We start from the raw sequence: 57,671 nt of genomic DNA on the forward strand, positions 1-57,671 counted from the left end.
GGCGGCCCCGAGCGTGCCGAGCAGCACCATCACCGCCGCCGGGAGCGCGACGGTGGCCGGGGTCAGCACGAACGGCACGTCCGAGCCGGAGAGGGCGGCGCCGAGCCCGGCGGCGACGGCGGTGCCCACGACGGTCCCGCCGACCAGCAGGATCCCGGCCTGGCCGAGCGCGTCGACCAGCAGCGCGGTGGTGGAGGCGCCGAGCGCCTTGAGGATCGCGACGTCGCCGCTGCGCTGGATCGTCCAGACCGTGAAGAAGGCGCCGACGACCAGCGCGGAGATGGCGAACAGGAAGCCACGCATGAGTTGCAGCGACCCGTTCTCCGAGCGGTAGGAGCCGATCGCGGTCACCGACTCGTCGGTGCCGACGGTCCGGGTGCCGGCGGCCCGGTCGGCGGCGGCCACGTCCACGTCGGGACCGGTCCGCAACGCGATCACGGTGGCGGTGTCCGCGCCGGCGGCCACGGTGCGCCGCCACGAGTCCAGGCTGGTCCAGACCACCGGGGTGTGACTGAAGGAGGCGTCGCCGCGTACCCCCGCCACCGTCAGCTCCCGTCCGGCCAGGGTGAGGCGGTCACCGGTGCGCAGGCCCAGGTCGGCGGCGGCAGTGGTGGTGAGCACCGCCGTACCGTCGTCGAGGTCGACGCCGGGCGGGCCGAGGCGGGAGCCGGGCCGGACGCCGAAGACGGAGACGGCGGCGCCCCGGCCGCCGGCGGTCACCCGGGTGGTGCTGATGCCGAGCGGCTCGGCGGCGGTCACGCCGGGCGTGGCGGCCCACTGGCGCCACTGCCGTTCGGTGACGGTCGAGTCCCCGTACGACGCCTGCCCGGCGCCGAAGGCGATCCGGTCGGCGGGCAGGCCGGTGATCGCGGACGTGTTCTGCCGGTCCAACCCGGCGGTCAGCCCGGACAGCAGGCCGACCAGCAGCGTGATCAGCACGATGACGGTGCCCATCAGGGCGAAGCGCCCCTTGGCGAATCTCAGGTCTCTCCAGGCGACGAACACGGCGGCGGCGGTCCCTTCCGGCGACGGATGCGGTCGCCCTCCACGGTCGCCGTCGGCCGGGCGGCCGGCATCCGGCGACGGACGGCAGCTTCGGGGCGGAACGGCGGGGTACCGGTTACGACTTTCGACAGAGGCCCGCCGACCTGCGGTTCCTCTACGCTGAGAGGGCTGTGACCACCGCCGTTCCCACCCTGACGCCGACCGCCCGCGTGCTGGCCTGGTGCCTGCACCTGCTCGTGGCGGGCCTGTTCGCCCTGGCCGGGCTCCGGGCCGTCGCCACCGGCCGCCCGCACCCGGCGGCCGTGGTCGCGGTCGCGGGAGCGGGCCTGCTGGCGTACGCGGGTGGGGCGCTCCTGCCCGGTGTCCGCCGCTCGCGGCGGGTTGCCGGCTGGTGGCTGGCGGCGGTGACCGCGCTCTGGCTGGTGTTGACCGTGCTGACCGCCGACGGGCTGTGGGTCGCCTTCCCGCTGTACGTCCTCCAGCTGCACCTGCTCCCCCGCCGCGCCGGTGCGGTGGCGGTCGGCGTGACCGCCCTGGCGGCGATCGTCGCGTTCGCCGCCCACCGGGGGGCGGTCACCGTGCCGGGCGTGGTCGGGCCGGCCCTCGGCGCCGCCGTCGCGGTGGCCGTGGTTCGGGGCTACCAGGCGCTCTACCGGGAGAGCGAACGCCGTCGGCGGCTGATCGAGGAGCTGACCGCCACCCGCGCCGACCTGGCGCGGGCGCAGCACGAGGCCGGGGTGGCGGCCGAACGGGAACGGCTCGCCCGGGAGATCCACGACACGCTCGCCCAGGGCCTGACCAGCATCCAGCTGCTGCTGAGCGCCGCCGAGCGGGTGCTGCCCGACCGGCCGGACGCGGCCGCCCGCCACGTCGGGCAGGCCCGCCGGGCCGCCGTCGACAACCTGGCCGAGGCCCGCCGCTTCGTCGCCGCGCTCGCCCCGCCCGCGCTGGACGACACCACGCTGGCCGGCGCGCTGGAGCGCCTGTGCGCCACCACCGGCGCCCGGCACCCGCTCGCCGCGCGCCTGCGGGTGACCGGGGTGCCCGCTCCGCTGCCGACCGCGTACGAGGTGACGCTGCTGCGCATCGCCCAGGCCGGTCTGGCCAACACCGTCCGGCACGCCGGCGCGACCACCGCCGAGGTGACGCTCGGCTACCACGCCGACCGGGTCACCGTCGACGTGGTCGACGACGGTGTCGGCTTCGACCCCGACCGGCTGCCCGTTGCCGATCCGGAGGCCGGTGGCTTCGGCCTGGCGTCCATGCGCGCCCGGGTGGGCGCGCTCGGCGGCGACCTGACCGTCGCCTCCGCGCCCGGCCGGGGCACCACGCTGTCCGCCCGGCTCCCCCGCACGCCGCCCGGGAATCGGCCGTGACCGGAGACCCGATCCGGCTGCTGCTGGCCGACGACCATCCCGTCGTCCGGGCCGGGCTGCGCGCCGTGCTGGAGACCGAGCCGGGCCTGGTCGTGGTGGCCGAGGCCGCCACCGCCGAGGACGCGGTGGCACGCGCCGCCGGAGGCGACGTCGACGTGGTCCTGATGGACCTGCGCTTCGGCGCCGGCATGAGCGGGGTGGAGGCCACCGCCGCCATCACCGCCCGGCCGGACGGGCCCCGGGTGCTGGTGGTGACCACCTACGACACGGACGCCGACACCCTGCCCGCGATCGAGGCCGGCGCCGCCGGCTACCTGCTCAAGGACGCCGCGCCGGAGGAGCTGGCCGCCGCCGTGCGGACCGCCGCCGCCGGCCGGACCGCGCTCGCGCCGGCCGTCGCGGACCGCCTGGTGAACCGGCTCCGCACCCCCGACACCGCGTTGACCCGGCGGGAGACCGAGGTCCTCGGGCTGGTCGCCGACGGCCTGTCCAACCAGGCGATCGGCCGCCGCCTGCACCTCACCGAGGGCACGGTCAAGTCGCACCTGTCGCGCATCTACACCAAGTTGCGGGTGCAGTCGCGGACGGCTGCCGTCGCCGCCGCGGTCGACCTGGGCGTCATCCGCCGCTGACCGCGTTCGCCCTCGTCGCCCCGGCGGCGGATGGTACGACTGGTGCGACGGGCCGGGCGTACGGAAGGGACGGGATGCGGGGTGGGATGCCGGGGCAGCTGTTGCGCCCACGCGAGGCCTCCCGCCGGGCGTCGTTCCTGGAACTCTTCTTCGACCTGGCCTTCATCCTCGCGCTGAACCGGGTCTCCCTGGCGCTGGAGCAGGACCTCACCCTGGGCGGGGCGTTCCGGGCCGCGCTGCTGTTGGCGGCCATCTGGTGGGTGTGGTTCGTGACCGCCTGGTCGACGGACTGGTTCGACCCGGGCACGCCCCTGATCATCGGGCTGCTGCTCTGGGTCATGTTCGGCGGGCTGATGATGGCGGCCGCCGCGCCGAGCGCGTACTCCGGGCACGGGCTGGTGTTCGCCGGTGCCTACGTGGCGATCCACCTGGGCCGTCCGGCGTTCCTGCTGCCGGCGCTGCGCGGCAACCCGCTGCGGGTGCGGACGCTGCGGGTCGCGGTCTGGTTCGCGCTCTCCGCGGTACTGTGGCTGACCGGCGCGCTGGTCGAGCCGGCCCAGGTGGCGCTCTGGACCGTGGCGGTGGTCCTGGACCTGTCGCTGGCGCGGCTGCGCTGGCCGACGCCCGGACTCGGCCGCAGCAGTTGGGCGGATCTCCAGGTGATCGGCGAGCACCTGGCGGAGCGCTACCAGCAGATCTACATCATCGCGCTGGGCGAGCTGATCCTGACCGCCGGGATCGTCTACAGCACCACCGGGTTCGACCTCTCCCGCACCGCCGCGTTCGCGCTGGCGTTCGTCAACGCGGTCAGCCTGGGCCGGCTCTACCTGGTGCCCGGCGGCGTACGGCTCGGCGCGGCGATCGACGCGCTGGGCCCGTCCGGCAGCCGGCTCGGCCTGCTCGCCGGCTACCTGCACCTGGTGATGGTGGCCGGGGTGGTGGCCGCCGCGGTCGGCGCCCAGTTGATGATCGCCGAACCGCTGTCCCGGGACCCGGCGGCGCTGATGATGGCGCTCAGCGGCCCGGCGCTGTTCCTGATCGGCTGGATCCTGCTCTCGGCGGCGGTCCACCATCGGGTGTCCTGGCACCGGCCGGTCGGGCTGGCCGCGATCGCGGCGCTGGCCCTCGTCGGTCGGGGCCTGCCACTGCTGGCCGGGTCGGCGATCCTCAGCGTGCTGCTCATCCTGGTCGCGCACGCGGAGAAGTTGACGCCGGCCCGGACCGGCGACACCGGCCGCCGGCCCGGGTGAGCCCGGCTCAGGCGTCGCGCCGGAGCAGCCGGATCAGGGCGGCGCCGACGAGGGCGATCAGCCAGCCGACGAACACGGCCGCGCCGGCCTGCGGGGAGAGCAGGTTCGGGTCGCCGCCGAGGCTCATGAACGCCTGCCCGGCGTTCGACGGCAGGTACGGGGAGATCGTCTCCGACCAGCTCTCCGGCAACAGCGACACCACCCCGGGCACGACCAGCAGGAGCGCGACAACGCTGGTCAGCGCGCCGGCGGTGGTACGCAGCAGCGAGCCCAGCGCCGCGCCGAGCACGCCGATCCCGGCGAGGTACGCGGCCGTGCCCAGCACCGCGCGCAGCACCCCGTCGTCGCCGAGCGCGATGCCCTTGTCCCCCAGGACGGCCTGTCCGCCGAGGAAGGTGAGCAGCACCGTGGGCAGCAGCACGGCGAGCGACACGCCGGCCAGGACGGTGATCTTGGCGGTGAGCACGGGCCAGCGCCGGGGCACCGCGGCCAGGGAGGTGCGGATCATGCCGGTGGCGTACTCCCCGGCGGTCAGCAGCACGCCGAGCGTGGCGATCAGCAGTTGGGCGAGGTTGACGCCGCCGAGGCTGGCGCCGAGCGGGTCGAGTGACGAGGGCCCGCCGGGTGGCGCCGGGGTGCCCGGTTCGATGGTGGCGTCGGCCAGGAACGCCGAGAAGCCGAGCCCGAGGGCGGCGAACACCACGAGGGTGGCGGCCAGAAGAATCAACGAGGAACGCAGCGAGTGGAACTTGATCCACTCCGCGCGGACCACGCGCGGGCCGGTGATCCGGGCGTCGGCCGGGACGGCGGTGGGCACGGTGGTGGTCATCGGGTCTCTCCTGCGGTGGCGCCGGCGTACTCGACGGCGTCGCGGGTCATGGTCATGAAGGCCTCCTCCAGGGACGCCTCGGTGGCGGTCAGCTCGTGCAGGGTGAGCCCCGCCGCCGCGGCCCGGTCGCCGATCACCTCGCGCCGCAGACCGCTGACCTCCAGCAGGCCCGGCTCACCACCGGTGATGGTGACGTCCGGTCCGGCCAGCAGGTCGCGCAGCGCGGCGGCCTGGGGTGAGCGCACCCGCACCGTGGTGCGCGACGCCCGGCGGGTGAACTCGGCGAGGGACACGTCGGCGAGCAGCCGACCCCGGCCGACCACGATCAGGTGGTCGGCGGTCTGCGCCATCTCGCTCATCAGGTGCGAGGAGACGAACACCGTGCGGCCCTCGGCGGCGAGGCCCCGCAGCAGGCCGCGGATCCAGCGGATGCCGTCCGGGTCCAGGCCGTTGACCGGCTCGTCCAGCATCACCACGGCGGGGTCACCGAGCAGCGCGGCGGCGATGCCGAGCCGCTGGCCCATGCCGAGGGAGAACCCACCGGCCCGCCTGCCGGCCACCTCCCGCAGGCCGACCAGGTCGATCACCTCGTCGACCCGGCGGCGGCCGATGCCGTGGGTGGCGCCCAGCGCGAGCAGGTGGTCGCGGGCGGAGCGGCCGGTGTGCACCGCCTTCGCCTCCAGCAGGGCGCCGATCTGGCGCAGCGGGTCCCGGTGCTCGGCGTACCGGCGGCCGTTGACCCGCACGGTGCCCCCGGTCGGCGCGTCGAGGCCGAGGATCATGCGCATGGTGGTGGACTTGCCGGCGCCGTTCGGACCGAGGAATCCGGTCACCACGCCCGGCGCGACGGTGAAGGTCAGGGAGTCGACGGCGAGCCGGTCGCCGTAGCGCTTGCTGAGGTCGCGGGCTTCGATCATGTGCTCAACCCTGGCCCGCGTACCCCGGCCGCCGCGTCGGCCGGGCGCGGACACCCGCGCGTACCGCGGTCGCGGTATCCGGGCGGCCCGGCTACCGCGCCGGCGGGTCGGCCCGGACCAGCCCGCTCTGGTAGGCGATCACCACGAGCTGGGCCCGGTCCCGGGCGTCGAGCTTGGCCATCGCCCGGTTGACGTGGGTCTTCGCGGTCAGCGGGGACACCACCAGCCGCTGGGCGATCTGCTCGTTGCTCAGCCCGGCGGCGACCAGCGCCACCACCTCGCGTTCCCGTTCGGTGAGCACCCGCAGCCGTTCCGGGGTGGCCCGGGGCTCCGGGTCGGGCTGGGCCAGGAACCGGGCGATCAGCCCACGGGTGGCCTTCGGCGACAGCAGCGCCTCCCCGGCGGCGACGGTGCGGATCGCGTCGAGCAGCTCGACCGGCTCCACGCCCTTGCCGAGGAAGCCGCTGGCGCCGGCCCGCAGGGCCTCGAAGACGTACTCGTCGACCTCGAACGTGGTCAGGATGAGCACCCGCACGCCGGCCAGGTCCTCGTCGGCGGTGATCTGCCGGGTGGCGGCCAGGCCGTCGAGGTCGGGCATCCGGATGTCCATCAGCACCACGTCGGCCCGGGTGGCGCGGGCCTGGACGACCGCCTCCCGGCCGGTGGCCGCCTCGCCCACCACGGACAGGTCCGGCGCCGAGTCGATCAGCGCGCGGAAGCCGGCGCGGATGAGCGTCTGGTCGTCGGCGAGCAGGACCCGGACGGTCATGTCACCTCCTGGGGGATCGGGGCGGGCAGCTCCGCGCGGACCACGAAGCCACCCTCCGGACGGGGACCGGCGTGGAACGCGCCGCCGACCGCCTCGGCCCGCTCCCGCATCCCGAGCAGGCCGAGACCGGTTCCGGAGTCACCCGGACCGCCCGGTCCCGGCCCGTCGTCGCGGACCTCCACGGCGACCGCGGTGTCGGTGTAGCGGACCTCGACCGTGACGGTGGCGTCGGGCGCGTGCCGGTGCGCGTTGGTCAGCGACTCCTGGACGATGCGGTAGGCGGCCACGTCCACCGCGCCCGGCAGCGGGCGGGGGCGGCCGGACAGGATCCACCGGACCGGCTGGCCGGCGGCGAAGCCGTCGACGAGGGCGTCGAGCCGACCCAGTCCGGGCGCCGGCTCGGTCGGGGCCTCCGGCTCCCCCCGGCGCAGCAGGCCGAGCAGGACGGCCATCTCGTCCAGCACGGTGCGCGCGGCGGACCGGACGTGCCCGAGCGCCTCCTCGGCCGCGTCCGGCCGGTCGCGCAGCAGGTGTCCGGCCACGCCGGCCTGCACGTTGATCAGCGCGATGTGGTGCGCCACCACGTCGTGCAGCTCCCGGGCGATGCGCAGCCGCTCCTCGGCCACCCGCCGGCGCGCCTCCTCCTCCCGGGTCCGCTCGGCCCGCCGGGCCCGTTCCTCCAGCACGGCCACGTACGCGCGCCGGCTGCGCACCGCGTCGCCGGCGGCCACCGCGACGCCGAACCAGAGCAGCAGGACCACGACCGCCGGATCGAGCCAGCCCACGCCCAGCGCGACGACCGCCGAGCCGCCGAGGAGCAGACCGCTCGCCGCACCGGCCGCCACGGCGGTCCGCCGGTCGGTGCGGGTGGCCACGGTGTAGGCGGCCACCGCCACGGTCAGCACGAACGGCCCCCGCGCCTGCTGGGCGAGCAACGACGTGGCCGCCGCGACGGTCACCACGGCCAGCACCGGCAACGGGAACCGGCGCCGGAGGACGAGCGCGGCGCAGCCGGCCGCCGCGAGCAGCACCGCGCCGGCGGTCAACGGGTCCCGGGGTGGCCCTCCGGGCGGGTTCACCGGAAGCAGGCTGACCGTGAAGAGCACCGCGGCCAGCAGCGCGTCGGCCACGGTCGGATGCTCCCGGGCCACCCGACGCCACCGGGCGAGGCGTCCCATGCCGTCACCGTACGCCACGGGTGACGGCGGGGCGGGGTGGCCGGCGGTCGCCGCCCCGCCCCGACGCGACTGTCGCTCCGTCAGGTCACCGGGCCCGCCGGCCGGTCGGCGCCGAAGTACTCGGGCCGACTCACCCAGGCGTCGCTGACGAACATGACGCCGGGCCGGTGGGCCAGGATGTCCCGCAGACCGGTGACGACCGGCTCGGCCCGCTCCGGCGGCAGGACGGCGATCACCATGACGAGTCCGGCCCGGTCGTTGAAGAGCAGCCGACCCTCGTGGGTGCCGTGGTGGCCGAAGCCGGAGACCCCGCTGAGGCTGGTCCAACCGCTCACGCCGGAGGCGTGCAGCAGCGTCCGCACGGCGTCGACGTCGTCGCCACGCGTGACGACCTCCACCTTGACCATCCGCGTCAGTCCGAGCTCGTTCATGCGCTGTACTCCTTCTCTGGGTCGGGGGCCGGGAGCGGCGTGGTGTGCCGGGATCCGCCCGGCTCACTCCATTCGCCGGTGTGGGGGTCGACGACGGTCAGGGACATCCAGCCGCCGTCGACCAGCTGGCGCAGGCCCGGGTTGCGGCCGAGCACGGTGTCGACGAGGTGGTGCGGGGCGTGGACCACGGCGAGCAGGCGCAGCGGGTCGTGCGCCGGCCGGGTCCCGTCGCCGACGGACTGCAGCGGCAGCCCGACGCGCAGGTCGCCACCGGAGCCGGAGAGGACGCCGAGGGCGTCGCCGAGGACGGTGTGCACGGTCTTGGTGCCGGCGCCGAGGCGGTACGGGTCCACTGTGGAGAAGTAGTACTGGAGGTTGATCCAGGACGCGACCACGAGCGGGCCGGTCATGATCGTCTCCAGCGCGACCGCGTCCGGGTCGGCGGTCCAGTCGTAGGAGTGCAGGAACGTGCGGCAGCCGAGGTCGGTCCCCGCGGTCAGCGAGCGCGGCGCGGCGATGAACGCGGCGTTGCCCGCCAGCGCCCATTCGGGCCGCACCTGGGCCCAGTCCGACGCGCGGCCGGGCACGTGGCGGGGGCCCGGCCGGCCGGGCAGCCGGGTGGCCCGTTCCGCGCGCAGCCCCGCTCCCGCCTGGGCGAGCCGGTGGGTCAGGTCGTCGAGGTGCGGGCGCAGCCGGGCGGGGACGGCGTCGGCGTCGAACAGGCGCACCTCGTCGGTGACCGTGTCGTGCTCGCCGGCCAGGACGTGGGTGTCGGCGGGCAGGTGGATCCCCCGGGCGTCCAGCGCCTCGCGGATCTCGGGCCGGTTGAGCAGCGTGGCGACCAGGCGGGCGCTGACCCCGCCCCGGTTGCCGCCGCAGGCGCCGCAGTCGAGCGCGGCGGCGTAGGGGTTGTTGGTGCTGGTGGCCCCGTGCCCGCAGAGCAGCACCAGCGGGGCGAAGTCGGCCGTCAGCCCGACCGTGCGCAGCGTCGCCTCCGCGTAGTAGACCTGCTCGTCGAGGGTCAGGGCGGCGTCGAGGTCGGCCACCGTCGGCGCGGTGTCGTCGGCGGCCGGGGCGAAGCGGCCCGGTGCGACGGCGCGTACCGCGAGGGCGGCGGTGGCGAGCACGCCGGCGACCTCGACGAAGGCGAACGCGCCGACCGGGTCGGCCTTGGCCGAGGCGAACGCCCGGCGCCACGCCTGCCGGGCCCGCCGGCGGCGCACCCGCGTGGCGTCGGCGGTCTCCGCGACGGTGGCCACCGGCCGCATGAGCACCGGGCAGCGGTCCCGGCCCCGGCCGGCGTCGGTCGCCGCGGTGCGCACGGGCAGGCCGAAGAAGCCGGCGAAGCCGTACGTGTCCACCGGCCCGGCCGCCTCCAGGTGCCGGCGCAGGCCCTCGCTGCGCACGTCGATGCAGAACACCGCCTGGGCGAGCGCGGTGGCGCGGGCGGCGCGGCGCGGGCGCGGGCGTGCCCCGTGGTCCAGCCGGTCCCGCAGCCGACGCCGGTACGCGTGTTCCGCGGCGGCGAGCCACACCTCGGCCTGCCGCGCCGGGGACAGCTCGACCACCACGTCACGCAGCACGGACACCGTCTCCTCGGGCAGCAGCGCCAGGGCCGGCGCGTCGACGCCGAGCGCCGCGACCAGCCGGGCGAGAGCCGCCGGCTCGTCCGCGCCCGGCGCCCCGGCGGTCGGCGCGGTCCCCGGGGTCCCGACGGTCGGCACCGGCCCGGCGACGGCGCCGGTCGGCGTCGTCGCAGCGGTCGGCGTCGTCGCGGCGGTGACCGCGTCGACCGTCGGCGGGAGCCCGAGGCGGCGGTGGGCGACGTCGCCGGCCAGCACCAGCTCGTAGCTGAGCCGCACCGCGAGCAGGTCCAGCGGGGTCAGGTCCGGCCGCTCGCCCGGGTGGGTCTGCGACCAGCGGGCGTAGCCGGCCCAGCCGGGCAGCCGGAGCAGGGACCGGGACAGGTAGGCCGACCAGTTCGCGGGCGCCACCCCGAGGGCACGCAGGAGCGCGGCGACGGCCCGGTCGGGCGCGGCCGGCAGCGCGTCGACGAGCGCCCGCAGGCCGCCGACGCCCGCGGGGCCCGGGTTCCGGTCGGCGCCGGCCATCCGCCGCCAGCGCGTCCAGCAGCTCTCGTCGGCCGCACCGGGCACCGGCCAGCGGGCGGCCGGGCGGCCGCAGTGCGCCGCGCACCAGCCGGCCACCAGCTCGTCGACGTCCGCGCCGATCCGGGTGCCCAGGATCCGGTCGAGCAGTTCGGCGACGGTGAGCGGGTCCGGGTCGTCCGGGACGGCGGGCCGGGGCCCGGCGAGCCGGCGTCGCGCCACGGCGAGCAGGTCGGGCGGTGGTGGCGGTCCGTCGTGCACCGGGTGGGACAGCGTGGCGACCCGGAGGTCCGCGGTCGTGAGCGACCGCCCGGCGAGCGTGACCGGTTCCGAGGTCGCCGGGGGAAGCGCGGCGGTCAGGTCGACCGGCTCGATCTCGCCGTCGCGCAGCCGCCGCCGGTACTCGACGGCCGGCAGGTGGGTCCGCGCGCCGCCGAGCGACCGCAGCTCGGCGACGGCCCGGGCGAACGGCACCCGCTCCCGTCCGGCGAGGGGGTTCACCGCGACGAACGTGTCCAGCGGCCAGACCGCGGCGACGTGGTCGCCGGCGGCGGCGAGCGCGGCGACGACACGGGCGGCGTCCGAGCGGTCGGACACGTCGCGGCGGCGCACCGCGGTCACGGCCCAGGCGGCCGGCTCCCCCGTCGCCGGGCCGGCGGACCGGCGCCACCACGCGCCGACGGCGCCGTCACGCCAGGCCCACCACCACAGCGCGGCGCGGTGCCGGCGCAGCAGGACCGTCCCGGCGACGGCCGCCACGGCCAGCGTGGCCGCCGCGACGCCCACCCCTGCGTCCGTCACCGAGGTCGGCAGACCCAGCCACCGGGCGACGGCCCGCCCGGCGACCAGGTAGCCGCCGGCCAGCGCGCCCGTCGCGAGGGTGATCGCGACGGCGGTCCGCGCCGGCACCTCGCGGTCGGCGAGCGCCGACCGCACCGCGGCCAGCGCGGCGGCGCCGGCCAGGGCGGTGCTGAGCAGGCCGCTCGGGCTGGCGCCGAGTGCCAGCTCGGTGAGCGCCACGGCGGCGAGCACCGCCGCGCCGGCCAGGACCACGGTCCGGGTCCGGGGCGGGCCGACCGGTCGAGGCGCGGCCGCGGCCCGCGCCTGGGCCTGGAGCGCGCCGCCGGCGGACAGGAACGCGTACGCCTTGTAGACGGCGTGCCCGACCAGGTGCACGGCGGCCAGGCCGAACGCGCCGAGACCGCACTGGGCGAGCATGAACCCCATCTGCGCGACGGTGGACCGGGCGAGGGTGCCCTTGACGTCGGTGCGCACCGCGGCGAACACCGTCCCGGACACCGCGGTGACGAGCCCGACCAGCACCATCGCCGGCATCAGGCCGGGCGCGGCGACCATCACGGGCGCCAGCGTGATCATCAGGAAGCCGGCGACGTTGACCATGCCCGCGTGCAGGAAGGCGGAGACCGGGGTCGGTGCGTCCAGCGTGGACGGCAGCCAGCGGTGCGCCGGCACCTGGGCCGAGCGCACCGCGCCTGCCACCAGCAGCAGCCCGCCGGCGACGGCCAGGAGCCAACCGGGCCGGTCGCCGGCGGCCGCCCGGACCGCGTCGAGGTCCGCGTCGCCGGCCGGGACGGCCAGCAGCCCCAGCCCGGCGACCAGGGCCACGTCACCGAGCAGGAACACCCGCCGGGTACGGCGCACCGCCGCCCGCACCCGGGGCTGCTCCCGGTAGTGGCCGATGAGCCCGATCAGCAGGTGCCCGGCCGCGATCCAGCCGACGGCCAACTGCACGAGGCTCGGCGCGGTGGCCATCACCAGGGTCGCCGCCGTGGCGGCCGCGACCCGGGCCTGCAACGCGCGGGCGCCCGGCTCGCCGTCGAGATAGCGGCGCGCGTAGCCGGCGACGACGGCGGCCAGCCCGCAGACCAGCAGCGCGAACAGCGCGGTGAACCGGTCGATCCGGATCCCGACGGAGAACGCCGGCCCGGGTGGGTCGAGCCGGAGCAGGAGCGCCGGAACCACCGGGTCGTACGCGACCCGGGTCACCAGCGCGGCTGCTGCGGCGGCGGTGAGAGCGAGCAGCGCCCCCACCACCCGGGCGGCTCGACGGGGGTCGGGTACCGCCAGCGCGTACAGCGCCGCCGATGCGGGCCCGGCGAGGACTCCCAGAACCAGTGCGACGGACATCGCCACCTCCCTCAGACATCCGCACTGTATTACACGATTTAGAATTCGTGTATCGTGAGACGCACGACAGCGGCTCGGCACGAGGAGGAGCGATGGACGCGACCGGATCTCCGCGCCAGGGGTGGCAGACCAGCCCGAGCTTCGCCCTCGCCCGGCTGCGCGCCGGGCACCACCGCTTCCGGGTGGGCGGCGCGCCCGTCCCACCGGGCGACGCGGACCCGGTGGCCGCGATCCTCTCGTGCGCCGACCCGCAACCCGAGGCCGTCACCGTGTTCGGCGGCGCCGACGTCTACGCCGTCCGCACCGCCGGCCTGGAGGTCGGCCCGGCCGCGCTGGGCAGCCTGGAGTACGCGGTCACGCACCTCGGCGCGCCGCTGCTGGTCGTGCTGGGCCACGCCACCTGCTCCCTGCCGCGGGGCAGCGGACCGGACCGGGTGCGCGCCACCCTCGCCGCGCTGCGCCGCCGCTCACCGCTGCTCGACCAGGCCGTCCGATCCGGCCGCTGCGGCCTCCACGGCATGGTCTGGCACGACGCGGACCGGCTCCTCAACGAGGTACGACCGCTCCTGTCACCGCCGGCCCGGCGGGCCTGCCGCCTACGCCCGCCGAACCGCGCGTCGACGCGGTTGCCGTGAGCCCGGCGGCGCCGTCAGGGGTTGCACGCCGGGCACGATCCGGGGTCGGCGGCGCCCGCCACCGGGCGAGACGAGCGGTACGGACACCGGCCGCAGCCCGAGATGAGCGACGCGTCCTGCGGGGTCGGTGTGCCGCAGTCGCGACAGGGCAGCCCCGGCTCGGCGCCGACCGGGCCGAAACCGGGCGCCGCGCAGGCGGGACAGGGTGTGGCGAGACGCCGGACCAGTCGCCGCCCGGCCGCGGCGATGACCCGCATCCGGGTCGGGTTGACGTGGGCCCGCAGGTCCGCGCCGAGCACGGCGGTGCCGTCGTCGGAGTCGACGGCGGCCCGCCGGGCGGCCGCGAGCACGTCGGCGAGCCGACGGAGTCCCTTGACCGGCCGACCGGGCCCGCTCGCGGGCCGGACGACGACCGCGTGGTGCGGAAACCCGACCCGGCGCAGGAACGCGAGCACGGCGGCCAGGTCCCGGCCGTCGGTGACGACGTGACAGTGGTTGGTCTCGACGCTCAGGGCGCTCTCCACCACCGTCAGGCCCGACCGGTCGTCGACCAGCGCCACGTACTCCACGTCGGCGGGCGTCCAGGGGGCCGCCGGATGCGGGCCGAACGCCCCTTCGCTGGCCAGCCCCACCGGGGATCCGGTGGCGGCCATCCCGAGCCGGGCCTTGCGCACCACGGTCTCCCGCGCCGACCCGACCCGCCGCACCTCACCGGTGAACGTGCCGAGCGCGTCGGTGTCCACCGACGCCACGCGCACGCTCATCCCGAGCCGACGACGCAGCAGCGGACGCAACGCCCACTGCTTGCCGTGCATGGTCGCCAGGCAGGCCACCACGCCCCGGAACGGTGACGCCTCCACGCCACCGATCCTACCCAATACAGGAAGGGTGATTCAGGAATTTGACTACGTTCCGGCGCGGTCACCCGATCCGACCGCGTCGATCAGGCCGGCCAGCAGCGCCACCCGGGGCACCACCGAGTCGAGGTCGAGCCACTCCCCCGGGCTGTGGTCGGCGCCGCCGATCGGGCCGAGCCCGTCGAGCACGGCGGCACCGGCCTCGGCCAGCAGGTTCGCGTCCGCGCAGCCGCCGGTCGCGGTGTGCGAGACCGGTACGCCGAGCCCCGCGCCCACCTTCGCCGCCAGCTCGGCCAACCGGCGCCCGGCCGGCCCCGGCTCCCACGGCGGGGTGGGTGCGTGCACGGTCAGGTCGGCGTGCACGCCGGACACCACCGGCTCGGCGACCAGCCGACGGATCTCGGCCAGCGCCGCCTCGTACTCGCCGGTGCGCCAGGCGCGCAGGTCGACCAGCATCCGGGCCCGGTCGGCGACCACGTTGGGCCGGCCGCCCGCCTCCAGCGCGCCCACGTTCACCGTCACCCCGGGCCAACGGCCGTTGAGCTGGTCCAACGCGATGGTCAGCCGGGCGGCGGCGAGCAACGCGTTGGCGCCCCGCTCCGGCTCGATGCCGGCGTGCGCGGCCCGCCCGCGCAGCGTCACGGCGAGGTCGGCGACGCCCTTGCGGGCCGACACCAGGTCGCCGTTGTCGCGGGCACACTCCAGGCAGAGCGCCACGTCGGCCTCCGACCCGAGGGTACGCAGCAGCGGCCGGCTGCCGACCGAGCCGATCTCCTCGTCCGGCGTGCAGACCAGCACCAGCTCGCCGTACCGGTGCCGGTCCAGTGCGGCGAGCACCTCGACGGCGGCCAGCCCGGCGAGCACGCCGCCCTTGTCGTCGCTGACCCCCGGGCCGTACGCCCGGCCGTCCTGCACCCGGAACGGGCGGGCGGCGGCCGTGCCGGGCGGGAAGACGGTGTCCAGGTGGCCGGCGAGCAGGATCCGCCGGGTCCCCGCGCCGCGGCGGCGGGCGATCAGCACGTCCCCGAGCGCCTGGCCGGCCGCGTCGGCGACCGGCACCCGCTCGACGGCCAGCCCGGCGCCGAGGCACCAGCCCTGCACCAGGTCACCGACCTCCCGCAGACCGTCGACCTGGCCGGAGCCGGAGTCGACGGCGACCAGCCGGGCGAGCCGGTCGTGGTACGCGGACAGCCGGTCGCCGGCCGCGCCGAGCAGCGGGTCCATCAGAGCACCTTGTCGAGGAAGGCGCGGGTGCGCTCGTGCCGGGGGCGGCCGAGCACCTCGTCCGGTGGGCCGACCTCGACCACCACGCCGTCGTCGAGGAACGCGACCTGGTCGGCCACCTCGCGGGCGAAGCCCATCTCGTGGGTCACCACCACCATGGTCATGCCGTCGGCGGCGAGGCCCTTCATCACGTCCAGCACCTCCCCGACCAGCTCCGGGTCGAGCGCCGAGGTGGGCTCGTCGAAGAGCATCAGCTTCGGGCGCATGGCCAGCGCCCGGGCGATCGCCACCCGCTGCTGCTGCCCGCCGGAGAGCTGGCCCGGGTAGTGGTGCGCGCGGTCGGCCAGGCCGACGCGGTCGAGCAGCCGCAGCGCCTCCTCCCGGGCCCGCCCGCGCGGGGTGCGCAGCACCCGCACCGGCGCCTCGGTCACGTTGCCGAGCGCGGTGAGGTGCGGGAAGAGGTTGAACCGCTGGAAGACCATGCCGATGTCGCGGCGACGCACGGCCACCTCGCGGGCCTTCAGCTCGTACAGCCGGTCGCCGTGGCGGCGGTAGCCGACCAGTTCGCCGTCGACCGAGAGCTGGCCGCCGTCGATGCGCTCGAGGTGGTTGACGCAGCGCAGGAACGTGGACTTGCCGGAGCCGGACGGGCCGAGCAGGCAGGCCACCTCGCCGGGGGCCACGGTCAGGTCGATGCCCCTGAGCACCTCGACCGGGCCGAACCGCTTGGTGACACCCTCGGCACGGACCATCGCCGTCATCGCACGCCTCCCCGGGCGAAGCCGCGGCCGAACCGGCGCTCCACCAGCCACTGGCCGGCGGAGAGGAGGCTGACCAGGGCGAGGTACCAGATCGCCGCCACCACGAGCAGCGGGATCACCTTGTAGTTGTTCTGGTAGACGCTCTGCACGGCGGTCATCAGGTCCCGCCCGGCGATGATCGACACCAGCGCGGTGGACTTGAGCATGGTGATGGTCTCGTTGCCCATCGGCGGGATGATCACGCGCATGGCCTGGGGCAGCACCACCCGGCGCAGGGTGAGCGTGGGGCCCATGCCGAGGGCGGCGGCGGCCTCGGTCTGGCCGCCGTCGACGGCCAGGATGCCGCCGCGGATCACCTCGGCGGCGTACGCCATCTCGTTGAGCGACAGCGCGAGCACGGCGGCGACGGTGCCGGTGACCACCACGCTGGTGGGCCGGTCGAACAGGACGGTGTCGGTGAACGGCACGGTCACTGTGAGCCGGGGGAAGAGCGCGCCGAGGAAGCCGAAGAAGATGATCTGCACCAGCAGCGGGGTGCCGCGGAAGACCCAGATGAACGTCCAGGACACGCCGCGCAGCACCGGGTTGTCCGACAGCCGCAGCACGGCCAGCAGGATGCCGCCGGCGGTGCCGAGGACCATGGCGAGCACTGTGAGCCAGAGCGTGGTGAGCACGCCGTCGAGCACGTAGTCCTGGAACAGGTAGTGGGCGACCGTGCCGGGTTCGAGGTTGGGGCTGCTCAGCAGCGCCCGCAGGAACAGGGCGGCCAAGCCGGCCACGACCAGCGCGGTCAGCCAGCGGCCGTAGTGGCGGACGGAGACGACCCGTACCGCCGGGGTGTCGGGGGTGGTCATCGCGGGGGTGCCTCCGGCAGGGGGTGCGGCGGTCGCCGGGCGCCTCCGGGCCCGCCCTCACGGAATCAGAGGGCGCCCGGCGACCGCGGATCGGGGGGCGGTGGTCCGCCGGGTCAGTCGATGGCCTGGTCGATCGTGGCCTTCTCGACGGCGATCGGGGTCTGCTTCCAGTGGGCCAGGATCTTGCCGTAGGTACCGTCGTCGATCAGCGACTGCACGGCGGCGCGGTACGCCTCGGCCAGCTCCTTCTGCGCCTTCAGGAAGCCGAAGCCGTTCGGGCTGGCCAGCCAGCCGTTGGGCGAGGACGGGTCGGCGACCAGCTCGGCCTTGCCGGCCAGCGCGCCGGCGGTGTCCACCAGGTTCACCCGGGTGGCGGCGACGACCTGCACGTTGCCGGCGATCAGCGCCTGCACCGCCTGCGGGTTCTCCGGGTACTCCTTGACCTGCAACGGCCGGCCGGCGCAGCTCTCCTTGGCGTACGTGGCCAGGTTCTTCGCCTGGTTGCTGGCCTTCTGCACGGCGACCGTGCGGCCGCAGAGGTCGGCCACCGTCTTCACGCCGAGCGGGTTGCCGGCGGCGACCAGGAAGCCGGTGCCGGAGGCGGAGTAGTCGACGAACGTGGCGACCTGCTGGCGTTCCTTCTTGTCGGTGATGCCGCCGGCGATCGCGTCGTACTTCGCGGCCTGCAGGCCGGGCACCAGCCCGTCGAACGGCTGCTGGGTGAAGGTGGCCTTCAGGCCGAGCCGGGCCGAGGCGGCCTGGAACAGGTCGTGGTCGAGGCCGACGAACTCGTCGGTGCGGCCCTCGACCTTGAAGTCGATGAACGGCTGGTAGGGGGCGTTGGTGGCGACCGTGACGCCACCTCGGCCGCGCACGTCGGCGGGGACCTTGGCGGCGAGGGCCTTGTCGGTCTCGACGGCGCCGACGCCGTCGATGGTGACCGAGACGGGTGTGATCTCGTCGGTGGAGCCACCGGCCGAGGAGGAGCCGCAGGCGGCGGTGGCGGCGAGCAGCGCCGAGGTCACGCCGAGCAGGGCGAGGGAACGGATGCGCATGGGGAGTCCTTCCGGGGGCCGGAACAGCCAGCCCCCGGACTGTAACTCACGTTACGATCTCGGTGGGGTTACAGTTTTCTGTAACGTACGTTTCAGCGGACGCCGAACGCCTGCTGCGCCCCCTCCATCGCCTTGAGGCGGGCGCCGGCCACCGGGCCGAGCCGGTCGATCAGCGCCGCGACCAGCGTCTCCACCAGCGCCAGCGTGGGCACGAAGCTGTCGTAGGGCGAGGGCGAGTCGACCCGGCTGGGCAGCACCACCTCGGCCAGACCGGCCACCGGCGAGAGCCACCGGTCGGTGAACAGCACCACCCGGGCGCCCCGGCCGGTCACCTCCCGGGCCAGGGCCAGGGTCGACTCCTCGTACCGCCGGAAGTCGAAGAGCACCACCAGGTCACGTCTGCCGACGTCCACCAGCATGTCGGCCCGCTCCACCGGACCGGCGGGCAGCAGCCGGCTGTTGCCCCGCACCTGCATCAGGTGCAGCACGAGGTAGTTGGCGAACAGCGCGGAGAACCGGCCACCGGCCGCGGTGACCCGGTACTGCTGGTCGGCGAAGAGGCGCACGGCCGCGTCCAGCTCACCCTGCGGAAGGTCGGCCAGCGTGCCGCCCACCGCCTCGGGCAGCGCCGCGGCGGCCCGGGACAGCGCCCCGCGCGGCGGCGCCCCACTGCGCTCGGTCGCCCGGTAGGCGGTCAGGGGCGAGGTCTCCCGCTCGGCCAGCTCGTCACGCAGCGCCCGCTGGAACTCCGGGTAACCGCCGAAGCCGAGCCGGGACAGGAAGCGCAGCACCGTCGGGGCGCTCACCTCGGCCCGCTCGGCCAACGCCGCGACCGTGCCCAGGCCGGCGGACGGATAGGAGGCGAGCAGGGCGCGGGCCACCCGGCGCTCGGCCGGGCTGCACTCGCCGAGCCGCTGGCGGATCAGCGCCGCGACCCCCACGGCGTGGGTCTCGTCGGCAGGTACGGGGTTCGACACGAGCAGAGCGTAGCGGCCCGCCACTCCGCTCCCGGCTACGGCGGCGGGTCCGCGGGCGGGGCGTCGCCGCCCGCCCGCGGACCCTTCGGGGGGTGCCGGGTCAGGACTTCGCGACGGTGCAGGAGTAGTCGGCCGTGCCGGAGCCGGCGTACGCCTCCAGGTCGAGGTAGTAGGTGGCCGAGCCGGACGCGGTCCGGGTCAGGGTGACCGACTCGTCCGCCCCGGCGCCGTCGTTCACCGAGCGGGTCAGCGTGCTCCCGCTCGCGCTGAGCAGGTAGAGGTCGGCGTCGTACGCGGACGGGACCGCGCAGTTCACGGTCAGCGTCTGTCCACTGCCGAGCGTGAGGGAGAAGTAGTCCCGGTCGGAGGTGCTCTTCATGTCGCCGGTCACGGTGGCCGGGAAGGTCAGCCCGGAGATGTCGTTCGCGGCCGTACGGCTGTCGTTCGACTCCGCCTCGGCGAACGTGGACCCGCCCGAGGGCGGCGGGGTGGTCGAGCAGTCGGTGATCGGGGTGCCGCTGTAGAGACTGGCGTCCGGCACTCCGGCGCGGACGCTGCGCAGGTAGTAGCCGCAGGTGGGCCGGTTGGCGAAGTCGTAGCTCTGCCCGTTGGTCAGTTTCCAGATCTTGAAATTGGTGTAGGTGAGCGGCTGACCGGAGACGGCCACCTCGGGCTGGTGGTCGCCGAGCACGACGTAGGCGCTCGGGCCGCTGAGCGTCGCCCGGCCGGCGCGGTCGAGGTAGAGCGACGCGCCCTCCTCGACCCCGACGCCCCACGCCTTGCCGCCGGACACCAGCCCGTCCTTGACCGCGCGGGCCACGAACGCCATGGTCCGTCCCATCCGGTCGCGGGTGACGAAGTGCGAGTCGTTGATCGTGCCGGCGTAGTTCGGCCAGCGGAACATGCCGGTGGTGAACGTCAGCGACCGGTCGTACGGGTTGGCCAGCGCGCCCGAGGAGGTGGCGCTGGCGGTGCAGGCGTCGTAGACGACGTCGCTGTTGACGTGGTGCCCGGCGCTGCCGCCGCCCACGCCGCCGCCCTTGGCCACCACCGACTCGACCGACGCCTCCAGCGCGGTGCCCTTCCAGGCCACGTAGCGGCACTGGTCGCCGCCGGCGAAGTAGACGAACTCGGCGTTGCGGATGTCGGTGTTGACCTGGCTGTTGTTGCCGTCGTTGGCCGCGGTGAGAGTGAGCGTGGTGCACGAGTTGACGCCGGCCAACGGGGTGATCACGTCGCACTCCGGGGTGCCTGAGCCGGAGCCGGCGATCACCACCACGTCGATCGCGCCGGTGCCGCCCCGGATGGCGTCGACCGCCTTCGTCATGGTGGCGGTGACGATGCCGCCGGAACCGTTCATCGTGTACGCCGGGCCGGACCAGCTCGCCCGGCTGGCGTCGGTGGCGCTGCCCTGGCGTACCCGGGTGACCTGGGCGTGGGCGGCGGTGACGCCGAGCGGGGCGACGGTGAGCAGCGCGGCGGCGGCGGCCGTCACGGCGAGTCGACGGGAGTTGCGGGAAGGGGACATGGGCACCTCCGAGGGGCCACGAAGCGATGAAACAGAAGTTACATCCATTAAGTTCACTGCTCAATACGTAACTTCTGTTACATCTTCGTGACGGCGGCGCCGGGCGCCCGGCCCGACGCCGCCGCACCCACGTCAGGCCGGTCGGATGCCGACCACCACGTCGGTGAACGTGGTCGCCGTCGTGCCCCGGAAGGCCGCGAACCCGGAGCCTCGGGTCAACCGCGCCGCCCACTGCGGGTCCTTCTCGTACGACGTGCCGCCGACCGCCACGCAGCCGGTGCGGGCGGCGAGCCCCTCCTCGACCAGGCCGACCATGGCGTAGTCGTAGAAGACGTCCTCCGACGGGGTCGCCGTGCACGGTCCCACCGCCGGCCGCACGCGCGGCTTGCCGGCAGCCGGCACCACCGTCCAGCGCGACGCGAGGTAGGCGTCGCCGGCGGTCAGCCGGCTCCACCGCACGCCCTCGATCCCCCACACCCCGGCGTGGTCGGTGACCCGCGCCCGGCGCAGGTCGAGCACGCTGACCCCACGCTGGCCGAGCACCCGCAGCGAGGTGCGGCGGCCACCCACCCCGGTGACCTCCAGCGCGGTGTTCTCGTCCAGGCCGAAGACCCGGGTGTGCCGGGTGTCCGAGGCGAGCCGGATCGAGCGCGCCTCCCGCCCGCGACGGGAGAAGTGGGTGTCCACGAGCCCGGCGGTGAAGAACCCGAACCCGCCCCGGGGCAGGTAGCCGAGCACCGCCGGGTCGTCGAAGTAGCCCGGCTTCGCACCGTCGCGCAGCCCCGGCTCGGTCGACCCGCCGGTGATCATGTCGCGGCCGGCCATGATCTGCGCGCCGGCGCTGGTGCCGGCGACCACCGCGCCACCGCGCAGCTTGCGCCGCACGGCCGCGAGCGCGGCGCTGTCCCGCTGCGCCGTCCCCCGCGTCATGGTGGTGACGTAGCGGTACTGGTCGCCGCCGCCGAAGAAGAAGCCGGTCATCGACTCGATCTGCCGCACCACCGCCGGGTCGTCGGCGGCGGCCGGGTGGTCCAGGTCGATCGGGATCCACTGCGCGTCGGCCACCCCGTAGGACCGGAACAGCTCGGCGTAGTAGTCACCGTTGCAGACGCTGTTGTTGCAGTCCGGGGTGCCGGCGTCGGGGTCCTCGGCCGGCACCGGGGCACCGGCGGTGACGATGCCGATCCGGGCCCGGCCGGGGCCGCCGGCCAGCCGGACGATGTCGTCGTAGATCTCCCGGTTGTCGTCGGCGAGCGCGCCGCCGACCAGCACCAGACTGCCGCCGGTGCGGTGGTGGGACGCCGAGGCCGAGGCCGGGACCGCGGCGACCGGCACGCTGAGCGCGACCGCCGCACAGGCGCCGACCCCGAGGGTCAGCAGGCGGTTCAGGGGCATGGTTGCTCCTCACAGGACCGTGAGGGCGGGCCGCGACCAGAGCGTACGGCACCCCCGTCCCGCCCACAATCACCCGGGGAGTCAGCCGGTGACGCGGAAGCTGCGCGTCGCGAACGGGCCGAGGGTGATCCCGTCGCCGACCACCGCACCGCCCACCGGCCGCTCCGCGAGGTCGCACTCGACGGGCGTGCCGGCGAGCCCCGACACCGTCGCCACGACCGACGCGGACGTCGGGTTGACCAGCCGCAGCACCGCGCCGTCGCCGTCCTCGGCCGGCTTGTACGCCGACACCTGCGCGCCGTCCACGCCCAGGCCCGGGGTCGCGACCGGCGCCACCGCACCGGGGCGCAGCTGCCAGGCCCGCAGCGGGGCGCGCCGGTGCGCCGCCGCCGTGGTGACCGTGGACTCGCCGTCGTCGAGGCGTACCCCGATCGCGGCGGTGATCCGCCGCCGGCACTGCGCCTCCGGTGTGGGCAGCTGGGGTCCGGCGCCGGCGGTGCGGGCCCGCAGGTCGGGCCGGGACAACCAGCCGACCGCGCGCAGCACCGTCACGGCCAGGGACGGCCGCTCCCCCGCGATGCCCTGCACCTCGGGCAGCCCCGGCGCGAGGACCGCCAGACCCGGCAGGGTGGCCAGCGAGCGGACCGGCGCGACGCCCGCGTCGGCCTCGTACCCGCGCTGTTCGGGCAGCGGGCCGAGCGCCGCCTTGAGCGGGCGGGTGAGCAGGCTGAAGTGGGCGTCCGCGGTCCAGTCGGTGGCCGGCGCGTCGGTCGGGAAGTGGGCCTGGAGCCGGTGGTCGTCGGCGGTGTTGTCGAACTCCAGCCGCCAGTCCAGCTCCGGCACCCCGGCCCAGAGCGTGGCGGTGACGGTCAGCGACAGCACCACCCGCTCGGTCGACCGGGCGCTCCGGTCGGCGGTGAGGCCGGCCGGGACGTCCAGGTCGGCGCGGACCACGAGGCGGGAGGCGGCCGGACCGTCGTGCACCCACGCCTCGCGCACGACCGGCGTGACCGTCTCGTCCCGGCGGGGCGGGTCGTAGGTGTAGGTGTCGCCGGCGTCGCCGACGTCGACGAGGCGGCCCAGCCCGGGCAGGGTGCGGCCGGTGGCCGAGTCGGTCAGGGTGAACGACGCGTCCTCGGCGACGGTCAACGTCCAGTCGCCCCGGGTCACCGAACGGCCCGGGACGCCGGCCGGCACGGCGGCCGGAGCACCGGGGACGACCGTCGCGGTGTAGCCGGTCCAGCCGCCGGCCGGGGCGTCGGCGACGAACGCGACGCGGTGCCGCAGCGTGTCCCGGGTGTCCGGCAGGATGTCCAGGTCGGCGCAGAACAACGGCGTCGGCTCGGTCTCCCGCAGCTCGAACGGCACCGGCGCGCCGTCGGCGTCGACCAGCCCGGCCAGGGTGTGCCCGGGCGCGGTGTGCACGTCCACCACGACCGGGCCGGTCACCGGTGCGGCGTGCGGGTTCACCACCACCAGGGCGGCGGCCTCGGTCACCGGGTCACCGGCGAGCCGGGTGTCCAGCCCGAGGTCCAGCAGGGCGCGTTCGACCAGGTGCTCGCCGGCCTGTCGGGCCCGGTCGAAGCGCACCTCGTTCTCCCGGTGCACCTCGTCCACCGAGCAGCCGCAGATCGAGTCGTGCGGGGCGTTCTGGAGCAGCTCGTCCCAGGCGTGCCGGAGCAGGCCGACCGCGTGGGCGCGGCCGGCGCGTACGGTCAGCGGCTCCGCCCACGCCTCCAGCAGCGTCTCGGCGGCGGCGTTGGCCTGCTTGAGATAGAGCCGGGTGGACAGCGTGCCGGCCAGCACGAACGTCAACCAGTCGCCCGGGTGGCGCAGCTCACCGGTGACCACCCGTTCCGCCGGCACCGCGTCGCGGATCGCGGCGAAGTACCCGGCCAGCGTGCTCTCCACCGCCGCGCCGTCGGCCAGGCCCGCGGGCAACGGCCGCGGCGCCAGGTGGTCGCCGCCGTTGAGCAGCAGGTACGGCCCGTCGGCGTCCCGGCCGGCCTGCCTGTCGCGGAACGCAGCGAGCCGGTCGGCGGCGGAGGCCGCGTCCCACAGCACCTCCGGCTCGTAGTAGCCCTGGTTGACCGCGAGCACCTCGGAGCCGTCCGGGGCGCGCCAGCGGAACCGGGCCAGGTGCGGGGGCGCGCCCCGCCAGACCAGCGCGGTGTCCAGACCGAAGCCGCGCAGCACCCGGGGCAGGTCGGCGGGGTGGCCGAAGGCGTCCGGGCAGTAGCCGACGTCGGCGAGCGTCAGCCCCAGGTCGGCGGCGACCCGGCGGGCCGCGAGCAGGTTGCGGACCAGGTTCTCGCCGGAGACGAGCTGGTTGTCCGCGAGCACGTGCCACGGCCCCACGTGCAGCCGGCCGGCGGCGGCGTGGGCCCGGATCCGGTCGGCGAGGTCCGGGCGGACGGCGAGCGCGTCCAGGGCGGTGACGGTCTGCCCGTCGAGGTGGAACCGGCGCAGCTCGCCGGCGTCGAGCTGGTCGCACACCCGGGCGACGAGTTCGGCGAGGCGGGCCCGGAAGGACTCCATCGGCCGGTACCACTCGCGGTCCCAGTGGGTGTGGCTGACGACGTGCACGGTCATGACATCTCCCGGCTGGTGACGAGCGCGGCGGCGAAGCGGGCGGTGACGACGGCGGGCCGGGTGATGGCGGTGCCGACCACCACGGCGTGTGCGCCGTGGTGCAGGGCGGCGGCGGCCTCGTCGGGGGTGTTGATCCGGCCCTCGGCGACGACCGGCACCGGGAGCGTGGCGACGAGCGTGCCGATCAGCTCCAGGTCCGGGTCGTGCGGCACCGCGCCGCCGGTGTAGCCGGAGAGCGTGGTGCCGACCAGGTCCACCCCGGCGGCGACGGCGGCGTGACCGTCGGCGGCGTCCGCCACGTCCGCCATCACCAGCACCCGGGGGTGCCGCCGCCGCAGCCCGGCCACGGTCTCGGCCAGCGTGAGCCCGTCCGGGCGGGGCCGCCGGGTGCCGTCGAGCGCGACGATCTGCACACCGGTGGCGGCCACCGCCTCGGCATGCGCCAACGTCGGGGTGATGTAGACGCCCTCGACGCCGTCCTTGACCAGCCCGATCAAGGGGGTGTCGGGCAGCGCCGCGCGCAGCGCCCGCAGGTCACGCAGCCCCTGGGCGCGGATGCCGACCGCGCCGCCGTGCAACGCGGAACGGGCCAGCGCCACCATGTGCGCCGGGTCGTCGAGCGGTTCACCGGGATCGGCCTGGCAGGAGACGACCAGCCGGCCACGGATCGCGTCGAGCACGGTCATCGGACGATGTCCTCCATCAGGGCGCCGAGGGCGCGATCGGGGTCCACGAGGGACGGGTCGGCGCCCAGCGACCGGGCGGCCCGGCGCAGCGCGGCCAGGTCCTCCGGTCCGGGCGACCGGTCGGGTTCCACCGCCAGGTCGGCGGCCCGTTCCCCCTCCACCGCCCCGTGGGCGGCGGCCAGGTGCACGGCGGCGAAGCGCGGGTCGTCCGGTGGCACGTCGGCCACCCAGGCCAGCGGCACGCCGGCGGCGACCAGGTCGCGCTGCACCGCGAGCAGGAACGCCGGGTCGTCGCGGACGGCGCCCACCGGCCGGGCGTCCAGGGCGGCCCGGGCGGCGAGGGCCCCGGCCGCCTCACCGACCGCCCACTCGCCGTGGTGCACCCGGTACGCGGCGGCGGCGACCTGGGTGGCGCCGAGGTTCTTGGCGGCGGCCAGCAGGTTGACCGCGCCGCGGGGGACGAGCGCGTCGGCCGGAACGGTGAACGGCGCGGTCTCCCGGTAGACCGGATCCGGGTGGCCGGTGCGTTCGTGCAGGTCGACGTGGTACCAGGTGACGCCGAGTGAGCCGGCCAGGTGCCGCGCCCGGGCCCGTCCGGGCACGGGGGCGAGGTCGTGGCCGGTGACCGGCCGCTCGACCACGATCCGCCGTGACTCGCGCAGGTACGGCGCCTCGGCGAAGCCGTCGGCCGTGCCGGCGGCCTCCGGGGCCAGGCGCAGCCCGGGGAAGCCCCGGCCACCGTCCTCGCGGGGCGCCTCGGTGCGTAGCCAGTGCACGAACGCGGCGGTCAGCTCACGGCCGGCCCGCTCGGCGCCCGCCGGGTCACCGATCGGGTCGTACCCGGCGCAGTCGTTGGACGCCCAGTTGAGCACCGCGAGCTCCGGCGCGGTGGCGCGCAGTCGCCGGTAGGTCCAGAACGGCGGCCGTCCGTCCGGGCCGTCGGTGAACATCCGGTACCGGTGCACGCTGCCGTCCCAGCCGGCGATGTCGAAGGAGAGCCGGTGCCGCAGCTCGGCGTAGCGGGCGGGCGCGGGGCCGGTGAAGCCCGCGCCGGGGTGGTGTTCCACCAGCGCGCACCAGGTGAACGACTGTTGGGCGGCGGGGTCGGGGCCGCCGGGCACGGCATCCGGCTCACCGTGCGCGTCGCGGCCCTCCGAGCCGGTGACGGTGGCGAACCCGGCGAGCGGGGCCAGGTCGCCACGCTCGGTGGCGTCGCAGAAGACGGCGGCGGCCAGCACGGTGCCGTCGGTCAGCGTCACGTCGTGGATCCGGCCGCCCTCGGCCCGCGCCGCGACCGGGGACCGGCCGGTCAGCACCGTCACCTTCGCCTCGGCCAGGGTCGCGTCCAGCACCCGCCCGGCGACGGCCGGCTCGAAGCAGAGCCGGCTCACCCAGCCGCCGCCCGGGTTCGCCGTGCCGCCGTAGTGGGCGCGGACGGCGTCGCGGAACGCCCGGTAGCCGGCGGAGGCGCCGAAGCTCTCGATGTGCGGGTGTTCGTCCAACGCGGGCAGCGCCTGGGTGGTGACCTGACCGCCGACCCGGGAGAGCTCCTCGACGAGGACCACCGTGGCGCCGGCGCGGGCGGCGGCGAGCGCGGCGGCCACCCCGCCGAGCCCGCCGCCGACCACGGCCACGTCGGCGGTCACTGTCGGTTCGGGAGTGCTCACCGGTCTTCCTCCACAGTGAAGTCGATCTCGTAGGTGCGGTGCCACGGCAGGCTCACCGAGCCGGCGGCGACGGCGAAGCCCGGCACCGCGTCGAGGTGCCGCCACCGTTCGCGCAGCAGCTGTTCGATCCGGTCGGTCACCCGCGCGGTCTCCTCGTCCGGCACGTGGTCGTGCCGGGTCGGGTCGGTGCCGCGTTCGCGGCGCAGCCGGGGCCGGGCGTACGACATCCACACGTGGTCGTCGACCAGGCGGTGGGCGAGCAGCCGGCGGGAGGCGGACCGGTCGAGGGTGCCGGCGGCCCGTCCGACCTCATACGCCACCAGCGTGGCGAGCGCGCTGCCGACGGTGTTGCCGGCGGTGTTCCAGCCGGCGAAGCCGGCCAGCCGGGCATACGTGCCGTCGGCGGCCAACTCGGCCACCAGCCGGGGATCGGCGCCGTTGCCCACCGCGCAGTCGGCCAGGGCGACCGGCCGGCCCTCGGCGAGCAGCCGGCGGACCAGGGCGGCGGTGCGCGCGGCCGGCCCGGGGTCGGTGTCGGCCGGCGGGGCGGTCGCCCAGTCGGCGTCGCCGGGTTGCGGCGGGTGCACCACGAGCACCGCGTCGGCGGCGGCGTGGTCCGCCACGGCGGCCCCGGCCGCTGCGGCCTGGCTGGCGATCCCGACGCCGACCGGCACCGGTTCGTAGCGGGCCACCCGGTCCAGCCCGTCCGGATCGGCGCAGGCGACCGCGATCCGGGGCGCGTGACCGGCGGCCGTGGCGAGCGCGCGGGCCACGAGCACCGCGCCGATCTCGTCGGCGCCCGGGTGCGCGAGCACCCGGTCGGTCAGCTCCAGCCAGGACGTCCAGGTCCGCAGCCACTGCCACTCGGCGGTGCCGACCGCGGCGACGGCGGTGTCGTCCGCGCCGACGACGAGGGTGTCCAGCACGCCCTCGGCGGCGAGCCCGAGCGCGGCCTGGTTGAGCACGTGGTTGCGCTGCCGGCGGCGCAGGAAGTCGCGGCGGATCGCCGCCGGCACGGCGGTGACGGGCAGCTCGGCGCCGCCGATCCCCCGGTGCAGCGCGGCCGAGTACGCGTGCAACGCGCGGCCGTGCCGGGCCCAGTAGTCGGGTTCCTCGCCGGCGTCGTCCGCGTCGGGGGTGCGTTGCACGACGGTGGCGGCGTAGACCGGCGCGGGGCCCTGGCGCAGGGCGGCCCAGCGGCCGAGCACGGCGGTGACCGGGTCGTCGCGCAGCCGGGAGGCGATCAGCCCGCCGAGGCCCAGCGTCTCCAGCGCGACCACCGTGGCGTCGGCCCGGCGGCCGGCGAGCCAGCGCGCCAACCCGTCCGGGTCGCCGGGCCGCCGCTGGGCCGGCAGCAGGTCGGCCGGTGGAACCTGGACGCGCGCGCCGGCGACGGCGGCGACCAGGGCGGGCAGCGACCGGCAGACCGGCCGGTCGTCCAGCGGTACGAGCGCGATGTCGATCATCGGCGGACCCTGCCCTCCTCGATCGTCCGCAGGGCGGCCTCGGCGGCGCCGACCAGCGCGGCGTCCGCGCCGAGCGCGGCCGGAACGAGCGGCACCGGGCCGAGCACCGGCATGCAGGCGGCGACGAAGGCCGGGCCGGCGGCGGCCAGGACCTCGGGTACGGCGGCGCCACCGCCGACCACGATCCGGTCCGGGTCGAGGGCGTTGGCCAGGCCGGCGAGGGCGGTGCCGAGCGCGGCGCCCGCCTCGGCCAGGACGGCCCGTGCCGCGTCGTCGCCGGCCCGGGCCCGTCGCACCACCTCGGGCAGGTCGACCTGGTCGCCGGTGCGCTCGGCGTACCGCGCGGCGACGGCCGGGCCGGCGGCGACCGCCTCGACGTGCCCGGTCGCGCCGCACGGGCAGGGGCGGCCGACCGCCTGCGGCACGGGCAGGTGGCCGAGGTGCCCGGCGGCGCCCGATCGACCGCTGAGCAGCATCCCGGCGACGTGCACGCCGCCGCCGATGCCGGTGCCGACCGCCACCCCGATCACGGTGGGCAGCCCGCGGCCGGCGCCGTGCACGGCCTCGCCGAGCGTGAACGCCTGGACGTCGTTGAGCACCGCGCCGGGCAGGCCGAGGCGGTCCCGGACGGCGCCCGGCACGTCCACCCGGGACCAGTCGCTGATCGACGAGGTGGCGGCGGTGAGCAGGCCGGTCGCCGGGTCGACCAGGCCGGGGGCGCCGACGCCCACGGCCACCGGCGCGGCGCCGAGCGAGCGGACCAGCGCGGCGGCCCGGTCCAGGACGGCGGCGGCGCCGTCGCGGGCCGGCGTCGGGGCCTGGGTACGGGCCAGCACGGCGCCGGCCCGCACCAGCGCGGCGGCGGTCTTGGTGCCGCCGATGTCCACGGCGGCCAGGAGCGGGGCGGTCACGACGTCCTTCGGGTCACGGTGATGCGGAAGTCGTACCGGTCCGCGCGGTAGATGCTCTCGGCCCGCTCGACCGCGACGCCGGTGCCGTCGTAGGTGGTCCGGTCCACCCGCAGCGCGGGCGAGTAGGGCGCCACACCGAGCAGCGCGGCCTGGTCGGCGTCGACCACCGTCGCGGAGATCACCTGGTCGGCGTGGTGCGGCCGGACACCGCGCTCGGCGAGCACGTCGTAGAGGGAGCCGGAGACCAGCCCGGCGTCGAGGTCACCGACCCGCTCGGTCGGCAGCCACACCTCCTCGACGCACATGGGCAGGCCGTCGGCGAGCCGGAGCCGGCGTACGTGGGCCACCTCGGCGCCGGGGGACAACGACAGCTCCCGGGCCACGGCCACGCCGGCCGGGACGAGCGTGAGGTCGAGCAGGCGGGAGTCCGGGGTGAGCCGGCGGCTGCGCATGTCCTCGCTGAACGAGGTCAGGGCGAGGGACTTGGAGATGGTGGCCGGGTCGGCCACGAACGTGCCGGCGCCCTGGGCGCGGTAGACCAGGCCCTCCTCCTCCAGCCGGCCGACGGCCTGCCGGACGGTCGCCCGGCTGACCCCGAACCGGGCGACGAGTTCCCGCTCGCTGGGCAGCGGGTCGTGCGGACGCAACGCCTCGCCGATCTCGGCGCGCAACGCGGTGTACAGCGCCTCGTGCTTCCAGGCGGTCTTGTTGCCGCTGGTGGTGGTCACCCCTTCACCCCTCCCTCTCCGATGCCACGGAAGAACATCCGCTGCAGGGCGAAGAAGACCGCGAGCAGCGGAACGACCGCGATCATCGTGCCAGCGGCGACCACCCGCTGGTCGTTGGTGAAGGTGCCGGACAGGTACTGCAGGCCCACGGTGAGGGTGAAGTTGTCGGGGTTCTTCAGCACGATGAGCGGCCAGAGGAAGTCGTCCCAGGCGAACAGGAAGCTGAACACGCCGACCACCGCCAACGAGCCGCGCACGCTGGGCAGCGCGACCCGCCAGAACCGGGCCCACTCCCCCGCGCCGTCGATCGCGGCGGCCTCCTCGGTCTCCCGCGGCAGGGCCAGGAACGCGGTGCGCATGACCAGGATGGACAGGCCGCTGACCGCGCCGGGCAGCAGCACACCGAGCAGGGTGTCGACCAGGCCGAGGCTGCGCACGGTGAGGAAGACGTTCACCATGATCACCTCGAACGGTACGACCAGCGAGGCGAGCAGGGCGGCGAAGACCGCGCCCCGTCCGCGGAAGCGCATCCGGGCCAGCGCGTAGCCGGCCATGGCGCCGAGCAGGCAGTTGGTCACGACGCTGGCGAACGCCACGATCGCCGAGTTGCCGATGTAGCGCCAGACCGGGATGACCTCGGTGACCTTGCCGAAGTTGCCCAGCGTGGGGTGGGCCGGCAGCAGCGTGGTGTCCGGGCCGTAGATCGGTTCGCCGGTGCTCTTGAGCGCGGTGGAGAGCTGCCAGAGGAACGGCCCGACCAGCAGCACGGTCATCAGCAGCAGGAGGAGGTACCGCAGGGCCGGCCCGGCGAACCGGCCCGCTCCGGCGGATCGCCGGGTGGGCCGTGCGGCCCGCGGCCCGGCCGTGGCGCGCCGCTCGGTGCGTTCGCTCATGCCGAGCCGACCGGGCATGCCCTCACGGCCCTCGCTCCGCTCGGTGCGTTCGCTCATGCCTCGTTCCTCTCGCTGCGTCGGCGCAGCACCAGCGCCAGGACGGAGAGGCCGAGGGTGCCGACGAAGAGCGTCAGGCTCATCGCGGAGGCGTACCCGATCTCACCGTCGACGCCGAGACCGACCTCGCGGATGTAGTAGACGATCGACTTGGCCTGCCCACCGGGTCCGGCGGTGCCGGAGGACATCACGTAGATCTCGGCGAAGACCTTGGTCGCGGAGATCGCCGCGAGCGTGCCGACCAGCAACATGGTGGGGCGGACGGTCGGCACGGTGACCGAGCGGAACCGGCGGACCGCGCCGGCGCCGTCGACCCGGGCCGCCTCGTAGAGCTCGTTCGGCACGTTGGACAGGGCGGCCAGGTAGATGACCATGTAGTAGCCGAGGCCCTTCCAGACCGTCACCAGCATGCAGGCGAACAGCAGCAGGGTGGCGTCGGTGAGGAAGGGCAGCGGCTCGGCGACCACCCGCAGCTTCACGAGTACGGCGTTGACCAGGCCGTCGGAGGAGAGCAGCCAGCTCCAGATCAGGCCGACCACGACCATCGAGGCGATGACGGGGGTGTAGAACACCGCCCGGAACGCACCGATGCCGGGCAGCTTGGCGTGCACCAGCTGGGCGAGCAGCAGCGGCAGCAGCACCAGCGCGGGCACCACGACGACCAGGTAGAGCGCGGTGTTGCCGAGCGCCCGGAAGAACTCGGTGTCGTCGGCCAGCCGGGTGAAGTTGGCCAGCCCGGTGAACTGCCCCCCGCCGAGCGCCTGCGCGTCGGTGAACGCCAGCACGCCGGTGTTGGCGAGCGGCCCCCACGTCATCAGTGCGGTGACGAGCAGCGCGGGAGTGAGGAACAGCCAGGGCACGTACCAGCGACGGCCGATCACGTCGGTGAGCTCCTGTCGTGGAGGGGAGGGTGGCGCCGCCCGGCCGGAGCCGGGCGGCGCCGGCGGGTCAGCGGGCGAGCAGCTTGTTGGCCTCGTCCACGGCCTGGTCCAGAGCGGCCTTCGGGTCGAGGTCGCCCTTGACGGCGAGCTGCACCTTGCCGATCACCAGGGCCTTGGTGCGGTCGTCCCACTGCACCGGGGTGAGGTTCTGCGCCTTGGCGATCTGCTCGGCCGAGATCCGGCGGGCCTGCGCGGTCGGGTCGGCGGCGTCCACCTGGGTGAAGTACGGGTCCTTGAGCGAGTCCGAGGTGGACGGCAGGATCGTCACGATCTTGGCGAAGGCGAGCTGGTTCTCCGCGTTGCTGACGAACTTGGCGAACTCCAGCGCGGTGGCCGGATTCTTGCTCTTCTTCGGCACGAGCAGGCCCATCACCGACATGTTGGTGGTGCCGTCGGCGCTGGCGATCTGCGGCGCGACCCCGGTGGCCTTGGCGACGGCCGGGGCGTTCTGGCCGACGACCTTGAGGAAGTTCGGCCCGGACGGGAACAGCGCCACCCGTCCGGCCGAGTACGCCTCGGTCTCCTTGGCGTGGTCCTGGGTCAGCCAGTCCGGCGCGATCGCCTTGCTGGCGTAGAGGTCACGCAGCCGGGTGACGTACTGGACCGCCTCGGGGGTGTTGAAGGTCCACTTGCTGGCGTCGTCGTTGAGCAGCGGGACGCCCAGCTTCGCCAGGTTCGGCACGAACGTGTTCTCCAGCGCCGGGTGCCAGCCGTAGAAGCGGCCCTTGCCGGCGGTGGAGATCTTCTCGGCCTGGGTGAGCAGTTCGTCGATGGTCTTCGGCGGGGCGGCGTCGGGCATCCCGGCCTGAGCGAAGAGGTCCTTGTTGTACATGGTGATCTCGCTGGTGAGATACCACGGCAGGCCGTACGAGCCGGCCTGCCCGGGGACCTTGAACGCGTCCCACGCGCCGGGAACGAAGGAGTCCTTGACGTCGGCGGCGTTGGTCTCCATGTCCACGAAGACGCCCTGCTTCTCCAGCTTCTGGGCGAAGTTCGGGTTCAGGTTGACCACGTCGGGCAGGGTGCCCGCCTGGGCGTCGTTGGTGATCTTCTCCTGGGCGCCCTGGAACGGCAGGTCGACCCAGGTCACGTTGGTGCCCGGGTGCTGCGCCTCGAACTTCTCGATCAGACCGTTGATGTAGTCGTCGAAGGTGGGCTTCAGGGCCAGCGTGGCGAACGTGATGTCGCCCTTGACCTCACCGTTGATCGGGTCGTTCGAGCCGCCGGCGCCGGCGTCGTCGCCGCTGGACAGGCCGCAGCCGCTGAGGAAGAACGCGGCGGCCACTGCGGCCGCGGCGAAGGCGCGGGTACGCCTCATGAGGGTCCTCCATGCGTGGGGGATGAGTGGTACGGACCAATTGCCGGAGACACTGGACCACGATCACCGCCGCGTCAAGCCCCAGCTCGCCTTTTGCGCCCCGTGTCCGGTTTGTTTATCCGATTGAAGCCTTGACTTGTCCGTACCAGTGACCACACGATGGGCCGCATGCCTACCCCCACTCCCCTACGCCGGGCCACCGCCGGCGGGGCGGCCGGCGTGGTCCTGCTCGGGCTGCTGACCGCTCCCGCCACCGCCGCCCCGCCCACCGCCGAGTCCGGCGCGCCCACCGTCGTGGCCGCCGACGGCGCCACCGCCACGATCGACGCCATCGATCCGTCGTCGCGCGCCGCCGGCGTGCTCGCCCTCTACACCCCCGACTCGGGGGCCGAGACGAAGACCAACGCCTTCGGCGGCGAGGCGGTGCTGCGCGCCGCCGGCGGCGGGGCGTACGACGTGGTCAGCGTCTGCACCGCGCTCGACTCCTGCCCGAAGCCCGGCAACAACGCCATCCCGGCCGACGGCGCCGTGCTGTCCGCCTCGCCACCCGAGGCCGGTGGCGCCGACGACCGACGGTGGCTGCGCGACCGGCTGCGCCCCGGTGACCGGGTGCAGCTGCGCAACCTGCTGATCCGGCGGGCCACGACCACCGCCGACGCCACCGACCCGACCGCCACCACCAACCCGGCCGGCGTCGACCCGGCCAAGGGCGAGTGCTTCCCGGGGTGCCGCGGCGCGGAGCAACTCGTCGTCTACACCCCCGCCGCCGGTCGGGAGCGCACCGGAACCAACGACTTCGGCTACGAGATCACCGTCCGCAACGGCCGGGTGGTCGCCCGTCAGGGCGGCGACAGCGCGGTGCCCGCCGACGGCTACGTGCTGTCCGGGCACGGCTCCCGGGGTTCCTGGCTGGAGGGGAACGCCCCGCTCGGCGCCCGCGTGGCCGTCGACGGCGACACCGTCACGGTGGACGTCGACGCGGAGAGCTTCCTGCTCGGCGCGGAACGCGCCGTGTCCGCGGCGCGCCAGGCCGGCCAGGCCGCGCGGACGAGCTGCCTGGAGTTCGACCCGGCCGCCGTGGACACCGCGCTCGCCGAGGCCGCGGGCCTGCTGGGCCGGGCCCGCGACGCCGCCGCCGCCGAGCCGGAACGCGCCGCGGAACTGGCCCGCGACGCCGCCCGCCGCGCCGACGTGGCCGGTTACCGGGCCCGCGAGTCCCGTCCGGTGGAGGGCCGTGGCCTCTGGGTCCGCCCGATCGAGACCAGCCCGGAGCAGATCCGCGCCACGGTGGAGCGGATCTCCGCGGCCGGGTTCAACATGGTGTTCCTCGAGACGGTCTGGGGTGGCTACACCATCTACCCGAGCCCGGTCGCCGAGCGGGCCGGCATGCCCGCCCAGCGGCCCGAGATGCGCGGCTTCGACCCGCTGAAGGTCTGGATCGCCGAGGCGCACGCCCGGGGCATCGAGCTGCACGCCTGGACGCACACCTTCTTCGTCGGCGTCGAGTCCGGCGGTGGACCGGTGCTCACCGCGCACCCCGAGTGGGCGGCGGTGGAGCGCGAGGACGTCGGCAAGGCCGGCCCGCAGCCGTCCCGGATGGAGCCCGGTTACTACTGGATGGACGCGGCGGTCCCGGCGGTACGCGCGCACGTGCTCGCCACGTTCGAGGAGATCCTGCGCGGCTACGGCGTGGACGGTCTGCACCTGGACTACATCCGCTACCCGGTCTCCCTGCCCTACGGCGCGGACTTCTCCTACTCCGCGTACAGCCGCGCGACGTTCACGGCGGAGCACGGCGTGGACCCGTACACGCTGAACCCCGAATCACCGCAGTGGCCCACCTGGAACGCCTGGCGGGAGAAGCAGGTCACCACGTTCGTCGACCAGGTCCGCACGATGCAGCGGCGGGTCGCCGGCGACCGGAAGCTCTCCGCCGCCGTGTTCGCCGACCCGACCGACGGGCTGGCCAAGAAGTTCCAGAACTGGGGCGCCTGGGTCGACGCCGGCACGCTGGACTTCCTCACCGGCATGTCCTTCGGCACCTCCGCGGACTCGGTGGGGCACGACACCGCCGTGATGCGCCGCCGGGTCGGCGACGTGCCGCTCTACACCGCCACCTACGGCCCGCTGCGGGGGTCGTCCCCCGATCTGATGCTCGACCAGGTGCAGGCGGTGAACGACGCGGACTCCGACGGCGCGGCGCTGTTCGCGTACAACCAACTCAACGCCCGGCAGCAGGAGGCCCTGCGGGAAGGCACGTTCCGGACCGCGGCGACGGTCCCGCACGCCGACTACCGGGCCGCCGCCCGCGCCGGGACGGCGTCGCTGCGGGAGGCGCTGCGGCTGGCCACGGCCTGCGCGCCGGGCGCCACCACGGCCGGGGTCCGGCTCCGGCTCGCCACTGCCGAACGGCTGCTGGCCGACGGGTTGCCCGCCCGTTCGGCCGACGCCGCCGCGCGGCAGCTGCGCAGGGCGGCGACCGTCGCCGCCGGTTGGGGGGACGGCGTTCCGCCGGAGCTGACCCGGCGCACCGTCCGTGACCTGACCATGTACGCCCGCTGGGCGGAGCTCGCCTGAGCCGCGGGCGGCGCGGGACGACCTGTCCAGGGTCGCCCGCGCCGCCCCGGCCCCCGTCAGTAGGTGCAGCCGGTCGACGGGAGGGTGCCCGGGGCCGGCACGGCCGACCCGTCGTAGAGGGCCAGCAGGAGATTCTGCGGGCAGCGGTTCGCGCCGCCGACCCGTACCTCCAGGTGCAGGTGCGGGCCGGTGGAGTTGCCGGTGGAGCCGGTGTAGCCGATGACCTGGCCGGCGACGACCCGCGCCCCGTCGGCCACCGCCCGGGAGGACAGGTGGCAGTACAGGTAGTAGGTGCCGTCGTCGGCGGTGATGCCGATGCCGTAGCCGCACCCACCGCCGGCGTGGCCGACCGTGCCGGCGGTGATCGCGTACGTCGTCACGCCGCTGTTGGTGGGCAGGTCGATCGCCGGATAGTCGTGGTGCGGGTCGTCGTACTCGGTGCGCGGCAGCACCGAGCGCCCGATGACCAGGGCGTAGGTGCCTCCACCACCACCGTCCCCGAGGAGCCACTGCCAGGTGGTCGCGCCGACGGTGGCGCCGCCGGTGAGCCCTCTGGTGGTCTTGAAGCTGGTGACGGCATTGGTGGTGGCCGCGCCCCAGGCGCCGTCGACGGTGAGGCCGTAGCCGTACTTGTTGAGCGCGGTCTGCAGTGCCCGTACGGCGTTGTTGTTGGCGCCGGCGTCCAGGGTCACCACGAGGCGGGCCCAGGTCAGGGAACCGACGATCCCGTCGGCGGTGAGCCCGTTGGCGGCCTGGAACGTCCGTACCGCGGTGGTGGTCCCGGCCGTGAAGGCGCCGTCCACGGTCAGGGTCCCGCCGTGGTGGCGGAGCAGGAACTGGGCCGACGCGACATTCGGACCGGACGTGCCGCCGCTCAACGTCGGCCAGGCGGGCGTGGCCGCCTGCGCGGCGGTCGGGCCCGTCAGCACCCCGGCGATGGTCAACGCCAGGGCGGCGAGCACTCCGGCCACGCGTCGAAGGGGAATCCTCATCTGCACTCCTCACACCTGGGCCACCCGGGGAACCGACGCGAACTCATCGATACACGTCAGTCGATGTGAAGGATATGCTCATCGATGGGAGTCAGTTCCGCAAGTATTCTTCACGACCCTGCGGCGACGTCCACCACGCGCACCGGCACGCCGGCCCCGGATCGGGCCTGTCGCCGCGCCCCCGCCGGTCGGTAGGGTCGCTCACGTGGATCTCGACGACACCGCGGCGCGGCTCGGGGTTCCGGTCGACGAGGTCGACCGCGTGCACCGGCTCGCCGCCGACCACCCGTCGGCGCCGTTGCCCGCGCGGGCCGACGCGCCCGCCCTGCTGGACCGCCTCGCGGTGCCGCCGGACGACGCCGCCGAGATCCTGGCCGGCTGGCCCGACCCGGGATCCCCACTGTGGACCCCGGAGCTGCGCTGGCTGCTCGACCGCTCGACCGCGATGGTCCGCGCCGACCGCGGTGGCCACGAGTGGCTGCCGCCCGGTCCGGCGCTGCCGCGCGACCGTGGCCCGGCCTGGCGGCACCTCTACGTCTACGCGTACCTGGCCCTGGTGGAGGTCGTGCGCGGCTACCACCGGGACCACGGCCTGCCCGACGCCGTGTCCTGGGCGACACTGGCCGACCTGGGCCGCAACCTGGCCGTCGACCGGCGGATGGACGGCGAGGGCTGGCCGGTCATGCAGAGCTGGCTGACGCTGCACACCCGCGGCGGTCTCTACGAGCTGGGCCGGCTCCAGCACCAGCGCGGCGAGACCATCGGCCTGCACATCCCCGACGCGGGGCCGCTGACCCCGCAGGCGGTCACGGCGTCGCTCGACGAGGCCCGCGCGTTCTTCCCGCGCCACTTCCCGGACGAGCGGCACACGGAGTTCTCCTGCGGCTCGTGGCTGCTCGACCCGCAACTGCGCGAATACCTGCCGGACGACTCGAACATCATCCGCTTCCAGCGGCGGTTCGAGCTGGAGCCCTACGAGGAGCCGGAAGGGCTGGACGGCGACGTCGAGGTGCTGCGGTTCGTGTTCCGCACGCTGAGCACGCCGCTCGACGAACTGCCGCGCCGCACCGTGCTCCAGCGCGCGGTCGTCGACCACCTCCGCGCCGGCCGCCACTGGCAGTGGCGGCGTGGCCGCTTCCCGATCTGACCCGGCTCAGCGTCGCGGCGGTGGACCCACGCTGCGTCGCGGGATCAGCGTCGGCGCGATGGTCTGGCGCAACGGGCCGACGCCGGCCGACTCGATCTGCGCCAGCAGCAGGTCGAGGCTGGCCCCGGCGACCGCGGCGAAGTCGGGGCGCACGGTGGTCAGCGGCGGGATGAAGTAGGCCGCCTCGGGCACGTCGTCGAACCCGACCACGCTGATGTCGTCCGGCACCCGCCGGCCGTGCTCGTGCAGCGCGCGGAGCACCCCGAGCGCGAGGTGGTCGTTGGCGGTGAAGACGGCGGTGACCTCGGGCATGCGGGCCAGCATCTGCCCGGACCGGTAGCCGGCGGCGGCGGACCAGTCGGCCGGGACCAGCGGCGGTATCTCGGCGCCGGCCAACTGCAGGGCCTCGCGCCAGCCCTCGATCCGGCCGGCGCTGTCGAACCAGTCCGACGGGCCGGAGACGTGCCAGACCGTGCGGTGCCCGGCGTCGAGGAGGTGCTGGGTGGCGGCCCGGGCGCCGGCGACCTGGTCGACCGTCACCAGCGGGATCGGTCGGCGCGGGTCGCCGTCGACGGTCACCAGCGGCACGTCCTGGGGAAGCCGCTCCAGCGCCTCCCCGGCCGACTCGACCGGCGCGATCACCACGATGCCCGCCACCCGGTGGGCCAGGTGCCGTTCCACCGCCGCGGAGATGGAGCGGTGGTCCAGGTCGCTCACGCTGCCGACGCTGACCGCGAAACCGGCCTCGGCGGCGGTCTGCTCCAGGGCGGCCAGCAGGGAGGCCGGCCCGTAGAGGGTGGTGTTCTGCGCGACCACGCCGATCACCTGGGACCGGCCGGTGACCAGCGCGCGGGCGGCGCGGTTGGGCCGGTAGCCGAGTTCGGTGATGGCCGCCTGGACCCGGAGCCGGGTCTGCTCGCGCACGTTGGGATGCCCGTTGAGGACCCGGGACACCGTCTGGTGCGACACCCCGGCGAGGCGAGCCACGTCCGTCATCGCAGGACCGCGCACGGCCACCTCACTTTCCGACAGCCCGCGGTGGCCGAACCCGGTCGATCTCGACCGGACCGGCCCGGGTGGCGACAGTCTACGCCAGCCGTTCCCGCCGGAACGGCACCGTCGGGCCCGCGTCCGGGCGCCGGCCACCGAATGCCACGGAATCGTCCACGGCCCCATTCCCCTCCTCCGGTCGGGACCGCGAAATCCCAGCTCCGCGCCGGTGCATTGGGCCCGGGGTGAGGCTTTTCCGATGATTACCGGAACCCCACCCCGGGCAATTCGCAGATATGTCAACGGTCGTAAATGGTGACCGTTGTCACGGGGTCGTCAACGAGAACTGGCGTACGGTCACCGCGGCACCGAGTGATTGCGTGGCGTAGTTGAAGATGCCGAAGCGGTATCCCATGAAGAACTGCCACGCGTTGTTGAGCGTCAACGCGTTGCCCAACGGGACGAAGGTGACCCCGTCGGTGCTGTAGGAGAACCGTGCCTGCCGGCCGGAGCCGGGCCGGATGTCGGCGTTGGCCCGCAACCAGATCCGCCCGCCGGAGACCGGGGCGCCGGCGATCTCGGTCCCGGTGGAGGTGGTGTTCCAGTTGTCGGATCCCATGGTCAGGCCGTTGGTCATCACCACCCGGGTGGCGCCGTTGTCCCGCCGGACCCCGATCCACGCCGAGCTGTCGCGCAGCATCGCGAGCCCGGCCCGGTCGCCGTCGCGCATGCCCGAGTAGTCCAGCTCCACGGTCCCGGTGGAGGTCGGGCCCTGGATCCGGTGGGTCAGCGTGTTGCGGGCCCGGTAGAGGTCGGTGGTCACGGTGGCGGTCTGCAACCGCAGGCCGTTGTTCACCGACCAGCGGCTGTTGTCCGGGTTGTGGTTCCACTCGTACTGCACGCCGAGCGTGCTGCCGGCGAAGGTGTCGGTGCCGGTGAGCGGCTTGACCGGGCGCAGCGGCAGCGGGTTGGGATAGCTCGCGCCCCAGGCCCCGTTGACGGTCTGCACCTGCGGCCACCCGTCGGCGGTCCAGGTGATCGGCGCCAGCGTCGGCATCCGGCCGCCCGGGTACGCGTCGGTGAAGGCCATGTAGTACCAGGAGCCGTTCTGCGTCTGCACGAGCCCGCCCTGGTGCGGCACGCCCCCGCCGGAGATCGGACCGGGCAGGTTGAGCAGCACCTGCCGCTGCTCGTAGGGGCCGAACGGGCCGTTGGTGGACTTGAGCACGTACTGGCCGTTGGCCGGCCGGGTGAGCCAGATGTAGTAGGCGCCGTTGCGCTTGTAGAAGCGGGCCCCCTCCAGCGTGCCGATGCTCGACGGCGTCTGGTAGACCTGCTGGGCCCGCACCTGGCTGCGCCCGTCGGCGGACAGCTGCGCCACGCTGATCGTGCCGTTGCCGTACGCCACGTACATCGTGTCGTTGTCGTCGATCAGCATCCCGGCGTCGTAGTAGCAGTTCGGGATGGTGGTCAGCCGACTCCAGGCGCCGTCGACCGCGTCGGCGGTGTAGATGTGGGTCTGGGCGAAGTCGACGCACCCGGCCCAGTAGTAGGTCCGGTTGCTCGGCCGGTAGTTCAACGTCGACGCCCAGATGCCGTCCACGTACGCGTGCGCGCCGTTGGTCAGGTCGTACTTCGCGCCGAAGTCGAGCCGGGGGACGGAGTGCCCGGCGAACTCCCAGTTCACCAGGTCCCAGGAGCGCAGCACGGGCGCGCCCGGCGAGTAGTGCATGGTCGAGGCGGACATGTAGTAGACGTCCCCGACCCGGATGATGTCGACGTCGGCGAAGTCCTGCCAGACGGCCGGGTTGGTGAACGTGCCGCCCGGGTTCGGGTTGCCGCCGTCCCCGACACGCACCAGCTGCCACTGCTGGTTCGCGCCGTTCCAGTCGTCGTACTGCACGATGTTGCCGCCGTCGGTCGTGGCGGCGTTCTGCACCTCCACGACCTTGTTCGAGTTGCGGTTGACCAGCCGCACGTAGCCGCTGTCCGAGTCCGCCAGCCGGAACTGCTGGTTGGTCCCGTTGTGGTCGGACCACTGCACCACGGCCGTACCGTTGGCGGTCGAGGCGCCGGTCACGTCCAGCACCTTGCCCGAGTGCCGCGACCGGATCCGGTACCAGCCGCCACCGGAGTCCACGAACTGCCACTGCTGCCAGGCCCCGTCGTTGCGCGACCACTGGGTGATCCGCGCCCCGTCGTTCGTGGCCTGGTTGTACAGGTCCAGCGCCTTGCCGCTGTTGCGGTTCACCAGCACGTACCACGCGCCGGTGTCCACCGTCGCGGCCGACGCCGGCACCGGCGCCACCGTCACCAGCGCGCCGCCGACCAGCATCGCCGCCAACCCCGCCAGGAGCCGGGCCAACCGACCTCTGCTCACCATGACTCTCCTTCGTCGACCGGTTCCGGGGCGGGACGACGCACGGCGGCACCGCCCATGTGATCGCTAACAGCCGTCCGCGCCGGAAGGGAGTCGGATCTCCGCACAGCTGCGGCGCGGTCTCGGCCCGGAACGGTCCGCGCGCGACGTCGACGACCCGACACATCGACTGTGAGCGATAACATGACGTTCGTCAAGGCGTGACCCGGCGGACACATCCGGGTGGCGGGTCCCGGCCCGGGACCCGCCACCCGGCGTGCCGCCGGCGCGCCTCAGAACCCCCGGGCGAGCCGGTAGTACGCCTGGTTCCAGCGCAGCTCGTCGGCGAACCGGTGCGGCGCCGTGTCGGCGTCGATGACGACCAGCTCGGTGCGGGCCATCGCCGCCAGGTCGCGTAGCTCCTCCACCCCCACGGCCTGGGAGAGCACGGTGTGGTGCGGGCCGCCCGCGGTGATCCACGCCTCCGCCGAGCCGGCCAGGTCGGGGCGCGGCCGCCAGACCGCGCGGGCCACCGGCAACCGGCGCAGCGGGTGCGGCGGCGGCACCACGTCCACCTCGTTGGCGACCAGCCGGAACCGCTCCCCCATGTCGGCCATGCCGAGCACGACGGCCGGGCCGGACGCCGCGTCGAACACCAACCGGACCGGATCCTCCCGCCCGCCGATGCTCAGCGGGTGCACCTGGGCCGTGGGCACGTCGGCGGCGATGCTGGGACAGACCTCCAGCATGTGCGCGCCGAGGACCAGTTCCTGGCCGAACGTCAGGTCGTAGGTGTAGTCCTCCATGAACGACGTGCCGCCGTCGACGCCGACGGCCATCGCCTTCAGCGTCCGCACCAGCACGGAGGTCTTCCAGTCGCCCTCGCCGCCGAAGCCGTACCCGTCGGCCATCAGCCGCTGCACCGCGATGCCCGGGAGCTGACGCAGCCCGCCCAGGTCCTCGAAGTTGGTGGTGAAGGCGCGGAACCCGCCCTCGTCGAGGAACGCCCGCAGGCCCAGCTCCTGACGGGCGGCATAGCGCAGCGAGTCGTGCCGGGCGCCGCCGGGCCGCAGGTCGGCGTCCACCCGGTAGGTGTCGTCGTACTCCTTGACCAGGTCGTCCACCTGCGCGTCGGCGACCTGGTCGACGGCCGCGACCAGGTCGTTCACCCCGTAGGTGTTGACCGAGACGCCGAACCGCAGCTCCGCCTCGACCTTGTCCCCCTCGGTCACCGCGACGTCGCGCATGTTGTCGCCGAAGCGGGCCAACCGCAACGACCGCACCGCCGACCAGCCGACGGCGGCGCGGGCCCAGGCCGCGACCCGTCCGACCACCCGCGGGTCGGTGACGTGCCCGGCGACGGTCTTGCGGGCCACCCCGAGCCGGGTCTGGATGTAGCCGAACTCGCGGTCGCCGTGCGCGGCCTGGTTCAGGTTCATGAAGTCCATGTCGATGGTGTCCCAAGGCAGCGCCACGTTCGCCTGGGTGTGCAGGTGCAGCAGCGGCGTCCGCAGCGCGTCCAGGCCGGCGATCCACATCTTCGCCGGGGAGAACGTGTGCATCCAGGCGATCACCCCGACCGCGCCCCGCACGGCCGCGTCCCGGCAGACGGCGAGGATGTCCGTGCCGGAGGTCAGGACCGGCTTCCAGACCACGCGTACGGGGATGTCCGGCGACTCGTCCAGGCACGCGGCGATCTGCCGGGACTGCTCGGCGACCTGCCGCAGGGTGTCCTCGCCGTAGAGGCCCTGGCTGCCGGTGAGGAACCAGACCTCGGGCTGGGGGTGAGTTGCCATGTTGTTGCCTTCCGCGCTAGGAACCGTCACTTGAACCGGATGCCGATGAGGCGCTGGAGGAGGATGAACGCGAACAGCAGGCCGCCGATCACGATCTTGGTCCACCAGGAGTTGAGGCTGCCGTCGAACGTGATCAGGGTCTGGATCACGCCCAGCACCAGCACGCCGAGGACGGTGCCGAAGACGTATCCGGAGCCGCCGGTGAGCACGGTGCCGCCGATCACGACGGCGGCGATCACGTCCAGTTCCATGCCGACGGCGATCAGCGGCGCGCCGGACAGCGTGTAGAACGACAGCAGGATGCCGCCGATGGCCGAGCAGAGCCCGCTGATGGTGTAGACGGCGATCCGGGTCCGCGCCACCGGCAGGCCCATCAGCAGCGCCGACTGCGCGTTGCCGCCGACGGCGTACACGTTGCGGCCGAACCGGGTGTAGGCCAGCACGTACGCCGCCACCAGGACCACCGCGAACGCGATCAGCACGCTGATCGACACGAAGTTGCCGGCCGGGTTCCCGATGCGCTGCTGCGACATGCCGGTCCAGAAGCCGTCGGTGATGGAGATCGAGGCGCCGCTGATGAACGTGCACATGCCCCGGGCGAAGAACATCCCGGCGAGCGTGACGATGAACGGTTGGATGTCGAAGAAGTGGATCGCGCAGCCCATCAGGAAGCCCAGCGTCGGTCCGATCAGCAGCGCGATGACCAGGACCAGGGCCGCTGGCATGCCGTCGCGCAGCAGGGCGGCCGACACCATGGCGGTCATGGCGACCACCGAGCCGACGGAGAGGTCGATGCCGCCGGTGAGGATCACGAAGGTCATGCCGACGGCGACGACGAGCACGAAGCCGTTGTCGATGAAGACGTTGAAGACGACCTGGACGTTGGAGAAGGCGCGGTACTGGGACACCCCGATGCCGTACATGACCAGCAGCAGGGCCAGCGTGGCCAGGACCGGGACGTGCCGCCGGGGCAGGCCGGGCCGCCAGGACCGGGCGACGGTCGACGACGTGCTGCTCATGCCGGCACCTGCTCCTTCTCCCGTTGGGGCGCCGCCGGGCCGGGTTCGACGCCACGGCGTCGACGACGGAACCGGGCCCGGAACGCCGGGGCCTGCACGAGGCAGACCGCGATGACGACGACGGCCTTGAACAGCAGCGACGTCTGGGGCGAGATGTTCATGGCGTACACCGTGGTGGTCAGGGTCTGGATGATCAGCGCGCCCAGGACGGTGCCGCCGAGCGAGAACCGGCCGCCGGCCAGCGAGGTGCCGCCGATCACCACCGCGAGGATCGCGTCGAGTTCGATCCACAGGCCGGCGGCGTTGCCGTCCGCGCTGGACACGTTCGCGGTGACCATGAAGCCGGCGAGCGCGGCGCAGGCGGCGCTGACCACGTAGACCAGGAAGATGATCCGCCGGGACCGGATGCCGGCGAGCCGGCTCGCCTCGGCGTTGCCGCCCACCGACTCGACGATCAGCCCGAGCGCGGTGCGCCGGGTGAACGCGGCCACCAGCAGCGCCGCGGCCAGGGCGATCAGGACGGCCAGCGGCAGGGTGAGGAGGTGTCCGAGCCCGATCGCCCGGTACGGGCCGGAGTTGATCGTGATGATCTGCCCCTCGGTGACCAGCTGGGCGATCCCCCGCCCGGCCACCATGAGGATCAGCGTGGCGATGATGGGTTGGATGCCGATGACGGCGACCAGCACCCCGTTCCAGGCGCCGAGCACCAACGCGGCCCCGAAGGCCAGAGCCAGCGCGGTGAGCACTGTGGACGGGCTGTCCGGGTCGGCCGCCCGGCTGATGTGCAGGCAGGCGATCGCCCCGCTGATGGCGCAGAGCGAGCCGACGGACAGGTCGATGCCGCCGGTGGCGATGACGAGGGTCATGCCGAGCGCGACCAGGATCAGCGGCGCGCTCAACCGGAGGATGTCGACCGGCGTGCCGTACAGGTGGCCGTTCTTGACCTCCACGGCGAGGAAGCCGGGTCGGTAGACGGTGTTCGCGGCGATCATGACCACGAGCACGAGGGCCGGCCAGAACAGACGGTGGCCGGTCACCGGGCGGAGGCGGTCGGCGACGGTGGTCATCGGGTCACCTCCTCCCTCGGGGTTCCGCTGGCGATGGTGCGCATGACGCGGTCGGCGTCGAGCGAGTCGTCGTTGGTGAGCTGGGCGACCATCTCGCGGTCCCGCATGACCGCGACCCGGTGGCTCAGGCGCAGCACCTCCTCCAGCTCGGCGGAGATGAACAGCACCGCCATGCCGCCGTCGGAGAGCTGCACCACCAACTTCTGGATCTCGGCCTTGGCCCCGACGTCGATGCCGCGGGTGGGCTCGTCCAGGATGAGCAGGCGCGGCTCGGTGATCAGCCAGCGCGCCAGCAGCACCTTCTGCTGGTTGCCGCCGGAGAGGTTGCGCACCGGCAGCTCCGGGTTCGCCGGCCGGATGCTGAGCGCCTCGACGTACCGGCGGACCAGCTCGTCCTGCCGGCGGCGCGGAACCGGACGCAGCCAGCCACGCGCGGCCTGCATCGCCAGGATCATGTTCTCCCGGACCGACAGCTCCGGCACGATGCCCTCCGCGCGGCGGTTCTCCGAGCAGAAGCCGATGCCCTGTTCGATGGCCTGGACCGGGGTACGCAGCGGCGAGCGGCCCCCGTCGAGGCGGACCTGGCCGTGGTCGGCGCGGTCGGCGCCGAAGAGCAGGCGGGCGACCTCGGTGCGGCCGGAGCCGAGCAGGCCGGCCAGGCCGACCACCTCACCGGCCTCGATGCGCAGGCTGAACGGGGCGACCGCGCCCCGCCGCCCCAGCTCCACGGCGTCCACCAGCGGGTCCGCCCCGGCGGGGGCGACGGTGGCGCGCTTCTGCTGCTCGTCGAGCCGTTCCAGCACGTCGAGTTCCTGGCCGATCATCTTCTCGACCAGGCTGAACTGGGGCAGCTCCTCGGTGCGGTACTCCCCCACCAGGGTCCCGTTGCGCAGCACGGTGATCCGGTCGGCGATGCCGTAGACCTGGTCCAGGAAGTGGGTGACGAACAGGATGGCGATCCCCTCGTCGCGCAGCTGTCGCATGATCCGGAACAGTTGCGCGACCTCGCCCGCGTCGAGGCTGGAGGTCGGCTCGTCGAGGATGAGCACCCGCGCCCGCACGTCGATCGCCCGGGCGATCGCCACCATCTGCTGCACGGCCAGCGAGTACGTGCCGAGCTGCGCGGTGACGTCGAGGTCGAGGTCGAGCCGGGCCAGCAGCTCGCGGGCGCGCCGGCGCATCTCGCCCCAGCGCACGGCGCCGAGGCGGCGCGGCTCCCGGCCGATGAAGACGTTCTCCGCCACCGACAGGTTCGTGCAGAGGTTGACCTCCTGGTAGACGGTGCTCACGCCGGCCGCGGCGGCCTGCATCGGCCCGCTGAAGGAGACCTGCTCACCGGCGAGCGTGACGACGCCCGCGTCGGTGCCGTAGACGCCGGTCAACACCTTGATCAGGGTCGACTTGCCGGCGCCGTTCTCGCCCATCAGGGCGTGGACCTCGCCCGGGAACAGCCGGAAGTCGACGTCGTGCAGCGCGCGAACCCCGGGGAAGGTCTTGCTGATGCCGGTCATGGTCAGGACCGGACGGTCACCCGTACCCATCGGACCTCTTCTTCGACGGTGGTGGCGCGGGGGTCGCCGTCAACGCGACGGCGACCCCCGCGGGTGGGTCAGTACTTGCGGTTGGGCAGCGCCTCCTTGGCCTGCTCCTGGGTGAAGGTGGTCTCCTCGGTCTCGATCCGGGCCGGGACCTCCTCGCCGGCCTTGACCTTCTTGACCAGGTCCATCAGCTGCGGGCCGAGCAGCGGGCTGCACTCGGCGATGAAGTTGAACTTGCCGTCCGCGAGCGCCTGCATGCCGTCCTTCACCGCGTCGACGGTGATGATGGTGATGTCCTTGCCGGGCACCTTGCCCGCCGCGGTGATCGCCTCCAGCGCGCCCAGACCCATGTCGTCGTTGTGGGCGAAGAGCACGTCGATCTTCGGGTTGGCCTTGAGGAACTGCTCCATCACCTGCTTGCCGCCGGCGCGGGTGAAGTCACCGGACTGCGAGGCGATGATCTTCAGGTTGGGGTTGGCCGCGATCGCGCCGGCGAAGCCCTCCTTGCGGTCGTTCGCCGGCGCCGAGCCGGTGGTGCCCTGCAGCTCGACGATGTTGACCGGGCCGGACGCCGACTTCTTCTGCTCCACCAGCCACTCGCCGGCGAGCCGTCCCTCCTTCTTGAAGTCCGAGCCGAGGAACGTCTTGTAGAGCGACTTGTCGGCCGAGTCGACCGCGCGGTCGGTCAGGATCACCGGGATCTTGGCGTCCTTGGCCTCCTTCAGCACGGTGTCCCAGCCGGACTCGACGACCGGCGAGAAGGCGATGACGTCGACCTTCTGCTGGATGAAGTTGCGGATCGCCTTGATCTGGTTCTCCTGCTTCTGCTGCGCGTCGTCGAACTTCAGCTCGATGCCGGCCTCGCCCGCCGCCTCCTTGATCGAGGTGGTGTTCGCGGTGCGCCAGCCGCTCTCCGCGCCGACCTGGGAGAAGCCCAGGACGATCTTGTCGTCGCCGCCGGACCCGCCGCCGGTGTCGCTGTTGCCGCAGGCGACCATGCCGCCGGCGAGCAGCACGCCGGCGAGGGCCGCGATGACGGTGCGTGCCGTGCTCCTGGTTCTCATCGGTTCTCCTCGTGGTGGGGTGAGCCGGACGCGCGGCCGGCAGGGCCGGCACGACCGGGTGTGGTGGTGGGGTCGGTGGTCGGGCGTTGGCCGTAGACGTTCTGGTAGCGGTCGTGCAGCGCGTCGACGTCGGCCGCCGCGATCGGCAGCGGCGGCCCGAGCGCGCGGGCCAGGTGGGCGGTGCGGGCCACGTCCTCGCACATCACCGCGGCCTTGACCGCCGCCCGGGCGTCCCGGCCGATGGTGAAGACGCCGTGGTTGCGCATGAGCACCGCGGGCGAGCGGTGCCCGGCCAGGGTGCTGACGATCCCCTTGCCGATGTCGTCGCCGCCGATCAGGGCGAACGGCCCGACCGGGATCTCGCCGCCGAACTCGTCGGCCTGGGCGGTCAGCCAGCACGGGATCGCCTCGCCCCGCGCCGCCCACGCGGTGGCGTAGCCGCTGTGGGTGTGCACCACACCGCCGACCTCGGGCATCGCCCGGTAGACGTACGCGTGCGCGGCGGTGTCGCTCGACGGCGAGCCGCCGCCGTCCACGACGGTGCCGCCGAGGTCGCAGACCACCATCGTGTCGGCGGTCAGATCGTCGTAGTCCACCCCGCTGGGCTTGATGACAATCAGCTCCTGCCCGGGAACGCGGGCCGAGACGTTGCCGGCGGTCCAGGCCACCAGGTCGTAGCGGGTCAGCTCGCGGTGCAGCCGGGCCACGGTCTCGCGCACCGCGGCGACCTGCCGGACGACGTCGGCGTTCATCCGATCACCTCCAGAACCGGGTCGGTCCGCGCAGCGGCGTCCCGCGCCGCGTTCCGGATCGCCCGCAGGCGGAGCATCACGTCGTCGCCGCCGCGACCGAAGTGGTCGTGCAGCGCGCGGTACTCGGCGTAGAGCGCGTCGTAGGCCCGGACGTTCTCCGGTACGGGCCGGTAGACGCCCTCGTCCACCCGCCCCATCGCGGCCGACGCCTCGTGGATCGTCGGGTACGCGCCGGCGGCGACCGCCGCGTGGATCGCGGACCCGAGCGCCGGCCCCTGGGCGGAGCCGATGATGCCGAGCGGACGGTTGGTGACGTCGGCGTAGATCTGCATCAGCAGCCGGTTCGAGGTGAGCCCGCCGGCGACCACCAGGTCGTCGACCGGCACGCCCGCCTCGGCGAACGCCTCGATGATCATCCGGGTGCCGTACGCGGTGGCCTCCAGCAGGGCGCGGTAGACGTCCGGCGGCCGGGTGGCCAGCGTCAGCCCGACGACCAGCCCGCTGAGGTCGTGGTTGACCAGCAACGACCGGTTGCCGTTCCACCAGTCCAGCGCGACCAGACCGTGCGCGCCGACCGGCTGGGCGGCGGCCAGCTCGGTGAGCCGCTCGTGCGAGTCCAGACCCGCCGGGGCGGCGTTGCTGACGAACCAGCCGAAGATGTCACCCACGCCGCTCTGCCCGGCCTCGAAGCCCCAGGCGCCGGGGCTGATGCCGCCGTCGACCACACCGCACATGCCCGGCACCTCGGCCGGGTGGGTGCCGTTGAGCACGTGGCAGGTGGACGTCCCCATGATCGCCACCAGCCGACCCGGGCGCAGTGCCTGCGCGGCGGCGGCGGTGACGTGCGCGTCGACGTTGCCCACGGCGACCGCGATGCCCTCGGGCAGCCCGGTCCAGGCCGCCGCCCGGGCGCCGAGCGTGCCCGCCCGCGCGCCCAGCGGCAGCAGCGGACCGTCCAGTTTGGCGACGAAGTCGGTGAAGCCGGGGTCGAGCGCGCCGAGGTAGTCCGCCGACGGGTACCGGCCGTCCTGCCGGATGCCCTTGTAGCCCGCGGTGCAGGCGTTGCGGGTCTCCACCCCGCACAGCTCCCAGACGATCCAGTCGGCGGCCTCGACGAAGCGCTCGGCCCGGCGATAGACCTCGGGATCCTCGGTGCGGATCTGCAACCCCTTGGCGAACTGCCACTCGGCGGAGATCTTGCCGCCGTAGCGGCCGATCCACGGCTCGCCCCGCTCGTGGGCGAGGGCGTTGATCCGGTCGGCCTGCGGCTGGGCGGCGTGGTGCTTCCACAGCTTCACCCAGGCGTGCGGCCGGTGCCGCAGCTCCGGCACCTCGCACAGCGGGGTGCCGTCGGCGAGGGTCGGCAGGACGGTGCAGGCGGTGAAGTCGGTGCCGATGCCGACGACCAGGGCCGGATCCACGCCGGCGACGGCCAGCGCGGCGGGCACCGCCTCGCGCAGCACGTCGCGGTAGTCGTCGGGGTCCTGGAGCGCCCAGTCCGGCGGCAGCGCCGGGCCGCCGTCGGGCAGGGCCGACTCGATGACCCCGTGACGGTAGTCGTGCACCGCCGTGCCGACCTCCGCGCCGTCGCGCACCCGCACCACGAGCGCCCGCCCGGACAGCGTGCCGAAATCGACCCCGACCACGTACCGGTCGGCCGCGTCCACTTCGCTCATCTGCACCTCCGCCGCATCACGGAGGTTAGTGTTAGCGCTCACATATACATCCGTCAAGACACCTCTGCGCAACAGCTACGTAACGGGGAGCGCGATCGGGTGAGCGATCACTACGGTGGGCACCGGACCGGCGGGGCCGCCGTGCGGACGAGATCCCCGACACTCCGCGGCGACGGTCGGTCCAGGTGCGGAATCGCACCGGTGTTAGCGAAAACATCGTGCGTCTCTGGTGATCACTGCAAGGGTTCGGTCGACAACCCTCGGGATCCGCCCGTCGACGCCCCCGGCGAGCCGACAGAGGGCCTTTCAGCGGCCATTTCCCCGTCCACACCCACTCCGGCGAGGTGCCGGCCACCCCGCCGGGCGGAGCCCTTTGCTATTTACAGGCTTTTATGTCAGCGATAACATCCGCGGCATCACCGCACCGGTGTGGCACTCCGTGGACGACCCCGCACCGCAGCGCGGCGGCGACGGACGACGACCCGGGTGACCGCCGGACCCCACCACCCGGAGCGGCCGACCGCGATCCGCCGACCCGTCCCGAACGCCGCGCCGTTCGTCCCGGGCGGGCGCGGGCCGGCGACAGGCGGGCCGCTCCGCCGCGGCCGTCGGCACGGCCGGCGTCCGCTGAGCGAGGAGGATCAGTGCGCAGACGGACACGATGGATGCTGGCCGCCCTGGGCGTCACGGCGGTGGCGCTCGCGGCCACCGTCACCGACGGGGTCGTGGCCCCACGCCCGGCCCGGGCGCTCGACAACGGCGTCGCCCGCACCCCGCCGATGGGGTGGAACACCTGGAACACCTTCGGCTGCAACATCAACGAGACCCTCATCCGGCAGACCGCCGACGCGATCGTCGCGAACGGGCTGCGCGACCTCGGGTACAGGTACGTCGTGGTCGACGACTGCTGGTTCGACCCCAACCGGGACGCCCAGGGCAACCTGCAGGCCCACCCGCAGCGGTTCCCGAGCGGGATGAAGGCGCTCGGCGACTACCTGCACGCCCGGGGACTGCTGTTCGGCATCTACCAGGTGCCGCTGGACAAGACCTGCGCCCAGGTCGGCGGCGCCTTCCCCGGCGCCACCGGCAGCCTCAACCACGAGTACCAGGACGCGCGGCAGTTCGCCGCGTGGGGCGTGGACTACCTCAAGTACGACTGGTGCTCCTCCACCGGGACGATCAACGACCAGGTGGCCAGGTTCGGCATCATGCGCGACGCGCTGGCGTCCACCGGCCGGCAGATCGTCTACAGCATCAACCCGAACAGCTACCACGCCAAGACCGGGCCGCAGCGCAACTGGAGCGACGTGGCGAACCTCTGGCGCACCACCGAGGACATCACCAACGCGTGGAACACCGGCCAGACCAACGGCTACCCGATGGGGATCCAGAACATCGTCGACGTCACCGTGCCCCTGGCCGGCTACGCCGCCCCCGGCGGGTTCAACGACCCCGACATGCTGGAGGTCGGCCGGGGCGGCATGACCGACACCGAGATGCGCAGCCACTTCGCGCTCTGGTCGGTCCTGGCCGCGCCGCTGATGATGGGCCACGACGCGCGGTCGACGAACGCGGCCACGCTGGCCATCCTGCGCAACCAGAACCTGGTCGCGATCAACCAGGACACGCTCGGCCGTCAGGCGGTCCAGATCGCCAACGACGGCACCCGGCGGGTGCTGGCCAAGCCGCTGGCCAACGGCGACGTCGCGGTCGCCCTGTTCAACCAGGGCAGCAGCACCACGACCGTCTCCACCACGGCCGCGGCGGTGGGCAAGAACGGCAGCTCGTTCACCCTGCGCGACGCGTGGACCGACGCCACCACCAGCACCTCGGGCGCGATCTCCGCCAGCGTGCCGGCCCACGGCACGGTGGTCTACCGGGTCAGCGGCGGCACCACCACCCCGCCGCCCACCCCGACCACGTTCCGGCTGCGCAGCGAGTCGGCCGGGCGCTGCCTCGACGTCGACAACTCCGGTACCGCCAACGGCACCGGCACGCTGGTCTGGGACTGTCACGGCAACCCGAACCAGCAGTTCACCGCCACCGGGCAGGCGTTGCAGGTGCTGGGCAAGTGCCTGGACGTGTCGACGAGCGCGAGCGCCGGCACGCGGGTGCAGATCTGGGACTGCAACGGCGGCACGAACCAGCAGTGGACGTTCAACGGCAACGGCACGGTGAGCAACGTCCGCTTCCCGTCGCTGTGCCTGGACGTGGAGAACGGCGGTACCGCCAACGGCAGCCGGGTGATCGTCTGGACCTGTCACGGCAACACCAACCAGCGCTGGAGCCGGGCCTGACCGGCGCCGGCCGGTGACCGAACGGCCGGCCGGACGGCACGTGACCGTCCGGCCGGTCGTCACCGGGCGCCCGCGGCGCGGCGCTTGTTCCAGATGTCGAACGCCACCGCGACGAGCAGGACCAGGCCCTTCACCACCGACTGCACGGACTGGTCGACGCCCATGAGCTGCATGCCGTTGCTCATCACCGCCATGATCAGGCCACCGACCATGGCGCCGACCACGGTGCCGACCCCGCCGGTGACCGCCGCGCCGCCGATGAACGCCGCCGCGATCGCGTCCAGCTCGAACATGTTGCCCGCCGCCGGCTGGGCCCCGTTGGAGCGGGAGGAGTAGATCACCCCGGCCACGGCGGAGAGGAAGCCCATGTTGACGAAGACCCAGAAGTTGACCCGCTTCACCCGCACGCCGGACAGCGTCGCCGCCGGCAGGTTGCCGCCGATCGCGTACACCTGCCGGCCGAACACCGTACGGCGGGTGAGCAGGCCGTAGACCAGCACCAGCACGGCCAGGACGATCAGCACGATCGGCAGGCCCCGGGCGTGGGCGAGCTGCCAGGCGAACCACATGACGACCGCGCCGACCACCGCCACCCGGAGGACGAACAGCGGGAACGACTCGACCGGCTGTTCGTGCCGCACCCGGGCCACCCGGGTGCGGAAGACGCTGGCGGCGTAACCGACCACCGCGAAGGCGCCGATGAACAGCGTGAACGCGTCGAACCCCTGCCCGCCGAGGAGCCCGTTGAGGAACCCGGCGGCCACCCGCTGGTATTCCTCCGGGAAGGGCGAGAGCGAGATGTTGTCCAGCACCCGCAGCGTCAGCCCGCGGAACAGCAGCATGCCGGCCAGGGTGACGATGAAGGCCGGGATCCCGGCGTACGCGACCCAGAGGCCGTGCCACGCGCCCACCGCGACGCCCACGGCGAGCGCGGCGAGGACGCCCGCCCACCAGGGCAGGCCCTCCCGGATGACGAGCACCGCCGAGACCGCGCCGGTGAGCGCCACCACCGACCCCACGGACAGGTCGATGTGCCCGCCGATGATCACGATGACCATGCCGATCGCGAGCACCAGGATGTAGGAGTACTGGAGCACGATGTTGGTGATGTTGCCCGGGCTGAGCGAGACGCCGTCGGTGAGGACCGCGAACAGCGCGACGATCACCACCAGGGCGATGTAGATGCCGCTCTGGCGCAGGTTGCCGAGGATCAGCGTGCGGGGGTCGCTGGTTCCGGTGTGCAGGGTGGCGGTCGCCCCGGCGTCGGGCGCGGCCACCTTCGGGGAGCTGGAGGGCTTCGTGCTGGTCATCCGACGCGATCCCTGTCCTTGGTCATGAGTTCCATCAGGTTCTCCTGGGTGGCCTCGCCCACCGGCAGCTCGCCGGTGATCCGACCGGCCGCCAGGGTGTAGATGCGGTCGCACATGCCCAGCAGCTCGGGCAGCTCGGAGGAGATGACGACGACGGCCTTCCCGTCCGCCACCAGGCGGTTGACGATCGTGTAGATCTCGAACTTCGCTCCCACGTCGATGCCCCGGGTCGGTTCGTCCAGGATCAACACGTCGGGGTCGGTGAACAGCCACTTCGCCAGCACGACCTTCTGCTGGTTGCCACCGGAGAGCTTGCCCACCGACGCCATCACCGTCGGCGTCTTGATGTTCATGTCGCGCCGCCCCCGCTCGGCGACGTCGATCTCCCGGTTGCCGTCGATCCAGCCGTGCCGGGCCAGCTTGCCGAGAGCGGCGGCCGAGATGTTGCCGCGCACGTCGTCGATCAGGTTCAGGCCGTAGTGCTTGCGGTCCTCGGTGGCGTAGGCGATGCCGTTCGCGATGGCCTCGGCCACCGTCCGGACCCGCACCTGGCGGCCGTTGACGTAGAGCCGTCCGCTGATCTCCCGCCCGTACGCGCGGCCGAACACGCTCATCGCCAGTTCGGTGCGGCCGGCGCCCATCAGGCCGGCGATGCCGACCACCTCGCCGGCGCGCACGGAGAGCGAGGCCCGGTCGACCACCAGCCGGTCCTGGGTCGGATGACGCACCGTCCAGTCCTCGATCCGCAGCACCTCGGCCCCGGGCGTCACCGACCGGGGTGGGTAGAACGCGGACAGGTCGCGCCCGACCATGCCGCGGATGATCCGCTCCTGCGTCACGGCGCCGTCGCGCATGTCGAGCGTCTCGACCGTCCGACCGTCCCGGATCACCGTGGTGGAGTCGGCGACCGCCGTGATCTCACCCAGCTTGTGCGAGATCATGATGCAGGTGATGCCCTGGTCGCGGAGCCGGCGCATCAGGTCCAGCAGGTGTGCCGAGTCGACGTCGTTGAGTGCCGCGGTCGGCTCGTCCAGGATGAGCAGTCGCACCTTCTTGGACAGCGCCTTGGCGATCTCGACCAGTTGCTGCTTGCCCACCCCGAGCTGGACCACCGGGGTGACCGGGTTCTCGTGCAACCCGACCTCGCGCAGCAGCGCCGCCGCCTCGGCGTTGGTCCGGTGCCAGTCGATGAGCCCGCCGCGGCCCCGGCGCTCGTTGCCGAGGAAGATGTTCTCGGCGATCGACAGGTACGGCACCAGCGCCAGTTCCTGGTGGATGATCACGATGCCGCAGGACTCGCTGTCCCGGATCCCGCGGAAGTCGACCGGCTCGCCGTCGAAGACGATCTCCCCGTCGTAGCTGCCGGTCGGGTACACCCCGGACAGCACCTTCATCAGGGTGGACTTGCCGGCGCCGTTCTCGCCGCAGATCGCGTGGATCTCGCCGCGCCGCACGGCGAGCGAGACGTCCTGGAGCGCCGCCACCCCGGGAAAGGTCTTCGTGATGTTCCGCATGTCGAGGATGTGATCGCTCATGGCAACCGTCCTGGTCGTGGCCGTCGGGTCCGCTGGTGGCGGGCCCGGCGGCGGCGTCCGCCCCGGGCCCGCCGGGCGGTCACCCGGCTCGTCCGGCGGCGACCTCCTGGGCCGTCAGGTAGCCGGAGTCGATCAGCACCGACTGGATGTCGTCCTTGTAGACGGTCTGCACCGGCAGCAGGAACGACGGCACGACCTTGACCCCGTTGTCGTACGTCTTGGTGTCGTTCGCCTTGGGCTGCTCCTTCTTGAGGAACGCCTCGGCGGCGACCACGGCCTGGTCGGCCAGCAGGCGGGTGTCCTTGAAGACGGTCGAGCTCTGCACGCCGTCGTTGATCAGCTTGACCGAGGCGACCTCGGCGTCCTGGCCGGTGACGACCGGCATCTTCTTGGCGCCGCCGCGGTAGCCGGCGTTCTGCAGGGCGGTGATGATGCCCCGGGACAGGCCGTCGAACGGCGACAGCACCCCGTCGACCTTGCCGCCGTCGTTGTAGCTGGAGGTGAGCAGATCCTCCATCCGTTTCTGCGCGGTCTCCTGCTGCCAGCGCAGGATGGCCACCTGCTCGATCTTCGTCTGGCCGGACTTCACCTTCAGCGTGCCGGCGTCCAGGTACGGCTTGAGCGTGTCCATGGCGCCGCTGAAGAAGAAGTGGGCGTTGTTGTCGTCCAGGGAGCCGGCGAACAGCTCGATGTTGAACGGACCGGCGGCGGAGCCCTTCGAGCCGTCCTTGTTCTGCAGCCCGAGACCGACCAGCAGCGCGTTGGCCTGCGCCACGCCGACCTTGTAGTTGTCGAAGCTGACGTAGAAGTCGACGTTCGGGCTGTTGCGGATGAGCCGGTCGTAGGAGATGACCGGGATCTTCGCGTTGGCCGCCGCCTGGAGCTGGCCGCTGAGCGCGGTGCCGTCGATCGCGGCGATGACCAGCACGTCCGCGCCCTGGGTGATCATCTGGTCGATCTGCTGCGACTGGGTGGGGATCTCGTCCCCGGCGTACTGCAGGTCCACTTTGTAGCCCTTGGCCTGCAACTTCTCCTTCACCGAGTTGCCGTCGGCGATCCACCGCTCGGAGGTCTGCGTCGGCATCGACACGCCGATGGTGAGGTCACCGGGCTCGGCCCCCTTGGTGTCCCCGCCGCCTCCCGCGCCCTCTCCACTGCACGCGGCCAGGCTGACCGCGATCGCCACGCCGCCCAGAGCGGCCAGAAAACGTCTGCGCACGAGCCCCATCTCCCCTCCACTGCCGGAACCGCACCGGTATCCCCTCCGGAGTGTTAACGCTCACAAGTTGCAGCGTCAACCGATCGGACGAAACGCATATGTCTCGGTCTCGTAACAGGAGTCGACGCGGGCGGCGGCGAGCGGCACCGCGAAGGGGCGGCGCGAGGATCGTCGCGCCGCCCCTTCGGCGGGTGGTCAGGCGGCGGCGCAGGTGGGCGTCATGCCCGAACCGCTGCCGTTGCCCTGGAACCCGAACTCCGTGCTCTGCCCGGCGCCGAGCTGGCCGTTGTAGTCCACATTGGCGAACCGGACCGTGCCCGTGCTGCCGCTGGCCGTGGCGCTCCACGTGTTGGTGACGCTCGCGCCACCGGGCAGCGTCATGGTGACCGTCCAGCCCCGGGTGCCACCCGAACCGGCGGTCACCCGGACCGTGGCCACGAACCCGCCGGTCCACGAGTTCAGCGACACCGACGCCGAGCACCCGCCCTGCGTCGGCGGCGGCGAGGTGGTGGTGGGCGGCGGCGACGTGGTGTTCGGCGGCGGGGTGGTGGTGCCGCCGGCGTTGAGCGCGTTGAGCACCGAGGTGTACGCGGCCTTCTTGTTCCCGGCGCAGTCGAACAGCAGCGCGTTGTCCGAACCGCGCCACGAGTCGCAGTCACGCACGCCCCACACCGTGATGCCGGTGCACCGCGACACGGCGAGGCAGGCGCGGGTGACCGTGCCGTAGATGTTCGCCTGGTTGCCGCCGGTCGTCACGTCCAGCTCGGTGATCTGCACGTCCACGCCCAGGTCGGCGAAGCGCTGGAGGTTGGCCTGGTAGTCACCCGGGATCGTGGTGCCCAGGTGCGACTGGAAGCCGACGCAGTCGATCGGCACGCCCCGGGACCTGAAGTCGCGCACCATGTTGTAGACGCCTGTCGACTTCGCGTTGATCCCGTCGGTGTTGTAGTCGTTGTAGCAGAGCTTCGCGCCCGGGTCGGCGGCCCGCGCGGCCCGGAAGGCCGCCTCGATCCAGTCGTTGCCGGTGCGCTGGAGGTTGGAGTCCCGGCGCCCGCCGGAGCCGCCGTCGGCGAACGCCTCGTTCACCACGTCCCAGGCGTAGATCTGGCCCCGGAAGTGGGTGGCCACCTGGGTGACGTGGTTGA

The 57,671-nt window shown here is 73.9% G+C and carries 45 protein-coding genes (2 of these 45 cut by a window edge); 7 read left to right on the plus strand and 38 right to left on the minus strand.

Annotation, left to right across the window (positions count from 1 at the left end; all coding sequences use genetic code 11):
- Positions 1-954 carry the 5' portion of an ABC transporter permease gene (locus tag ACN27B_RS28200; RefSeq protein WP_422742185.1) on the minus strand. 60 nt of this gene lie to the left of the window's left edge, so only the first 954 of its 1,014 coding nucleotides appear in the window; its start codon is at positions 952-954; its stop codon lies beyond the left edge, outside the window.
- Positions 955-1,175: 221 nt separating this feature from the next.
- Here ACN27B_RS28200 and ACN27B_RS28205 point away from each other — a divergent pair, with 221 nt between their 5' ends.
- The 3 genes from ACN27B_RS28205 (at position 1,176) to ACN27B_RS28215 (ending at position 4,263) form a co-directional block, all read left to right on the plus strand.
- Positions 1,176-2,381 (plus strand): sensor histidine kinase, encoded by a 1,206-nt coding sequence (locus tag ACN27B_RS28205; RefSeq protein WP_422742187.1) that lies wholly within the window; start codon positions 1,176-1,178, stop codon positions 2,379-2,381.
- A complete protein-coding gene (locus tag ACN27B_RS28210) occupies positions 2,378-3,013 on the plus strand; it encodes a response regulator (protein ID WP_099160494.1) in 636 nt (211 codons plus the stop codon). The genes ACN27B_RS28205 and ACN27B_RS28210 overlap by 4 nt, the downstream gene beginning before the upstream one ends.
- 86 nt (positions 3,014-3,099) lie before the next feature.
- Positions 3,100-4,263, plus strand: a complete 1,164-nt coding sequence (locus ACN27B_RS28215; protein WP_422742190.1) for a low temperature requirement protein A — start codon at positions 3,100-3,102, stop codon at positions 4,261-4,263.
- Between the two features lie 7 nt (positions 4,264-4,270).
- Here the strand turns inward: ACN27B_RS28215 and ACN27B_RS28220 are convergent, their stop codons facing one another.
- From ACN27B_RS28220 to ACN27B_RS28245, 6 genes are all read right to left on the minus strand, one after another.
- The gene (locus ACN27B_RS28220; protein ID WP_422742192.1) at positions 4,271-5,092 is read right to left on the minus strand and encodes an ABC transporter permease subunit; all 822 of its coding nucleotides are present in this window, start codon (positions 5,090-5,092) and stop codon (positions 4,271-4,273) included.
- The gene (locus ACN27B_RS28225; RefSeq protein WP_422742195.1) at positions 5,089-6,009 is read right to left on the minus strand and encodes an ATP-binding cassette domain-containing protein; all 921 of its coding nucleotides are present in this window, start codon (positions 6,007-6,009) and stop codon (positions 5,089-5,091) included. Before ACN27B_RS28225 ends, ACN27B_RS28220 begins: the two co-directional genes overlap by 4 nt.
- A 91-nt stretch (positions 6,010-6,100) precedes the next feature.
- Positions 6,101-6,778 carry a response regulator gene (locus ACN27B_RS28230; RefSeq protein ID WP_091573888.1) on the minus strand — a complete coding sequence of 226 codons (678 nt, stop codon included), beginning with the start codon at positions 6,776-6,778 and terminating at the stop codon, positions 6,101-6,103.
- Positions 6,775-7,956, minus strand: a complete 1,182-nt coding sequence (locus ACN27B_RS28235; RefSeq protein WP_099164520.1) for a sensor histidine kinase — start codon at positions 7,954-7,956, stop codon at positions 6,775-6,777. The genes ACN27B_RS28230 and ACN27B_RS28235 overlap by 4 nt, the downstream gene beginning before the upstream one ends.
- 80 nt (positions 7,957-8,036) lie before the next feature.
- Positions 8,037-8,387, minus strand: coding sequence for a DUF190 domain-containing protein (locus tag ACN27B_RS28240; RefSeq protein WP_422742198.1), 351 nt, complete (start codon positions 8,385-8,387; stop codon positions 8,037-8,039).
- Entirely contained in the window at positions 8,384-12,643 is a 4,260-nt protein-coding gene (locus tag ACN27B_RS28245) for a putative inorganic carbon transporter subunit DabA (RefSeq protein ID WP_422742200.1), read from the minus strand. Before ACN27B_RS28245 ends, ACN27B_RS28240 begins: the two co-directional genes overlap by 4 nt.
- A gap of 92 nt (positions 12,644-12,735) precedes the next feature.
- Here ACN27B_RS28245 and ACN27B_RS28250 point away from each other — a divergent pair, with 92 nt between their 5' ends.
- On the plus strand, positions 12,736-13,278 hold the full coding sequence (locus ACN27B_RS28250; protein WP_422742202.1) for a carbonic anhydrase: 543 nt from the start codon (positions 12,736-12,738) through the stop codon (positions 13,276-13,278).
- Positions 13,279-13,292: 14 nt separating this feature from the next.
- Here ACN27B_RS28250 and ACN27B_RS28255 read toward each other — a convergent pair whose 3' ends face one another.
- The 17 genes from ACN27B_RS28255 to ACN27B_RS28335 all read right to left on the minus strand — a co-directional run bounded on the left by ACN27B_RS28255 (position 13,293) and on the right by ACN27B_RS28335 (position 33,188).
- Entirely contained in the window at positions 13,293-14,138 is an 846-nt protein-coding gene (locus tag ACN27B_RS28255) for a DUF6671 family protein (RefSeq protein WP_422742204.1), read from the minus strand.
- 45 nt (positions 14,139-14,183) lie between these two features.
- The gene (locus ACN27B_RS28260; protein ID WP_099160481.1) at positions 14,184-15,359 is read right to left on the minus strand and encodes a M20/M25/M40 family metallo-hydrolase; all 1,176 of its coding nucleotides are present in this window, start codon (positions 15,357-15,359) and stop codon (positions 14,184-14,186) included.
- Complete coding sequence (locus ACN27B_RS28265; protein WP_305777690.1) at positions 15,359-16,120, minus strand: amino acid ABC transporter ATP-binding protein; 762 nt, start codon at positions 16,118-16,120, stop codon at positions 15,359-15,361. Before ACN27B_RS28265 ends, ACN27B_RS28260 begins: the two co-directional genes overlap by 1 nt.
- Positions 16,117-16,974: an amino acid ABC transporter permease gene (locus ACN27B_RS28270; RefSeq protein WP_422742207.1), complete on the minus strand. Its 858-nt coding sequence runs from the start codon at positions 16,972-16,974 to the stop codon at positions 16,117-16,119. Before ACN27B_RS28270 ends, ACN27B_RS28265 begins: the two co-directional genes overlap by 4 nt.
- 113 nt (positions 16,975-17,087) lie before the next feature.
- Positions 17,088-18,029, minus strand: a complete 942-nt coding sequence (locus ACN27B_RS28275; RefSeq protein WP_099160478.1) for a transporter substrate-binding domain-containing protein — start codon at positions 18,027-18,029, stop codon at positions 17,088-17,090.
- A 92-nt stretch (positions 18,030-18,121) separates the two neighbouring features.
- Positions 18,122-19,006, minus strand: coding sequence for a MurR/RpiR family transcriptional regulator (locus ACN27B_RS28280; protein ID WP_172967771.1), 885 nt, complete (start codon positions 19,004-19,006; stop codon positions 18,122-18,124).
- Positions 19,007-19,106: 100 nt separating this feature from the next.
- Positions 19,107-20,534 (minus strand): hypothetical protein, encoded by a 1,428-nt coding sequence (locus tag ACN27B_RS28285; protein ID WP_099160476.1) that lies wholly within the window; start codon positions 20,532-20,534, stop codon positions 19,107-19,109.
- A 132-nt stretch (positions 20,535-20,666) separates the two neighbouring features.
- On the minus strand, positions 20,667-21,929 hold the full coding sequence (locus ACN27B_RS28290) for a cyanophycinase (RefSeq protein WP_216642322.1): 1,263 nt from the start codon (positions 21,927-21,929) through the stop codon (positions 20,667-20,669).
- Positions 21,930-22,010: 81 nt separating this feature from the next.
- Positions 22,011-24,521 carry a hypothetical protein gene (locus ACN27B_RS28295; RefSeq protein WP_422742210.1) on the minus strand — a complete coding sequence of 837 codons (2,511 nt, stop codon included), beginning with the start codon at positions 24,519-24,521 and terminating at the stop codon, positions 22,011-22,013.
- A complete protein-coding gene (locus ACN27B_RS28300; RefSeq protein ID WP_099160472.1) occupies positions 24,518-25,207 on the minus strand; it encodes an N-acetylmannosamine-6-phosphate 2-epimerase in 690 nt (229 codons plus the stop codon). Before ACN27B_RS28300 ends, ACN27B_RS28295 begins: the two co-directional genes overlap by 4 nt.
- Positions 25,204-26,874 (minus strand): FAD-dependent oxidoreductase, encoded by a 1,671-nt coding sequence (locus tag ACN27B_RS28305; RefSeq protein WP_422742214.1) that lies wholly within the window; start codon positions 26,872-26,874, stop codon positions 25,204-25,206. The genes ACN27B_RS28300 and ACN27B_RS28305 overlap by 4 nt, the downstream gene beginning before the upstream one ends.
- The gene (locus ACN27B_RS28310) at positions 26,871-28,340 is read right to left on the minus strand and encodes a DUF4127 family protein (RefSeq protein WP_099160468.1); all 1,470 of its coding nucleotides are present in this window, start codon (positions 28,338-28,340) and stop codon (positions 26,871-26,873) included. The genes ACN27B_RS28305 and ACN27B_RS28310 overlap by 4 nt, the downstream gene beginning before the upstream one ends.
- Positions 28,337-29,251, minus strand: coding sequence for an ROK family protein (locus ACN27B_RS28315; protein WP_099160466.1), 915 nt, complete (start codon positions 29,249-29,251; stop codon positions 28,337-28,339). The genes ACN27B_RS28310 and ACN27B_RS28315 overlap by 4 nt, the downstream gene beginning before the upstream one ends.
- Positions 29,248-29,979 carry a GntR family transcriptional regulator gene (locus tag ACN27B_RS28320; protein ID WP_099160464.1) on the minus strand — a complete coding sequence of 244 codons (732 nt, stop codon included), beginning with the start codon at positions 29,977-29,979 and terminating at the stop codon, positions 29,248-29,250. The genes ACN27B_RS28315 and ACN27B_RS28320 overlap by 4 nt, the downstream gene beginning before the upstream one ends.
- Complete coding sequence (locus ACN27B_RS28325) at positions 29,976-30,872, minus strand: carbohydrate ABC transporter permease (RefSeq protein WP_098746168.1); 897 nt, start codon at positions 30,870-30,872, stop codon at positions 29,976-29,978. Before ACN27B_RS28325 ends, ACN27B_RS28320 begins: the two co-directional genes overlap by 4 nt.
- 53 nt (positions 30,873-30,925) lie before the next feature.
- Complete coding sequence (locus ACN27B_RS28330) at positions 30,926-31,810, minus strand: carbohydrate ABC transporter permease (protein WP_216642321.1); 885 nt, start codon at positions 31,808-31,810, stop codon at positions 30,926-30,928.
- Between the two features lie 67 nt (positions 31,811-31,877).
- A complete protein-coding gene (locus ACN27B_RS28335; protein ID WP_099160462.1) occupies positions 31,878-33,188 on the minus strand; it encodes an ABC transporter substrate-binding protein in 1,311 nt (436 codons plus the stop codon).
- Positions 33,189-33,356: 168 nt separating this feature from the next.
- On the opposite strand from ACN27B_RS28335, the gene ACN27B_RS28340 reads away from it, so the two are divergent.
- The gene (locus tag ACN27B_RS28340) at positions 33,357-35,765 is read left to right on the plus strand and encodes a family 10 glycosylhydrolase (RefSeq protein WP_422742218.1); all 2,409 of its coding nucleotides are present in this window, start codon (positions 33,357-33,359) and stop codon (positions 35,763-35,765) included.
- A gap of 56 nt (positions 35,766-35,821) precedes the next feature.
- On the opposite strand, the gene ACN27B_RS28345 is transcribed toward ACN27B_RS28340, so the two are convergent.
- A complete protein-coding gene (locus ACN27B_RS28345; RefSeq protein ID WP_099160458.1) occupies positions 35,822-36,757 on the minus strand; it encodes a peptidoglycan-binding protein in 936 nt (311 codons plus the stop codon).
- A gap of 205 nt (positions 36,758-36,962) precedes the next feature.
- On the opposite strand from ACN27B_RS28345, the gene ACN27B_RS28350 reads away from it, so the two are divergent.
- Positions 36,963-37,904: an acyltransferase domain-containing protein gene (locus tag ACN27B_RS28350; protein ID WP_422742221.1), complete on the plus strand. Its 942-nt coding sequence runs from the start codon at positions 36,963-36,965 to the stop codon at positions 37,902-37,904.
- 6 nt (positions 37,905-37,910) lie between these two features.
- Here ACN27B_RS28350 and ACN27B_RS28355 read toward each other — a convergent pair whose 3' ends face one another.
- The 9 genes from ACN27B_RS28355 to araB form a co-directional block, all read right to left on the minus strand.
- Positions 37,911-38,900 carry a LacI family DNA-binding transcriptional regulator gene (locus ACN27B_RS28355; RefSeq protein ID WP_172967769.1) on the minus strand — a complete coding sequence of 330 codons (990 nt, stop codon included), beginning with the start codon at positions 38,898-38,900 and terminating at the stop codon, positions 37,911-37,913.
- 319 nt (positions 38,901-39,219) lie between these two features.
- Positions 39,220-41,277, minus strand: coding sequence for an RICIN domain-containing protein (locus ACN27B_RS28360; protein ID WP_422742223.1), 2,058 nt, complete (start codon positions 41,275-41,277; stop codon positions 39,220-39,222).
- Between the two features lie 269 nt (positions 41,278-41,546).
- On the minus strand, positions 41,547-43,049 hold the full coding sequence (gene araA, locus ACN27B_RS28365; protein ID WP_281592855.1) for an L-arabinose isomerase: 1,503 nt from the start codon (positions 43,047-43,049) through the stop codon (positions 41,547-41,549).
- A 26-nt stretch (positions 43,050-43,075) separates the two neighbouring features.
- Entirely contained in the window at positions 43,076-44,068 is a 993-nt protein-coding gene (gene yjfF, locus ACN27B_RS28370) for a galactofuranose ABC transporter, permease protein YjfF (RefSeq protein ID WP_099160451.1), read from the minus strand.
- On the minus strand, positions 44,065-45,135 hold the full coding sequence (locus ACN27B_RS28375) for an ABC transporter permease (RefSeq protein WP_396821437.1): 1,071 nt from the start codon (positions 45,133-45,135) through the stop codon (positions 44,065-44,067). Before ACN27B_RS28375 ends, yjfF begins: the two co-directional genes overlap by 4 nt.
- On the minus strand, positions 45,132-46,676 hold the full coding sequence (locus ACN27B_RS28380) for a sugar ABC transporter ATP-binding protein (protein WP_099160447.1): 1,545 nt from the start codon (positions 46,674-46,676) through the stop codon (positions 45,132-45,134). The genes ACN27B_RS28375 and ACN27B_RS28380 overlap by 4 nt, the downstream gene beginning before the upstream one ends.
- A gap of 68 nt (positions 46,677-46,744) precedes the next feature.
- The gene (locus ACN27B_RS28385) at positions 46,745-47,737 is read right to left on the minus strand and encodes an ABC transporter substrate-binding protein (RefSeq protein ID WP_091573861.1); all 993 of its coding nucleotides are present in this window, start codon (positions 47,735-47,737) and stop codon (positions 46,745-46,747) included.
- The gene (locus ACN27B_RS28390; protein ID WP_422742228.1) at positions 47,734-48,489 is read right to left on the minus strand and encodes an L-ribulose-5-phosphate 4-epimerase; all 756 of its coding nucleotides are present in this window, start codon (positions 48,487-48,489) and stop codon (positions 47,734-47,736) included. Before ACN27B_RS28390 ends, ACN27B_RS28385 begins: the two co-directional genes overlap by 4 nt.
- Positions 48,486-50,165 (minus strand): ribulokinase, encoded by a 1,680-nt coding sequence (gene araB, locus ACN27B_RS28395; protein WP_099160445.1) that lies wholly within the window; start codon positions 50,163-50,165, stop codon positions 48,486-48,488. The genes ACN27B_RS28390 and araB overlap by 4 nt, the downstream gene beginning before the upstream one ends.
- Positions 50,166-50,809: 644 nt before the next feature.
- Between araB and ACN27B_RS28400 the strand changes: the two genes are divergently transcribed.
- Positions 50,810-52,462 (plus strand): glycoside hydrolase family 27 protein, encoded by a 1,653-nt coding sequence (locus tag ACN27B_RS28400; protein ID WP_422742231.1) that lies wholly within the window; start codon positions 50,810-50,812, stop codon positions 52,460-52,462.
- Positions 52,463-52,521: 59 nt separating this feature from the next.
- Here ACN27B_RS28400 and mmsB read toward each other — a convergent pair whose 3' ends face one another.
- From mmsB to ACN27B_RS28420, 4 genes are all read right to left on the minus strand, one after another.
- A complete protein-coding gene (gene mmsB / locus ACN27B_RS28405) occupies positions 52,522-53,772 on the minus strand; it encodes a multiple monosaccharide ABC transporter permease (RefSeq protein ID WP_091573858.1) in 1,251 nt (416 codons plus the stop codon).
- On the minus strand, positions 53,769-55,307 hold the full coding sequence (mmsA, locus tag ACN27B_RS28410) for a multiple monosaccharide ABC transporter ATP-binding protein (RefSeq protein WP_099160439.1): 1,539 nt from the start codon (positions 55,305-55,307) through the stop codon (positions 53,769-53,771). The genes mmsB and mmsA overlap by 4 nt, the downstream gene beginning before the upstream one ends.
- A gap of 79 nt (positions 55,308-55,386) precedes the next feature.
- Positions 55,387-56,526 carry a multiple monosaccharide ABC transporter substrate-binding protein gene (gene chvE / locus ACN27B_RS28415; RefSeq protein ID WP_099160437.1) on the minus strand — a complete coding sequence of 380 codons (1,140 nt, stop codon included), beginning with the start codon at positions 56,524-56,526 and terminating at the stop codon, positions 55,387-55,389.
- Positions 56,527-56,721: 195 nt separating this feature from the next.
- Positions 56,722-57,671 carry the 3' portion of an endo-1,4-beta-xylanase gene (locus tag ACN27B_RS28420; protein ID WP_422742234.1) on the minus strand. The gene runs 406 nt beyond the window's last position, so only the last 950 of its 1,356 coding nucleotides appear in the window; the start codon falls outside the window, past its right edge — the gene reads right to left on this strand; its stop codon occupies positions 56,722-56,724.

Origin of the sequence: Micromonospora sp. WMMD754 (genome assembly GCF_049315235.1) — a bacterium.
Taxonomy (GTDB): Bacteria; Actinomycetota; Actinomycetes; order Mycobacteriales; family Micromonosporaceae; genus Micromonospora; species Micromonospora sediminicola.

Bases quoted from the DNA above. Each gene is read 5' to 3' on its own strand.
- ACN27B_RS28335 (WP_099160462.1), bottom strand. From the start codon at position 33,188: ATGAGGCGTACCCGCGCCTTCGCCGCGGCCGCAGTGGCCGCCGCGTTC.
- ACN27B_RS28265 (WP_305777690.1), bottom strand. From the start codon at position 16,120: ATGACGGCGATGGTCCGTGCCGAGGGTGTCACCAAGCGGTTCGGCCCG.
- ACN27B_RS28285 (WP_099160476.1), bottom strand. From the start codon at position 20,534: ATGTCCCCTTCCCGCAACTCCCGTCGACTCGCCGTGACGGCCGCCGCC.
- ACN27B_RS28375 (WP_396821437.1), bottom strand. From the start codon at position 45,135: ATGACCACCGTCGCCGACCGCCTCCGCCCGGTGACCGGCCACCGTCTG.
- yjfF (WP_099160451.1), bottom strand. From the start codon at position 44,068: ATGAGCAGCACGTCGTCGACCGTCGCCCGGTCCTGGCGGCCCGGCCTG.
- ACN27B_RS28345 (WP_099160458.1), bottom strand. From the start codon at position 36,757: ATGAGGATTCCCCTTCGACGCGTGGCCGGAGTGCTCGCCGCCCTGGCG.
- ACN27B_RS28300 (WP_099160472.1), bottom strand. From the start codon at position 25,207: ATGACCGTGCTCGACGCGATCCGTGGCCGGCTGGTCGTCTCCTGCCAG.
- ACN27B_RS28220 (WP_422742192.1), bottom strand. From the start codon at position 5,092: ATGACCACCACCGTGCCCACCGCCGTCCCGGCCGACGCCCGGATCACC.
- ACN27B_RS28225 (WP_422742195.1), bottom strand. From the start codon at position 6,009: ATGATCGAAGCCCGCGACCTCAGCAAGCGCTACGGCGACCGGCTCGCC.
- ACN27B_RS28235 (WP_099164520.1), bottom strand. From the start codon at position 7,956: ATGGGACGCCTCGCCCGGTGGCGTCGGGTGGCCCGGGAGCATCCGACC.
- ACN27B_RS28245 (WP_422742200.1), bottom strand. From the start codon at position 12,643: ATGTCCGTCGCACTGGTTCTGGGAGTCCTCGCCGGGCCCGCATCGGCG.
- ACN27B_RS28360 (WP_422742223.1), bottom strand. From the start codon at position 41,277: ATGGTGAGCAGAGGTCGGTTGGCCCGGCTCCTGGCGGGGTTGGCGGCG.
- ACN27B_RS28230 (WP_091573888.1), bottom strand. From the start codon at position 6,778: ATGACCGTCCGGGTCCTGCTCGCCGACGACCAGACGCTCATCCGCGCC.
- ACN27B_RS28260 (WP_099160481.1), bottom strand. From the start codon at position 15,359: ATGGACCCGCTGCTCGGCGCGGCCGGCGACCGGCTGTCCGCGTACCAC.
- araB (WP_099160445.1), bottom strand. From the start codon at position 50,165: ATGAGCGAAGTGGACGCGGCCGACCGGTACGTGGTCGGGGTCGATTTC.
- ACN27B_RS28215 (WP_422742190.1), top strand. From the start codon at position 3,100: ATGCCGGGGCAGCTGTTGCGCCCACGCGAGGCCTCCCGCCGGGCGTCG.
- ACN27B_RS28325 (WP_098746168.1), bottom strand. From the start codon at position 30,872: ATGAGCGAACGCACCGAGCGGCGCGCCACGGCCGGGCCGCGGGCCGCA.
- ACN27B_RS28310 (WP_099160468.1), bottom strand. From the start codon at position 28,340: ATGATCGACATCGCGCTCGTACCGCTGGACGACCGGCCGGTCTGCCGG.
- ACN27B_RS28295 (WP_422742210.1), bottom strand. From the start codon at position 24,521: ATGACCGTGCACGTCGTCAGCCACACCCACTGGGACCGCGAGTGGTAC.
- ACN27B_RS28340 (WP_422742218.1), top strand. From the start codon at position 33,357: ATGCCTACCCCCACTCCCCTACGCCGGGCCACCGCCGGCGGGGCGGCC.
- ACN27B_RS28240 (WP_422742198.1), bottom strand. From the start codon at position 8,387: ATGAACGAGCTCGGACTGACGCGGATGGTCAAGGTGGAGGTCGTCACG.
- ACN27B_RS28270 (WP_422742207.1), bottom strand. From the start codon at position 16,974: ATGACCACCCCCGACACCCCGGCGGTACGGGTCGTCTCCGTCCGCCAC.
- ACN27B_RS28355 (WP_172967769.1), bottom strand. From the start codon at position 38,900: ATGACGGACGTGGCTCGCCTCGCCGGGGTGTCGCACCAGACGGTGTCC.
- ACN27B_RS28390 (WP_422742228.1), bottom strand. From the start codon at position 48,489: ATGAACGCCGACGTCGTCCGGCAGGTCGCCGCGGTGCGCGAGACCGTG.
- ACN27B_RS28385 (WP_091573861.1), bottom strand. From the start codon at position 47,737: ATGAGAACCAGGAGCACGGCACGCACCGTCATCGCGGCCCTCGCCGGC.
- ACN27B_RS28250 (WP_422742202.1), top strand. From the start codon at position 12,736: ATGGACGCGACCGGATCTCCGCGCCAGGGGTGGCAGACCAGCCCGAGC.
- ACN27B_RS28275 (WP_099160478.1), bottom strand. From the start codon at position 18,029: ATGCGCATCCGTTCCCTCGCCCTGCTCGGCGTGACCTCGGCGCTGCTC.
- ACN27B_RS28380 (WP_099160447.1), bottom strand. From the start codon at position 46,676: ATGGGTACGGGTGACCGTCCGGTCCTGACCATGACCGGCATCAGCAAG.
- ACN27B_RS28290 (WP_216642322.1), bottom strand. From the start codon at position 21,929: ATGCCCCTGAACCGCCTGCTGACCCTCGGGGTCGGCGCCTGTGCGGCG.
- araA (WP_281592855.1), bottom strand. From the start codon at position 43,049: ATGGCAACTCACCCCCAGCCCGAGGTCTGGTTCCTCACCGGCAGCCAG.
- mmsB (WP_091573858.1), bottom strand. From the start codon at position 53,772: ATGACCAGCACGAAGCCCTCCAGCTCCCCGAAGGTGGCCGCGCCCGAC.
- mmsA (WP_099160439.1), bottom strand. From the start codon at position 55,307: ATGAGCGATCACATCCTCGACATGCGGAACATCACGAAGACCTTTCCC.